The following is a 49,549-nucleotide window of genomic DNA, read 5'->3' on the forward strand; positions in this document are numbered from 1 at the left end:
CGGCACGTGGTGGCCCATGACCACGATTCGTGGCCTTCCCCGGCATCCGCCAACCGGCGGCACCCGTCCGGCATGAAGGCTGCTTTCACACCGGACGGAACCCCATTTTCCCGGTTTCCGGAAACCGGCGAAATGCATCGGACAAACTTTTCCGCAGCCAGTCGACTATTCAGTCGACGTTTCCGCCGTAATCCGAGGCCGGCTTCCGCGTCCATGTCACCTTCATGTCGACTTCCGCCGCTGCCAGCAGGTTCATGACCGGGCAGCGGTATTCGACATTCTTGCAAAGCTTGCGGAACCGGTCTTCAGGCTCATCGGAATAGACGGTGATGTCGAGCTTGCCGCTCTCGAAGTAGGGCCGAATGCCCGGGACACCCTTCGGTCCGCGGACGTCAATCTGGCTTTCACAGGCGAAATCGACGCCGGCATAGTCAAAGTTCATCGCTTTGGCGACACCGTTGATGATCACACCGTCGCAACCGACAAGGGCGACCAGCACGGTTTCGAGCGGGCTTGGCGCGGAGTTGGTTCCACCCAGGGACGCGGGCTCGTCGGTGTAGGTTGCCTCGAAATCCCGAACCTGGATCTTGGTGCGCGTGCCCGCGGCATTGGTCGCCTTGACATGGCGGACGCCGATCTTGCGTGTCTGCGGATCGATGCTCGGCTCGATGATGTCTTCGTCGATCATGTTGGACATGAAGGATCCTTCCGTCAGCTAAAGGGGATGAGGGCCCCGACGGGCGCGTCGCCCCGCAGGAGGTCGAAAAGCAACCGGATAACGGCAAAGACGGCGACACCGTAAATCAGGCTGGTCCAGATCCGCATGCGCGCCTTCACCAGCAGCATCCAGGCAATCAGGACGACGGTCGGGATGCTGAGGCCTATGGCCCAGACAGCCATGGCGTAAACGAACAGCGCAGCCAGAACCCAAAGCTCATTCGCGTCGCGGCTGAAATCGTTGCGGAAATCACGGGCGCCGCGCACGAGCAGATAGAGCGCGAGAGGCAGTCCGGGCAGGATCGCCAGCGCCGGCATCAGGCGCGAGGCCGGATTGAAGGAGAATGTTTCCCACAGCGCATAGGCGAACATCACCGCCACGATGGCGGCAAGGACCAGCGCAATGCCGTGGCTCGGCGCGTTCAGCGTTGGAAGATCGTGGGCAGGCGCGGGACCTGCTTTCCGGCCTCTGGCTTTCAGCCAGCGCACGCACGAGATCAGCATCGGGATGACGATGACCGAACCGATGACAAGCACGCCGGGACGCGTGAGCCAGGACCAGCCGTAAATCTGGTTCGTCAGCCAGAAATACTGCTCCATCGGTCCGGAAAGCACGAAGCCGACCAGGGCAGGCGCGCGCGGCCAGCCGCCATGTTTCATCAGCCAGCCCAGACCGCCCAGCAGGAACAGCATGAAGATATCGCCCATCGTCGATGTCGACTGATAAGCGCCGATCACCATGATCAGTACGAGCGGGGCGGCAATGATCGCGAATGGAATGCGTGTGAGGCGCGCGAGGGCAGGGGTGATGGCAAAGCACAGCCCGGCGCCCACGACAGATGTCAGGGCCACCGACCAGACGATCAGAAACATCAGATCCGGGTGCTGGGTGATCATCCGCGGACCGGGATAGTATCCGAACGAAAACAGCGCACCGAGGAAAATCGCGGCGGCCGGTCCTCCGGGAACGCTGAACAGGAGCGTCGGCACCAGGTCGGAGATCACCGTGGCGTTGTTGGCGCCTTCCGACGCGGCGATGCCCCGGATCTCGCCCTTGCCGAAACGCGATTTGTCTTTCGTTGAGTGAATGGCGTGTCCATACGCAACCCAGGTGGAAGCGGAGGCCCCGACGGCCGGCACGAATCCCCCGAATACACCGATTATTGCAGCGCGCAAGACCAGCCATTTGGCCTTCCAGAAATCGCGGAAACCTTCACCCCAGTGATCGACCTTCACACGTTCATGGCTGATGCCTCCGCCCGCGGCGAGCATCGAGATCACTTCGGCGACGCCGAAAAGTCCGAGGGCGACGATGGTCAGTGAAAATCCGTCGAGAAGATAGACCTGCCCAAATGTGTAACGGAAATCGGCGGCCGCCTGGGCCGGGCCGACAACACCCAGAAGAACCCCGAGGCAAGCCGCGGCCAGCCCCTTGGCGAGGTCCTTGCCGATCATCGACGCGGCATAATAAAGACCCACAAGCGCGAACATCAAGAGTTCCGGAGTGGACAGCATCAGCACGATTGGACCCGCGACGGGGATCGCGACGAACAGGATCGCCGCACCCGTCAGTCCACCGACCATGGAGGCGAGGAACCCGACACCAAGGGCCCGCGATGCCTGTCCCTGCTTGGCAAGCGCATGGCCTTCGATCGCGGTCGGCGCCGAGGCGGGCGAACCGGGTGCGCCGAGCAGGACCGAGGTGATCGTGTCGGAAGTGTAGACAACCGAGACCGCGCCCAGAAGCATGGCGAGCCCGGAATAGGGATCGAGATAATAAATGAAGGGCAACAGGATCGACACAGCCGCGACGCCGCCGAGACCGGGCAGCATTCCGAAAACCATGCCGACAATCATGCCCGTGAACAGCGCGGCCAGACGGACAGGGTCGAAGAGCGCCTCAAGCGCGGTAAGCGCATTTTCGATCATGGAAAGGTCCCGGGGAAAGGAAACTCTGCCTGGGTCGTGTCAGTCACGGCCCAGGCATAGGTACGGATCAGAATGTGACGCCGAATTTGCTCGAAAGAAGGTTGCGCAGGTAATCCTTGACCTCCGCGCTCGGAGACAGCGCTGCTTTGACCGCTGTTTCCGTATCCGGCCCGGCATTGAGCCGCGCGCCATTCGTCACCTTCTGGCTTTCCGCCTGGAATTCCGGATCCGCATTGATCGCGGCGACCGCCTCGGCAAAGGCATCGAGAACTTCCTGCGGCGTGTCCGGGTGCATGTAGCCGGTCAGGCCATAGGCATAGGTCACCGAGGCGATGCCCTGGAATGCGTCCCATTCGATGCCCGAAGGCGGCTTGCCGTTGAGTTGCTCGTAAACCTCATAGACCGACGGCAGTTCCGGGGCGATCGGATCGCGACCTTTCAGGACGCCGTCTTTCATCGCGCCACCCGTCCACAGCGGCACCGCGTGGCCCTCGGCAACGGAAGGAACGACCTGGGTCAGGTAGACCGGCGTGAACTGGTAATCGATGTTCAGTTCACCCTGTTCGAACGCGAGCCGGACAGGACCGCGGCCGTTGAAACCGAGCACCGACTTCACATCGACATCGAGCACCTCGAACGACAGCAGCCCGGGCAGATCCGACGCGGCGGCAGCGATGCCGCCGTAGATCAGAGGCTTGCTTGAGTCCCTGATCCCGGCCGCGCTGGTGACACCTGTATCGGGCGAGACATAAGCGACGGCGCTGAAGGGGTGGCTGTAGGCGACACGGTAGTCGGCGAGTTTGTACTCGACGCCTTTCTGGCCCAGAACAAAAGGGTTCGCGGTCGAGGACGTGGTGAACAGGATCGTCGTGCCATCCGCTTTGGCATTCTGCTCGAACCAGTTAGCACCCAGGATCGAACCGCCGCCGGGCCGTGACACCACGTCGAGGTCAGGGTTCCCGGGCAAATGCTTTTCAAGATAGGGTTCCAGGAATTTGGCCGACACGAATGTCGCGCCGCCTTCACCGAAAGGCACGACCACCTCAATGGTCTTGCCGGCGAACAATCCTTCCTGGGCCCCGGCGGCCAGGGTACTCCCCAGAACGAGGGCGGCTACGGCCGTTAGCCTCCGATAATGCATGATGTCATTCCTCCCTTGGCAAATGCAGTTCTGGCTCAGCCGATCGTATTTTCGAGCGTTCCAAGCCCCGTGATGGTGACGCGCATCGTGTCGCCAGCCTTCAGGTATTTCGGCGGATCGAAGCCGATGCCCACACCGACGGGCGTGCCGGTGGCGATGATGTCGCCTGGCAGAAGTGTCATGGTGCGCGTCATGGTCTCGATCAGTGTCGGTATGTCGAAGATCAGGTCGGCGACCTTCGCCCGCTGCCGTTCCTCGCCGTTGATTTGGGTGACCAGTTCGAGCGCGCGCGCGTCGCCGATCTCATCGGCCGTTGCGATCCACGGTCCCATCGGGCAGAACGTGTCGATGCCCTTGCCGATGACCCACTGGTTGTGGTTCTTCTGCAATATCCGCGAAGTGACGTCGTTCACGGCCACATAGCCGAAAACGTGATCGAGTGCTTCTTCCCTGGAAACCTGAAAGCAGCGCTTGCCGATCACGACGCCAAGCTCGCCTTCGTAGTCGGTGCTGTCCGTATGATCGAGCGACGCCTGAACGACATCGCCCGGAGCGCAAACGCTGGTTGTCGCCTTGGTGAAGATGACCGGGTGGGACGGCACTGCTTCCTTCGCACTGGAATCGAAGCCGCTGGAATGAAACTCCGCCGCATGCGCATAGTAGTTCTTGCCAACGCAAAAGATGTCGCGCAAAGGTTCGGGAACAGGGGCAAGCAGGCGAATCTCGGCCAGGGGAACGCGCCGGCCGCCACTGGACGCCCATTCCGCCACGGCGCTTTTCCCGCCCGAAATCAAATTCAGCACGGCCCGCCGGCCGGTCTCGCCCTCAGCGCATATTACCGCTTCGCCACCATCGATATATCCGGCGGCAAGGGTCTGGCCGGTATTAAAGGTAATGAGTTTCATTTTCTCGACATTATCCAGTTTTATCGATAATAATTAAAATCATAGAAAGTCCGGACTGTCAATCAAAGTGCCAAGAACCGTGATAGGCTAATGAAAACAGATCGTTATATAGAAAATGGCGACCAGGACGCCTCTGACGGTGCTACGCTTGCCGACACCGCCTACGGACGGCTTCGCCGCGATATCATCACCTCCGTGCGCGCGCCCGGCGAACGCCTGAGGATAGAAAAACTCAAGTCGATCTATCAGATCGGACCGACGCCGCTGCGGGAGGCAATGCAGAAACTCGCTCAGGACGGGCTGGTCGTCAGCGAGGGCAATCGCGGTTTCACCGTTGCGCCGCTCGACCCGGCCGAGTTCAAGGACCTGAACCTTGCGCGCACCGTGATCGAGAAAGAGGCGCTCCGGCTGTCGATCGAACAGGGAGGCGACGCCTGGGAGGCCGGGATCGTGGCCGCGGCCTACATCATGGCGAAGGAAGATACGGCGTTGATGGAGGCACAAGGACATGTGCCGGACAGCTGGGAGCGCGCGAATTCCGGGTTGCATCTGGCGCTGGTTTCGGCCTGCGGGTCCGCCTGGCTGCTCAAGCTGCGCGGCGGTCTGCACGATTTGTGCGAACGATACCGCCGCGCATCGGTCTATCGGAAGATCGGCGCCCGCGACCTCACCGCCGAACATGCCGCGATCGTCGACGCCACGCTGGCCCGTAACGCGGACCTCGCATGCCGTCTGATCGAGGAACATTTCGCGCTGACCGCTTCGGCGCTTGCCGCGAGCCGGGAAACCGGCAGCCAGTCTGACCGGGGCGACTGATGACAGGATCCGTACTTCTGTTCCTTGCCGCGGGCCTTGTGGGAGGCGCCGTCAACGCCGCCGCCGGTGGCGCCAAGCTGTTTGTCTTTCCGCTCCTCCTGGCGACCGGACTGCCGCCGATCGCGGCGAATGTGACCCAGGGCGTTGCGCTATGGCCGGCCCAGCTGCCGGCCATCTGGGTCTACCGGCGCGAACTCGCCGGTGAGATGAAACGCCTCTGGCGCCAGATGATCCCGGCGCTCGCCGGTGCTCTGCTCGGGTCGCTCGTCATGGTGAACTCCAGCAACGAAGCCTTCGTCAGGGTCGTTCCGTTCCTGCTGATTGTCGCTGTGGTCGCCATTGTGCTGGGGCCCAGGACAACGGTTTTGATGCGCCGTGCTTTCCCCGGTGAACGGCTCGAGACAGCTGTCGCGGTTTTGCTGGCCGTTTTCGGCTTCTACGGCGGCTTCTTCGGCGCAGGGCTTGGCTTCATGCTTCTGGCTGTTCTGTCGGTCTCCTCGGGAACGGGGGTCAGTCACGTCAATGGGGCCAAGAACCTTTTCGCAGCGGCAATCCAGTCCGTCGCGGTCGTGCCGATGATGTTCTCGGGACTTGTCGACTGGGTGGCGGCCCTTTGCGTTCTCATCGGCGGAGTGGTCGGCGGATATTTCGGTGCGAGCGTCACCCGTCGGCTGCCCGAACCCGTGGTCCGCTACGGCGTCGCGGGCCTCGGTCTTGTCCTGACCCTGTCTTTTCTTTTGCGCTGAGGACTGGCCGCGGCAGTCATCAGGTCCCCGAAAAGCCACGTCGATATCTATGCCGGCGGCCGGTACTGGGACATTTCACTCGATCTCAACGTCACAGGCTCGATCGCCGGGAATTTCACCACCACCCGGGGCGACAACTGGTGGGACCCGGTGATCGGCTTGCGCGGGTCGCACGATTTGACCGACAAATGGTCGCTGAGCGGCCGCGCCGATATCGGCGGCTTCGGTCTTGCTTCTGATTTCACCTGGAACGTCCAGGGCGGGGCAGGGTATCGTTTCAACGATGTCTGGACGGCCCATTTTCAATACAAGGTCTTGAGCGTCGATTACGACAACGGCCGGACCGGACCTTCCAGCTTCGCATACGACGCCATCACGCACGGCCCGGTTCTGGGTGTCTCAGCCACGTTCTGAGTTTCTAATTGCCGAGTGAACCGGACCATCGAGGAGGGGCCATACACGCCTGTTTGCCTCCAATGGTCAGTAAAGTGTCTTCCTGTAGTCTTCCTCGAGATCGTCATCCAGTTTGCGCATCTCTTCGTCATCGCTTGGAGCGCCGGTTGTCTGATCCAGAATGATTTTTACAAGCGACGGCATCTCGCCGCGGTCCTGGAAATGATCCGGGTTCCACAAATGAGAACGCCGAAATGCCTTGGCGCAATGCAGGAAGACCTCATTCACTTCGACCACGATTGCAAGTTTGGGAATTAGGTCCTGAACGCTCATGCTTTCGAGTATCTCAGGGTCATTAATCAGACTGGCCCGCCCGTTCACGCGCAATGTGTCGTCAAACCCCGGAATGATGAACAACAGGCCAACGCTGGGGTTGGCGAGAATATTGACAAGACTGTCGAGACGGTTGTTGCCGGGCCGGTCGGGTATGGCCAACGTGTGCTGATCGAGAACCCTTACAAAGCCGACAGGGTCGCCGCGCGGACTGACATCGGCTTTCCCTTCCGCATTCTGTGTGCCGATGCATATGAATGGAGACCGCCTGATGAAGGCTTGGGCATGCGCGTCGAGTGACGCCTGACATTTCCGAACGGCCAGATCATGTGTCGCGCCAAACAGACTTCGAAGAGATTGTTCATCCGATATGGTGAACTTTGGGTCGGCCTTGAATTTCTTCATGATGCTGCCTTTCGAATTTCTCTCGTCGGTCTGACCCGCTCCACCAGCATCAGTCGGTCTGAGTGCGGGTGCGCTGTCGGCATCCGGGTCGCTCTCCGATGCCGGATCGCGAAAGATGAGGAACGTACCTCATAATTACGAGATACAAGAAATTCCGGCTGCAATCAAGGCGCGGCGTGACAAACACGATGACCGGCCGATGCCCGCCGCAAGCATTGTTTCGGGCAAGCTCGACACGATTCCGCCCCAGCGCAAATCGACGAGAATTTCCGAGCTGTCATCGGTACCGTCGATGCCCGAAAATACTTCCGTATCGGGCGGCGCCTGCGCAACGACCTCGCTGGAGAGGCGCCGCCCGGTGCCCGGGTACCGCAGTACGTCACCGCACTACAGCGTTTGGTTGCTTCGGAGGAACCGGCAATTGACAATTGTCATGGCGGACCGGTCCGCGGCGTCGCAGTCTCGCAGCTACGCCGGGTCAATCGCCTGGAGGTTGATCCTGGGGAGGAAGCGTCATGCCGTGGGAGCCGATTGAAAAGAGGCGGTCCGATGTCGAGCGGGCCAACCTGCGCGATTATGACGAGGCTGTGCAGTCGTTTTCCTGGGACAAGGCGCGTCTGCTGCTGGACGGATTGCCGGATGGCGCTCTGAACATCGCCCATGAGGCCGTCGACCGGCATGTCGCCCATGGTTCCGGTGACAAACTGGCGCTCCGCTGGCTGGGCCGGGATGGCCATGTCGAGGACTTCAGCTACGACCGGCTGCGGCGCGAGACCAACCGTTTCGCCAACGTGTTGCGCTCACTGGGCATCGGCAAGGGCAACCGGGTTTATTCTCTGCTTGGCCGTCTGCCCGCGCTTTACATATCGGTGCTCGGCAGCCTGAAGAACGGCAGCGTTTTCTGCCCGATGTTTTCCGCCTTCGGCCCCGAACCGATTGTCTCGCGCATGACCATCGGCGAGGCCGACGTTCTCGTCACGACCGCCACCCTCTACAAGCGCAAGTTTGCCGCCGTCCGGGATCAGGTGCCCGGTCTCCGGCATGTGCTCATTGTCGATGCCGACGGAAACCCGCCGGAGGGCACGCTCGATTTTACCGCGTTGATGCAAGAGGCCTCCGACGAATTCGATATCGAGCGCACCGATCTGCAGGACATGGCGCTGCTGCACTTCACCAGCGGCACGACCGGCAAGCCGAAGGGCGCGGTTCATGTCCACGAGGCGGTGGTCGCCCACCAGGTCACAGGCAAATTCGCGCTCGACCTGCACCAGGACGATATCTTCTGGTGCACCGCCGATCCCGGTTGGGTGACCGGCACGTCCTACGGGATCATCTCTCCCCTGACCATCGGCGCAACCCTGATTGTCGATCAGGCCGAGTTCGATGCCGAGCGCTGGTACAGTATCCTGCGGGACCAGAAGGTCACCGTCTGGTACACGGCGCCGACGGCCATCCGGATGCTGATGAAGATCGGTGGCGAAATCCTCAAGCAATACGACCTCTCGGCCTTGCGCTTCATGGCGAGTGTCGGCGAGCCGCTGAATCCGGAGGCAGTGGTGTGGTCGCAGACTGTCTTCGGCCGGCCCTTCCACGACAACTGGTGGCAAACGGAAACCGGAGGCATCATGATCGCCAATTACGCGGCGATGGATGTTGTGCCCGGTTCCATGGGCAAGCCGCTGCCCGGCATTGACGCCGGCATCGTCGAACACACCGGGGACGGGGCACGCGAGATCACCCGTCCCGGCACCATCGGAGAACTGGCGCTGAGGCCCGGCTGGCCGTCGATGATGCGCGCCTATCTGCACGAGGAAGCCCGCTACCGCAAATGCTTCCGGGACGGCTGGTATCTGACCGGCGATCTCGCGTTGCGTGACGCGGGCGGCTACTTCTGGTTTGTCGGCCGTGCCGACGACGTCATCAAGAGTGCAGGGCATCTGATCGGACCTTTTGAAGTGGAAAGCGCGCTCATGGAACACGAGGCCGTCGCCGAGGTTGCCGTCATAGGTATCCCCGACGAGATCGCCGGCGAGGTGGTGAAGGCCTATGTCGGGCTGAAAGCCGGCTACAGGCCGGACGACGACCTCGCCAAAGAGCTGCTCGGCCATGCCCGCAAGCGGCTTGGCCCAGCCGTCGCGCCCAAACAGATCGCTTTCCGCGAGAACCTTCCCAAGACCCGCAGCGGCAAGATCATGAGGCGGCTGCTCAAGGCGCGCGAACTGGGCCTTCCGGAAGGCGACATCTCGACACTGGAAAGCGAGGAGCGATGACCGCCACCGCCGACAAGCCACACCTGTCCCGCGCGCACGCGCTCGACCTGCTGGGGACGATGATCCGCATTCGCCTGTTCGAGGACAAATGCGCCGAACTCTACACGCAGGAAAAGATCCGCGGCTTCCTGCATCTTTACGATGGCGAAGAGGCGATCGCGGCCGGGGTCATTCCGGCCTTGTCGGCGGAGGATCGGGTGGTCGCCACCTATCGCGAACACGGTCATGCGCTCGCGCGCGGCCTGTCGATGAATGCGGTTCTGGCGGAAATGTACGGCAAGCGCTCAGGCTGTTCCGGCGGGCGTGGCGGGTCGATGCACCTTTTCGATCGTGCAACGAACTTTTGCGGCGGCAATGCGATCGTCGGCGGCGGTCTGCCGCTTGCCGTCGGCATGGCGCTGGCCGGCAAGATGCGCGGTGAGCACCCTATCTCGGCCTGCTTCTTCGGCGAAGGCGCTGTGGCGGAGGGAGAATTCCACGAAAGCCTCAATCTCGCGGCGTTATGGAAACTGCCTGTTCTGTTCGTGTGCGAGAACAACGGTTATGCCATGGGCACCGCGCTGGAATATTCCGAAAGCGAGACGGATATTCACGAAAAGGCCGCCTGTTACGACATGGATTCCGAGGCCGTTGACGGCATGGACGTGGTCGCCGTCGAAGCCGCGACACGCCGCGCCCTCACCAGTATCCGCGAGACCGGCAGGCCGTATTTTCTCGAATGCCGGACGTATCGCTTCCGCGCCCATTCCATGTTCGACGCCCAACTCTACCGGGACCGGGCCGAAGTCGAGGAATGGCGCAAGAAGGGGCCGATCGTCCGTTTTCAGGGCTGGCTCACCGAGACCGGTCTGGCACATGCTGAGGATATCGCCCGCATTGAAAGCCAAGTGCGCGCGGAGATCGACGCTGCCGTGACCTTTGCCGAAAGCGCCGAGTGGGAGCCTCTGGAGGACCTCACCCGGCATGTCATGGCCGAAGACCGCCCGGTGCCGGCTGAACAGCCGGCACCGGGAGAGCGGAGCGAGACGACCTACCGCGAAGCCGTGCGCGATGCGATCATCGACGCGATGACGCGCGATGACCGGGTCTTCCTGATGGGTGAGGATGTGGGCCGCTACGGGGGCTGCTACGCGGTCTCGAAGGGTCTGATCGGCGAATTCGGTCCCGATCGGATCCGCGACACACCGCTTTCGGAATCCGGTTTTACCGGTGCCGGCATCGGCGCCGCGCTTGCCGGCATGCGGCCGATCGTCGAACTGATGACAGTGAATTTCAGCCTGCTGGCGCTGGATCAGATCCTGAACACAGCCGCAACCATCCGGCATATGTCCGGCAACCAGTTCGGCGTGCCGCTGGTCATCCGCATGGCGACCGGCGCGGGCCGTCAGCTGGCCGCTCAGCACTCGCATTCACTTGAGGGCTGGTACGCGCATATTCCGGGCCTTCGCGTGGTGGCACCCGCGACGCTGGAGGATGCGCGCGGCATGCTCTGGACCGCCCTGCAGGATCCGGATCCTGTCCTGATCTTCGAAAACGTCATGCTCTACAACCGTCCCGGCGATCTCGCCCGCAACGCCGGGCCGGTCGACATCGACAAGGCCGCTGTCCGGCGCGAGGGGACCGATATTTCCCTGATCACCTATGGCGGTTCGCTCTGGAAGACGCTGGAAGCCGCCGAGGTACTTTCCGGGGAAGGCATTGATGCCGAGGTCATTGACCTCAGGACGCTTCGGCCGCTGGACGACGCCACGATCATGGCATCGGTGGCGAAAACCCGCCATGCCGTGATCGTCGATGAGGGTTGGAAGAGCGGAAGTCTCTCCGCGGAAATCATGGCGCGGATCATCGAACAGGCCTTCTGGAGCCTCGATGCGCCCCTTGGCCGGGTCTGCAGCGAGGAAGTGCCGATCCCTTACCCCAAGCACCTGGAAGACGCGTCGATCCCGCAGGTTCCCAAAATCGTCGCGGCGGCAAAAGCCGTCCTCGGCCGCTGAGGGGCCGGGATGGGTGAGTTTCGCATGCCCTCGCTCGGCGCCGACATGGAAGCGGGAAAGCTCGTCGAATGGCTGGTCGAACCGGGCGAGAAGGTCCGCCACGGCGATATTGTCGCGGTTGTCGAAACCCAGAAGGGTGCCATCGAGATCGAAGTGTTCGAGGATGGCGTCTTCGAGAGGCCGCTGGTGGAACTGGGAGCGAAGGTTCCCGTCGGCACGCCGCTGGCGATTATCCAGGGCAGGGAGCCGGAGTCGGAGGCGGAGGCGGAAGTTGTGCCGCCCACGGCGCCGACCGGAAAGCCTGACGCCGTTCCGCGACCATCTGCGGTCGCTCCGCAAATCGTGCCTGCGGAAACCAGGCCACAGACCGCTCCAGTCCAGCCTGCCGAAACCGGAACAAAAGCCTCGCCCGCGGCGCGGAAACTGGCCGAGGCTCACAATCTGAATATCGCGGCTCTTGCCGGCAGCGGACCGGAAGGTGCAATTGTGCTCGCGGATGTCGAAGCCGCCATAGGTGTGACCCCGAAAACCTTGCCAGAAACACCGAGACCGGAAAAACCGGCGCAGAAAAAGCCGGCCAGCTTCGATTTCAACCAGATGCGCGCGGCGATTGCCGCGGCCATGGCGCGCTCGAAGCGCGAAATCCCGCATTATTATCTGCAGGATACGGTCGATGTGAGCGTGGCGAACGACTGGCTGACACGCACCAATGCCGACCGGCCGCCCACGGACAGGCTGCTGCTGGGCGCGCTTTACGTAAAGGCGAGCGCTTTGGCCGCGAAGAAATACCCGGAGTTCAATGGTTTTTTCGGTGAGAGCGGGTTCGAGGCGTCTGATCGCACGCATATCGGTGTGGCCATTTCCATTCGGGGCGGCGGGCTGGTGGCGCCCGCCATCCATGACACCGCCGACATGTCGCTCGACGCTGTCATGACGTCGATGCGCGATCTGGTTGCGCGTGTCCGCGCCGGCCGCTTCAGGAGTTCGGAGATCGCCGATCCGACACTCACCGTTTCGAGCCTGGGCGAGCGCGGGGTCGAAGCGCTCTACGGCGTTATCTACCCGCCGCAGGTTGCCATTGTCGGCTTCGGCAAAGCGACCGAACGTCCCTGGGTCGTCGCAGGAGAAATTGTCCCGCGCCTCATGGTGACGACAACGCTTGCCGCCGACCATCGGGTCAGCGACGGCCATAGGGGAGCCATGTTTCTTTCCCAGATAGGCAAATTGCTGCAGGAACCGGAGGCGTTATGAGCCAAGTGGACATTGACCAGGTGGTGCGCGAGGAATTGGGAAACATCGCGCCGGACATGGATCTCGACGATATCGATCCCCAGGGCGACCTTCGGGAGGAACTCGACATCGACTCGATGGATTTTCTCAATTTTGTCACCGCCCTGCATCAACGCCTCGGGGTCGCTGCCCCCGAACTCGACTATCCGAAACTCATGACGATGGACGGTGCTATTGCCTACCTGAAGGAAAAACGCGCCTGAGGGCATGAGCTGAACAGCTTGACTTTCGTCAATGAAATTCCCTTCAGGCAGGCCGATGATACCCGGCATCCAGGCAACCGCGGAATGTCAGCAGCCTGTCGATGCCGTATTCCCATCATTCAAGACGGAGAATTACCGTGCAGGTTGAGCCTCAAGTTACGTTTCGGGGTGTTGAACCCTCGCCACATGTGGAAGCCAAGATCCGTGAGCGGATCGAGAAACTCGAAGAATTCCATGGCCGCATTACCGCCTGTCAGGTCACGGTTGAAGTCCCGCACCGGCACGGTCAGAAGGGCGAGATTTACAAAATCAGCATCGACATCCAGGTGCCCGGACGCGACATCGTCGTCAACCGGGAACCCGGCAAGAACCATGCGCACGAGGACATCTTGGTTGCTGTTCGCGACGCTTTCGACGCCGCCCAGCGGCAGCACGAGGATCATGTCCGCAAGACCGGCGGGGTCCACGTCAAATCCCACCCGGGCAAGGCCAAGGGGAAAGTGACCGATTTGTTCCGTGATGAAGCTTATGGCTTCATCGAAGAGGCCAGTGGCCAGCGCTTTTTCTTTCGGGCAGATAGCGTGACAGGTGACGATTGGCCCAGGATTGAAATCGGCTCGACCGTCCATTTCACCGAGATGGAAGGCGAGGAAGGGCCGCATGCTGTGGCCGTTACGATAATGTAACCGGAAGACGGCAGCGGGCTTGGCCAAGCGGTGCATCGCTGTTCTGGCAGTAGGGTGCGCGCGTTTTTCTTTACAAGCGCCCGGTCGAAGGGTGCCTCGGCTTTTTGAACGTCGTGACGACGAGCAATTGCCCATATTCCTTGTGCCGGAAAGCGCTTTTGGGCACCAGTTTTGGGCGTCACTTGGTCGATATGACTGAGAACATGGATTCGGCGATCCATTTTCGATAACACTATCAATGACTTGAAAAAGAGTTGGCTGGGGAACCTGGATTCGAACCAGGACTAACGGAGTCAGAGTCCGTGGGTCTACCGTTAACCTATTCCCCAACGCTGCCCGGAAACCGAGCATCCCGTCGCAGCAACCGTGCGGGCCAAGGGCCCCGGTGGCAACGGGTGTGCCGCATATACATCCATCATATTGGCGATTGCAAGGGCCGGTTCCGACTTTTTTGTGAAATAGACACGCCCGGGACAGTTTCGCGAAAGCCCGGATCTTTCGCCGGCTGTTATGTGCTTTTCCATCGGCGGCCAACCTGTTACAGTTTTGTCAACGAAAGACATGGTCTCCGGCAGCGCCCCGTTTGACGGCCGGTACGCCGGGACCTGAAAGGCATAAAGTGACTCAGTCAGGTCAGGAACCGCCCGAGAACGGGCGTCGTACCGCTGACGTGTCCGGAAACAGCGGAACTCCACAGGAGTTCAAGGGACCTGGCAGACGGCGCCGCAAACGTCGCTCCGGCCAGGGACCGAAAGGCAAGGTGGCGGCGCAGGAAAATGCCGCCGCAACGGGAACGCCCAAGGAGGCCGGACCTGTTCAAGCCCAAGCTGTATCCGGAACCGTCGAAAAGAACGCCCAACCGCCTGCGCAGCCGGCGGGGGATGGGGGAGCCGCGTCCAATCCCGGAAAACGCCGCAAGAAACGCCGGCGCGGGCGCAAATTGGCGCATGGCGGAGATGCCGGCGCGGGCAACCGGCTTCCACTCTCAGGCGAGGACCGGGACACCTCTCAGGGCAGCGACGCGGCGACCAGCCTGAAAGGCAAAAAAGCCGCGCGGCGCAGGGGCCGGCGCAGATGGCAATCCGTGAACGGCGCACCGGAAGGCGTGTCGTCGGAAGCCGGGTCTGAGCTGGAAGCTGGCACACCGCAGGATAAAGCTGCACACGCAGGAGACGCGGGACATGCCGCCCGCGAACCGTCCGCGAAAGACGCCGATATCCGCGTAACGAAAACCCGCGATAACCAGCCCCGTGGGAGCTGGACTGGCGTTCATGGCGAGCGCGCCAGAAACGGGCACCATCGTGGATCGCTTTATGCCGCGCTGGATCTTGGAACCAACAATTGCAGGCTGTTGATCGCCCGCCCGGAGGACCGCGGGTTTCGCGTCGTGGACGCCTATTCGCGTATCGTCCGGCTGGGCGAGGGGGTCGGGTCCAACAAGCGGCTCGGCGAAGCCGCCATGGACAGGGCGATCGACGCGTTGGCGAACTGCCACCGGAAGCTTGCGGACAGGGGCGTTTCCCGCTCCCGCCTGATAGCGACGGAAGCTTGCCGGGCCGCGGAAAACGGCACCGAATTCATCGAGCGCGTCCAGGCGGAAACAGGTCTCGCCCTGGAGGTCGTCAATCGGGAGACGGAGGCCCGCCTGGCGGTTGCGGGCTGTGCGTCGCTTGTCGATCACGACGCGGACGGCGTCATTCTTTTCGATATCGGCGGCGGCTCGTCGGAAATCGTCTGGCTGGACCTGCGCAATCGCTGCGGCGCGCGCGGCTACGCCCTGACGCGTTTTATCCGCTCCTGGATCTCTCTGCCGGTCGGGGTGGTCAATCTTGCCGAACGCCACGGCGGCGTGCATGTCACGCCGGATGTCTTCGAAGCCATGGTCGAGGATGCCGCCGGGCACCTGGCCTCCTTCAGCCTCGCCAGCAGCCTTACGGAAGCCATTTCCACCGGAAGGGTGCACATGCTCGGCACATCGGGAACGGTCACCACCCTTGCCGGCGTGCATCTGGGACTGAAGCGCTATGACCGGCGCCGGGTGGACGGAACATGGCTTGAAGACGGCGATGTCGGCAGAATGATTGATCAGCTCCGCGATATGCCCTATGAGGCCCGCGTCGAGAACCCGTGCATAGGCGAGGACCGTGCCGATCTCGTGTTGGCGGGCTGCGCCATACTCGAAGCTATCCGACGCCGCTGGAGCTGCTCGCGGCTGCGCGTCGCGGACAGGGGATTGCGCGAGGGTATTTTAACGGAATTGATGTCGGCCGACGGCGTCTGGACTCACAGGAAGTCCGGCAACCGGCAGGATCGCGGCCGTCAAAGGAACAGAGCATGAGCGGTTCAAAAAAAGGTACCGGAGACCGGGGCCTGCACGTCAAGGTGAAGACATCGGCCGGGCGGCGCGAATCGTCCACGCGCTGGCTGTCACGCCAGTTGAACGATCCCTATGTGCGGCGGGCGAAAATTGACGGCTACCGGTCCAGAGCGGCCTACAAGCTCATAGAAATAGACGACCGGCACAAACTGCTGAAACCCGGCTACAGGGTTGTCGATCTCGGCTGCGCGCCAGGCGGCTGGTGCCAGGTGGCCGCGCAGCGGGTGCAATCCAGTATCGATGCGCCCAAGGTTGTCGGAATAGATTATCTCGACATGGATCACGTGCGCGGTGCCACATTCCTGAAAAAGGACTTTCTGGACGACGACGCGCCGGCGGCCCTGATGGAAGCCCTTGGCGGCAAACCGGACGTTGTCCTGTCGGACATGGCGTCTCCCACAACAGGCCACAAGCAGACGGATCATCTGCGCACGACATATCTATTTGAAATCGCGATCGATTTCGCTCGCCGTAACCTCGTGCCCGGCGGATCCTTTCTGGCGAAGGTCTTCCGCGGCGGTACCGAAAATACGCTGCTGCTGGATCTCAAGCGGGAATTCAAGACCGTATCTCACCTGAAGCCGCCGGCAAGCCGCAAGGAAAGTCCGGAGCTTTACGTGATCGCCAAGGGGTTCCGCGGCAGCGATCTTGAGCGGGATTGATCCACGACACGTCGAGCGGGCGGAACCGACCTTGAAAAAGTCTGTTGGAAATCAAGGCGCATGGAAAGCCAGAGCCAACACCCTTTTCTTTCTGTCACCTGCGTGGTATTGACCCGCGCCAACTTCTCCGGCACAGCCGAAGCGACTCGAAAGATGCAGGCTTTATAGACAGGCCCGCGTCGCGAATATTTTTTTAAAGGGGAATTGGCAATGGCATCCTTCTTTGTCCCACCGACCGGACAGCAAGCCCTGACCTTCGACGATGTCCTGCTCATCCCCGGTCATTCGGAAGTCATGCCCGGCCAGGTGGATCTGCGCACCAGGGTCACAAGGGAGCTGGAACTCAATATTCCGATCCTTTCCTCCGCCATGGATACGGTCACGGAAGGCCGTCTCGCCATCGCGATGGCCCAGGCCGGAGGCATCGGCGTCATTCACCGCAATCTTTCTCTGGACCAGCAGGCCGAGGAAGTCCGCATGGTCAAGAAGTTCGAATCCGGCATGGTTGTCAATCCGCTGGTGATCGGACCGGACGCGACCCTGCAGGACGCTCTGAACCTGATGAAACATTTCGGCATTTCCGGCGTGCCAGTCGTTGAAAACGGTGGTTCCGGCGGGCAGGCAGTCGGCAGACTGGTCGGCATTTTGACCAACCGCGACGTGCGCTTCGCTTCCAACCCGGACCAGAAAATTCACGAGCTGATGACCCGCGATAATCTGATCACGGTCAGCGACAATGTCAGTCAGGAAGACGCCAAACGGCTGCTGCACCAGAATCGCATCGAAAAGCTTGTTGTGATCGACGAGAACCGGAACTGCATCGGTCTCATCACCGTCAAGGACATGGAAAAGGCGCAGCTCAACCCGAATGCATCGAAAGACGCACAGGGCCGCCTCCGGGTCGCGGCGGCGACCAGTGTCGGCGAAGAGGGCTTTGCCCGCGCGGAGCGGCTGGTCGATGCCGGTGTCGACATGGTTGTCGTCGACACCGCCCACGGTCATTCCCAGAAGGTTCTGGACATGGTTCGCCAGGTGAAAACCCTGTCCAATTCCGTTCAGGTCCTGGCAGGCAATGTCGCGACGTCGGAAGGCACGAAGGCACTGATCGATGCGGGCGCCGATGCCGTGAAGGTCGGCATCGGACCCGGATCCATCTGTACCACCCGGATCGTCGCCGGTGTCGGCATGCCGCAGCTCACGGCCATCATGGAATCGGTCAACGAAGCCGACAAGCACGGGGTTCCCGTCGTTGCCGATGGCGGCATCAAGTTCTCCGGCGACCTGGCCAAGGCCATTGCCGCCGGCGCCGCATCGGTGATGGTCGGTTCACTGCTCGCGGGCACCGAGGAAAGCCCCGGCGAAGTCTATCTGCATCAGGGCCGGTCTTATAAGTCCTATCGCGGCATGGGCTCGGTCGGCGCCATGGCAAGAGGCTCCGCGGACAGGTATTTCCAGGCGGAAGTGAGCGACAGCCTGAAACTCGTTCCCGAGGGTATCGAGGGCCAGGTCCCCTACAAGGGAGCGCTCAGCGGTGTGCTGCATCAGCTGGCCGGCGGTCTTCGTGCCGCCATGGGCTATGTTGGCGGCAAGAATATTGCCGATTTCCAGGAAAAGGCGCGTTTCGTGCAGATTTCCGGCGCGGGTCTTCGCGAGAGCCATGCTCATGACGTGACGATCACGCGGGAAAGCCCGAACTATCCTTCCAACGTTTGATAGCATTATATTCGGTGCGGACCGATTGCGGTCCAACCCCAAGGGATCAGTATGAAAGATGGCGGACGCCTTGCGGCGGCAATTGAAGTCTTAACCGAGGTCGAAACCCGCCACAGGCCGGTTCAGATTGCCCTTCGCGACTGGGGAGCGGCCCACCGCTTCGCGGGTTCGGGCGACAGAACCGCCATCGGCAATCTCGTCTTCGATGCCCTGCGCAACAAGGCATCCCTGGCAGCATCCCTCGAGGATGGAACGCCGCGCGCGCTCATACTGGCAACCTATGCACTCACGTGGGAAAAAGGCGTGCCGGCTCTCACAGAGGTTCTGACGCAGGACCAGCATGCGCCGGCCGGCCTGACGGATGACGAGCGGGATAGACTGGCGGGGTCCGGAAACGGTGAACCGGCGGCATATGCGCAAGCCGACGTCCCCGAATGGCTTTGGCCGGGCTTCCAGTCCGTCTTCGGTGATCGGGCTGTCGAGGAGGGCAGGGCGCTTGCACAGCGCGCGCCGGTCGATCTCAGGACCAACACCCTGAAATCCGATCGCGACAAGCTTCTCAAACGCCTCGCGCACACGGGCGCCCAGCCAACGGCCCTGTCACCTGTCGGCATGCGCATCGAGGCCAAGCCCGGATCCGGCCGCGTGCCGCATGTTCAGGCCGAGGAAGGCTATCGGAAGGGCTGGTTCGAACTTCAGGACGAAGCCAGCCAGCTTGCCGCCCTCCTTGCGCAGGCAAAACCGGGCGAACAGGTCCTGGACTACTGCGCCGGCGGCGGGGGCAAGACGCTCGCGCTTGCGGCCGCCATGCAGAACAAGGGTCAGCTTTACGCCTATGATGCCGACAGGCTGCGCCTTGCTCCGATCCATGAACGTCTGCAGCGGGCCGGCGCCCGCAATATTCAGGTTCGCGATCCGGCAAGTTCCAATCTGGAAGACCTCGCGGGACAGATGGATCTAGTCTTCATGGACGCGCCCTGCACGGGAACCGGCGTCTGGCGCCGCAGGCCCGATTCGAAATGGCGTCTGGCCGAAAAGGCTCTGGCCGACCGCATCGAGGATCAGCGCCACGTCCTTGAAAATGCCAGCCGCTATGTGAAACCGGGTGGCCGCCTCGTTTACGTGACCTGCTCCGTTTTACCGGCTGAGAACGAGGACCAGGCTGAATGGTTCCTGAAAAACACGCCCGACTTCAAACCGGTATCGGCGCTGGAGGCCTGGAAAGCGGCCCTGCCAAATGCTCAGGAACCTCGCTACGTCACCGAGCGCGGAGACCTGCTGATGACCCCAGCGTCCACGGGAACGGACGGTTTTTTCGTGGCGATTTTCGAACGTAACCCCTGAGGGCAGCTTGGATACAGCAGGCCTAAGACCGGTCCTGTCGCTGAAGCCCCAGTACATTCGGCAACTGGTCGTCTGCTCCGGATAAAATTTCCGAAGCAGATTCCGCGGTTCTGTCGGACTGGGTCGGGTCTTTCACCTCTTGAGAGGTCGGGCCTTCTGTTCCGGTCCCCTCCGTGCTGGCCGGCTTGGGCTTCGTAGGCTCTCCGCCGGTTTCCGGAGCCGTTTTCACCGGTTGTGCTTTCTCTGCGGCAGAACGGGCCGCTTCGTTTTCAATCAGGCTTTCGACAAAACGTCGTATGTCCGGCTCCAGCCCCTTGCCCGCCGAAAGCGCCGTAAGAACGGATCGGGCCTGGTTGGAATATTTAAGGGCTGCAAGCGCCGCTCCCAGTGCGTTGAGCGGCCCCTGGGCGGTTTTGTCCAGGTCATGGGCCGTGAGAGCATGTTTCAGGGCGGCCGCGGGATGTCCCAGTTTGCGCGACAGGATACTGAGGCGGACCAGGCCCGGCAGGGAGCGGGGACTGAGCCTGAGGGCTTCCTCCGCCGCCTCACGGGCATCCTCGAGGTCGCCTTTTCCCGATAGCGCATCCGACAGCATTTCCATTGGGAGCGGATCGGCCGGTATCTGACGGTTTGCCCTGATGGTCAGCTCGACAACCTCATCGAACCGCTTGCGGCGCAGCAGGGTTTCAGACAGGCCCAGCAGAGCAGGTACATGATCGGGTGCGGATTTGAGAGCCTTGCGATAGGCGGCGATCGCTGCTGAGGTCTGGCCCGACTTGTCTTGCGTTTCCGCGAACAGCGTCAGAACCGGCGCGGAATCTGGCAACAGGTCCAGCAGATGCCTGGCATGGCCTTCGGCTTCGGCGGGATTGTTTTCCTTCAGAAGAACACTCGCCAGCCCGAAGAGCGCATTACGGTTGTCAGGTGCCTGCTCAAGAACCTCCGTGAAATTCTGCCGGGCATTAAGGGTGTCGCCGAGAAGAAGGTGGCAATTGCCGAGGCTCGCGCGGGCACTCAGGTGTTCGGGTTCGGCGAAGACGATCCGGCGCAATTGCGACTGGGCTTCTTCCAGATAACCCGCCTGAAGGAGCGCTGAGGCGGTCCGGTAAGCTATTTCCGTATCCTGGGGCGAAAGTTCCTGAGCCTTGAGGTAGGAAACCAGCGCTTTATCCAGATCGCCGGCATTTTCCAGCACCTTGGCCTCTTCAAACGCTTGTCGGGCAGCTGCTGTCATTCGATATTAGGTTCCTCAAGCACCTGCTGCCGCGCTGTCTCAGGGTACGAGACGCTCGGCAGAAGCCAGCCTAGGGAGCGCGGCCGCACGGGTCAAAAGCGAAATTCGATCTTGCACAGCTTGTCCGCCGATTTATTTGCCGGACAGGCAAATTGCGGTCGAAACAAGCACGTGCCCGAAGTTCGGGGAAAATGCTGTGCGAGACCTGCGGCGGGATGAATTTGCGGTTCAATTTGACCGAAAGACCGGTTAGAAGCGGGCCATGACCCAGCATGATCGTCTTCTCATCATCGATTTCGGTTCTCAGGTGACCCAACTGATCGCGCGGCGCCTGCGCGAGCTGAATGTCTATTGCGAAATTCACCCTTACCAGAACGTCAGCGACGCGTTTCTGGCCGAATTCGCGCCCAAGGCGGTGATTTTCTCGGGTGGCCCCGACACGGTCACCAGGAAGGAAGCGCCGCGGCCGCCTGCTTCCGTCTATGATCTTGGCGTTCCCGTGCTGGGTATCTGCTACGGTCAACAGGTCATGATGCAACAGCTTGGCGGGCAGGTCGAAGGCGGCAAGATTTCCGGCGGTGGCGGTACGGCTGAATTCGGCCGCGCCTTTGTGACCCCGGCCGGTCAGCCGCTGGACATACTCAAGGGCTGGTTTTCCGAAGGCCGGGAACAGGTCTGGATGAGCCACGGCGACCATGTCAGCAGGCTTGCCCCGGGCTTTGAGGTCTTCGGCACGTCGCCCAACGCGCCCTTCGCCATTACCGCGGACACCAGCCGCCATTTCTACGCGGTCCAGTTCCATCCGGAAGTGCATCACACGCCCAACGGCAGGACAATCTACGAAAACTTCGTCAGGCTGGCCGGTTTCACCGGCGACTGGACCATGGGCGCCTACCGGGATGACGCAATCGCGAAAATCCGCGAACAGGTCGGCGACAAGAAGGTCATCTGCGGGCTTTCGGGCGGTGTAGACAGCTCGGTGGCGGCCGTCCTGATACACGAGGCGATCGGCGACCAGCTCACCTGCGTGTTCGTCGACCACGGATTGTTGCGTTTGAACGAGGCGGATGAAGTCGTCTCCATGTTCCGGGATCATTACAACATCCCGCTGATCCACGCGGATGAGAAAGACCTGTTCCTGGGGGAACTGGACGGCCAGTCCGACCCGGAAACCAAACGCAAGATCATCGGTCGGCTGTTCATCGATGTCTTCCAGAAGCACGCCAACGCGATCGAGGGCGCTGAATTCCTTGCCCAGGGAACGCTTTATCCGGATGTGATCGAGAGCGTCAGCTTCTCCGGCGGACCGTCCGTGACGATCAAGTCGCACCATAATGTCGGTGGTTTGCCGGAAAAAATGGGCCTCAAACTGGTCGAGCCGCTGCGGGAACTTTTCAAGGACGAGGTGAGGGCGCTTGGACGGGAACTCGGTCTGCCGGATCATTTTATCGGACGCCACCCGTTCCCCGGACCTGGCCTTGCCATCCGCTGCCCGGGTGAAATCACCCGCGAAAAACTCGAAATCCTGCGCAAGGCGGACGCGGTCTACATCGACCAGATCCGCAAGCACGGTCTTTACGACGACATCTGGCAGGCCTTCGTCGCCATTCTGCCGGTGCGCACCGTTGGCGTGATGGGTGACGGCCGTACCTACGACTACGCCTGCGCGCTGCGGGCGGTAACTTCGGTGGATGGGATGACCGCTGATTATTATCCCTTCTCTCACGAGTTTCTTGGCGAAACCGCCACCCGCATCATCAACGAGGTGCAGGGGATCAACCGGGTGACCTACGACATCACGTCGAAACCCCCCGGCACGATCGAGTGGGAATAAACCGAATAGCCTGACGGTTACCCATGACTTCCACACGCTTGAGCTACCCGGTCGTTCCCCCGCGGCAGCGAACTTCGCCAAGCGCGTCCGTCCGCGGGGGTCGCGAACGAACCCTTTGTCTGGTTCACGACGAAACATTGATCGGCAATATGGTTGATCTGATCAGGCTCGCCCGTTACCAATCCGCAATGAAATCGAACTCCGCCGCCATGAAAGACACCTGCCACGTTCCCGGCGTGAGCGGACTGCGTAAGTTCGCCCATGTATTCGCTGCCACTGTGATCGGACTTCTCATCGCGGTTCTCTTTCCGCTTGAAGCCGAAGCCACGGAAGCAGAATGCATGAAGCAGGGCTTCAGTTGCGCCAATCTGGTCTATCAGGGTTTCACCTATCCCTACGCGCGGGAGGACGGATCCTATCTCTATGTGAATGGCGGCGTTTATCCGTATGTGGATGTGACCGGCAATCTTCTTGGCGATTCAACGCTCAGGCTCCCTGACAATTCGGTCATCGCGGCCGCCGCGCTCCTGAAGGCGCTCGGCATTCCGGTCAAGGCGGATGACGAAATCACACCGGTGATCGGTTTCGGTTCCAATCCAGCGCCGAGCCAGTTGGCGCGGAAGTTCCAGGTCAAGAAATTTTCCGGAGATGTCGTCATCCCGGTCATGAAGGGAACATTGCAGGATTTCGATGTTGTCTGGACGCCTGTGTTCGTTTCATACGGGTCCATGCCCTCGACGATCACACCGTCCAACGGAACTGTCGTCGATGTCTGGGTCACCTGGCTGGACAGCGAGGAGCTCAAGGTCATGGGGAATTCCGAGTACTCGAACACCTCGAAGCGTCCGTTCTATGTGCGGACAACGATTGCCGGCGCGAAATACGCGTTCGACGGTCCGGATCCGGACACCATGCAGGTCTATATTTCCTGCTTCGGACCTTTGAAAGTGGACGGAAAAACCTACGCGGTGAAGTCAGTTCCGGCAAAGGGCAGAAATTTTCCCGATGCAACGTCCTCCGAAGCGATCGAAAAAATCCTTCCCGCGCTTGGATGGAAGGACAGCGTCCTCGATCTGCTCTACGACAACGTCGTCTCGCCTGAAAACCGCGCCGAACGCAGTACGGCGCTGAAACCCTATGGGTCCTTGCCGGATATTCCCGGCGCTAAGGGACTGGAGGCGTGCAAGGCGAGCCGGACAGGAAACGTGGATCCATATTGAGGGTTGACCATACAGGCTCTTACCTCGTTGAAATTACGGATATATTCCAAGCCGAAGTTCGATGTACCCTAGGTCACGGACTCATGAATGAGCATGAATTGGTTTGTTCCTCATCAAGGAGCGGAAGTGCAGGAAATGTGGTTCATTTTCGAACCTTTCGCGACGCCGAGGAGCAATCCGGTCAAATCCGGAGGACATGGAAATGGCTTCACCTCGCAGTGTCAGCGCATTTGACCGGCCACAAAGCCCGCTCCGCACGCCCTTCCTCACGAGGTTTCGCCATTTCGGATGCCATGTCATCCTCATTTATGAGTCCGTGACCTGGAAATGATCAAACCAGCCCTGACGCCGGATTGTACGAACTGTGCCGCGCTGTGCTGCGTCGTCTTCGCCTTCGACAAGTCGGAATCTTTCGCGGTGGACAAGGCCGCCGGTGAGGTGTGCGCCAACCTCGACGGCTGCGGACGGTGCAAGGTTTTTTCCAAGCGGCAGGAGCTCGGGTTCAAAGGCTGTATCGCCTATGACTGCCACGGGGCAGGGCAACGTGTCACACAAGAGGTGTTCGGCGGCAAAAGCTGGAGAAACGACACCGGGCTGACGATAAGGATGGGCGCGGCCTTGTCGGTCCTGCGCCGTATACACGAGCAGCTTGTGATGCTCAGGACTGCGGGCAATCTTCCGCTGGAAGCGGAAGAACGGTTAACCGCCCAGGCACTTGAGGAGAGTCTGTCTCCCGAGAACGATTGGACGGAAGGAACTTTGCAGGCGTTCCCGATCGACGCGATTTGCCGCGATGTCGCAACCTTCCTGCGTGGGCTCCGCCACCATGTGACCGGAGTTAACGGGCACAATTGATGCAGAACGCTGCGGCAGGATCTGCTTTCAGGCGTTTTTCGGCGATCGCCTCACCGCATTCTGCGCAATAGCCGTACTCGCCTTTTTCGAGCCGCTGTAAAGCGGCTTCGATAAGCTGGATATGGGTGCGGCGCTGCCGCTCCGCGGCCTGCGCCATGGCCTGGCCCTGAAGCGCATCCATACGGGACAATCTTCCGACCGACTGCTGATCGAGCGTCACCGTCGCCCTGGCTTCCTCGGAAATCTCGCTCAGGGAAACCAGTTCGGTCTTAAGCTTCAAAAGTTCCGCACGTACGGTCTTCGCGTCCATTGGCCGTCACCTCCACCGAACAAACAATGACGATGGCAGCTTGGGAGTGCAAGCGCGACAACCCGAACCTTGTTTGCCGGACGGCGTCACTCCGTGGCAGGTTTGACCGCCGCTTTTTCCTCTTCCAGCATTTCTTCGTGGTGTTCCTGGGCCTGAACCTCAATGAACAGCCGCGTGACCTGCGGCATTTCCATCTTGATCGTCCGTTCCAGGGAATAGATGGTTTCCTCAACAGTACCGGCCGTGATCTCGTCGATGAAATCCACCGAAAGTGCCAGCAGGATATCCTGCGGCCCCCGATGAAGCGTTCTGATTTCATTGAGGTTCTTGATCGCCGGCGTCGCGCCGATGATGGCCTTGATCTTGGAAAGAACTTCCGGCGACGCGCCTTCCCCGATCAGCAGCCCCTTGGTTTCATAGGCCAGCAGGGCCGCGGTGGCCGCCAGAATAATACCGATCGTTATCGAAGCGGCGCCATCAAGCCAGGCCAGACCGAGATACTGCACGCCCAACAGCCCCATGAACGCCACAACAAGTCCGAGCATGGCGGCGCTGTCCTCGAACAGCACCGTGAAGACCGTCGGGTCCTTGCTGTCACGTACCGCGGCTATGATCGACTTGTTGCCGCGCACCTGATCGAATTCCTTGTAGGCGATCCACCAGGCCACTGCCTCGAAGACCATCGCCAGTGAGAGCACGATATATGCCACATAGGGGCTGGAAACCGGGTGGGGGTGCAGCACCTTTTGAATGCCTTCGTAGATCGACACGCCGGAACCGACGGCGAAAATCAGGATCGCCACCACAAAGGACCAGAAATACAGCTCGGCCCCGTATCCGAAAGGGTGTCTCTGGTCCGCTGGCTGCTTGGACTTCTTCAGCCCGTAGAGCAGCAGTCCCTGGTTGCCGGTATCGACAAGGGAGTGAATACCTTCCGAGAGCATCGCAGACGAACCGGTATAGGTGGCGGCGGCAAATTTGGTGACGGCAATCAGAGAATTGCCGACGAGCGCCGCGTAGATCACTTTTTTAGATCCGTGTCCGGCCATAGACGTCTCCCGAGAACTGAAGTTTCCATTCCAACTAATGCGCCGAAGCCTATGACGCATTCGTGACTTTGATCAAGCTGGTATCCTTTGCAAACTCTTCAAGCTGACATCAGTTCATCGAAAAGGGAACAATTTCGGATGTATCGAAAGCCCGTTATGACATTCGCGCTTCTGGCCGCTGTTTTCGGCTGGCTTCCGGCTCTTGCCGGCGAGGTCGAAATCGTCGGTGCGAGCGCAAGGAAGGCGGGGAGCAGCTGGACCTTTTCCGTTACGCTCAGACACGCCGACACCGGCTGGGATCACTATGCCGATCTGTGGCAGGTCTTTTCTCCCGGCGGCGAGCTCCTGGGTGAACGCGTGCTTCTGCATCCCCATGTCGATGAACAGCCTTTCACACGGTCTCTTTCAGGCGTGCAGGTTCCCGAAAGCCTGGACGAAGTGTTCATCCGGGCTCGCGATAGCGTTCATGGCGTGTCGCCACTCAGCTTTGAAGTACGGCTTCCCCGTTAGTCTGCTGGCAAGCCTGTCTGCGCAGCTTTCGTTCCACGACGCGCAGCTTGACTTGGCGCAACGGATTGCGGCCACCGAACCAGGCTCTCCGGCTGACCTTCCCGCCACCCATCGGATCGAACTGATGAAACCAGGGCGCCGCGCGCATGCTGCGCCGCCCGAGCAGCAGTTTCATTGCCTCGGTGGAGGCGACACCCGCGCTGACGACGATGCCCATGGGCGTCGAGGGAACCTTGCGGCGGTTGAAGTCGACATGGGAACTGTCAACAAGATGCGGAAGATGCAATCCGCAGGGAGCCAGCCCGACGGCGAAACGAAGGAAATTCCGTTCCGTTTCCCCGTCTTCGAAGGAGAAATACTCTTCAAATGACATGCCGTCCGGCGTGAAGATAATCCAGGCCGCCCCCATGCCGATGGGAGCGGTCGTCAGGGCGGGAATTCGTTTGGCCCGCGCACAGGCGAACAGAGCCCGGCGCACGTTCAAGGCGAAGAAGTCTATGGAATCGACGTAAATATCCGCTCCCTTCAAAAAAGCTTCGGCATCGTCCGGACGCAACGGGGTCTGCCGGAGGTTTATGTCCGCCTCAGGATTGATATCCATGATCCGCTCCGAGATGACCTCGGCTTTCAACCGTCCGATTGACGATACGCCCGAGCCGAATTGGCGGTTGAAGTTCGGCAGGTCGAATTCATCGAATTCGCAAAGTCTGAATTTGCTGACGCCCAGCCGCGCGAGGGTGATGGCATTCGCGCCGCCCACACCTCCCAGTCCGGCAATAGCCACGGTTCTGGATTTCAGGCGTTGCTGCTCGTCCCGCGTGATCCAGCCCAGGGTTCGCGAAAAGGCTTCGTCATAGGAAAATTGCTTCGTATCAACGGGATGCATCCCTTGGCTCCTTGCTGACCGATCAAGAAACATATTGTTGTTTCGGAGGAACTCAGGCGGAAAGCCGGGTTTCGGGCTTCAGCAGGGCGGGAAGGGGCCATGTGGCGCCATTGTCGGTAACATATCGCCAGACCGCCTGATTGTGATGGTAAAGATCGTCCATCAGCGGGGTCAATTCCCGAAACAGCGGGGAGCGCATTCCGCGGTGATCAACGCGGATACCGACGTCGTTGTAGAAAAAGCCGGCCTTTTCAAGCAAACGTTGCAGCGAGCGTGCGACCGTCATGACGACGACGCCGACATTGTCCCGGGATATGGCCCGCAAAACCCCTTTTATGAGGGCCAAAGCCGGAAAGATTCCACGGGCAAGATCCGCTCGGCTTACGGGACGCGAAGTTTCACGCGCGATCGTCAGGCGGGAAAGCTCCATGAGCCGGTCGGTCTGCATATGCGGCCGAAGATGATCCCGGAAACCATCCGACAGATCGAAGGTGGGCAGGCTTCCTTCCAGACTTCCGGCCGCATCATGGAAAATGATGCGAACCGTACCGACGGACACACCGGTGACGATATCCTTGAGGAGAATATGGACCGCATTATCGTCGTAATGGTCTCGTTCCAGACCTTCGGGGAACTTGTCCGCGTCCTCCCAGCCGCGCGAAAGGCAGTATTCCTTGTACCGGACGCGGAAACACTCGTTTATTTCCGCTAGGGAACGGCAAATGATCGGGTCGTAGTCCGGCAGAATTTGCTCAAGATGCGGATCGGATGAAAAAGTCGAAATTGAATGCATACTGATTTGCCCCGTAGCCCGAAGTGACTACAGGCGAATAGGACTCGCCGTTAACAAATGCATTTAGTTTTTATGAATTAAAATTAAATAACCAACTAAGTATCGTGATTACTAATCTAGAAAACAATAAAAAATACCCAAATAATCGCGTGAATACAGAAAAATATATTAGGCGAATAATATAAATCTAAATTCCGTCATTTTTCAAGGAATGCCAATACGCCATCGGCGACGAACTGGACGGAAAGGGCGGCCAGAAGAACACCGAGAAGACGTGTTATCACCAATTGAGCCGTATCGCCGAGCAGCCGTTCGATCTTGTCGGCCAGCAGGAACGCGCCGAGGCAACTGGCCAGAATAATGGCGATAACCCCGCCCAGACCTGCATAGGCAAGCGTATCGGGGGCTTCACCGGACAGAAGAATGATCGCCGAAATCGCGGCGGGTCCCGAAATCAGCGGAATTGCGAGTGGGAAGATCGCAAGCTCATTGATGGTGCCGTGATGCGCACTGGAGGATTCGACCGCCTTTTCGGCAGTCTCTGCCTTGCGTTCCTGCCGCTTGCCGAAAATCATTTCGATCGCGATCAGGAACAAAAGGATGCCGCCTGAGACCCGGAAAGCCGTCACCGAAATGCCCAGTACGTTTAGAACGGTCTGACCGGAGGCGTAAAAAACCAGAAGAATTCCCGCCGCCGTCAGGATTGCCCGGATCGCCACCCGCCGCCGGTCCGCCCGGTTCATTCCGGCCGTCACCGCCAGAAACATCGGCGCAAGGCCGACCGGGTCTATGGTAACGAAAAGCGTCGCGAAGGCATTGATGAAATAGTCGAGCATTTCGTATCCCCTGGGCCGGTTTTCAGGTGCGATTCTTGCTTTTTTATAGGGCTTTTGAGAGCACAGCGACCCACGGGGCAAAAAACATTTTTACACCCTGTGCACACTTCTTCCAGGCCATTGATTCTAAAGACTTATAAGTTAGACGTAAAAGTGCTTCAAATTTGGATCGGAGCGTTGAATCGGATATAAAAGAGCAAGCAATAACAATGAAATGAGTGTCTTCCTTGGCTGACCAGGACAACAGCACCCCCTCCGACGGACTCCCGTCCGATATCAAACCGATTTCCATTGTCGATGAAATGAAGCGCAGCTACCTCGATTACGCCATGAGCGTGATCGTTTCCCGCGCGCTTCCGGATGTGCGCGACGGCCTGAAACCGGTTCACCGGCGTATCCTCTATTCGATGCATGAAAACGGCTACGAGTGGAACAAACCCTACCGCAAGTCGGCCCGCGTGGTCGGTGACGTCATGGGTAAATATCACCCTCACGGCGACAGCGCGATTTATGACGCCCTCGTACGCATGGCGCAGACCTTCTCCCTGCGCCTGCCGCTGATCGACGGTCAGGGGAACTTCGGTTCCGTCGATGGCGACCCCGCCGCGGCCATGCGCTACACGGAATGCCGTCTGCAAAAGGTGGCGCACAGGCTTCTGGACGATATCGACAAGGACACGGTCGATTTTCAAGAGAACTACGACAACTCCGAAAGCGAACCGGTCGTTCTGCCGGCCAAGTTTCCCAATCTTCTGGTGAACGGCGCCGGTGGTATCGCGGTCGGCATGGCGACCAACATCCCCCCCCACAATCTGGGGGAAGTGATCGACGCGGCCATAGCGATCATGGAAAACCCGGCCATGACCCTTGAGGAACTGCTGGAGATCGTTCCCGGTCCGGACTTTCCGACGGGTGCAATGATCCTGGGCCGGTCCGGAATACGCAACGCTTATGAAACCGGCCGCGGGTCGATCATGATGCGCGCCAAGGTCAATGTGGAGGAAGTCCGCAAGGACCGGACCGCACTGATCGTCACGGAAATCCCGTATCAGGTCAACAAGTCGACCATGATCGAGAAGATCGCCGAACTTGTGCGGGACAAACGCGTCGAGGGCATCTCCGACATCCGCGACGAGAGCGACCGCTCAGGCATGCGGGTGGTGATTGAGCTCAAACGCGATGCGGTGCCGGACGTCATCCTCAACCAGCTATATCGTTTCAGCCAGCTTCAGACATCTTTTGGAGCCAATATCGTTGCCCTGAACAGCGGCAAGCCGGAACAGATGAATCTGTCCTACATGCTGCAGGCCTTCGTATCGTTCCGCGAGGAAGTCATTCAGCGCCGGACGCGCTTCCTTCTGAAAAAATCGCGCGACCGGGCTCACATTTTGGTCGGTCTCGGCATTGCGGTTGCCAATATCGACGAGGTGATCAAGCTGATCCGCAGCGCGCCCGACCCGGCGACCGCCCGTTCGCAACTGATGGAACGTAACTGGCCCGCCCAGGATGTAGAAGCCCTGATCCGGCTGATCGACGATCCCCGGCACATGGTCCAGGAAGACGGAACCTACAAACTTTCCGAAGAACAGGCCCGCGCCATTCTCGAACTGCGTCTGCAGCGCCTCACGGCGATGGGCCGCGACGAAATCGAGGAAGAACTGAACAAGATCGGCGCGGAAATTTCCGACTTTCTCGATATTCTCAGTTCCCGTGCCCGTATCCAGGAAATCGTCCGTAACGAGATGCTGGAGATCAAGGAGGAGTTCGCAACACCGCGCCGGACCGAGATCATCGAGGGCGGTCCGGATTTCGATGAAGAAGATCTGATCCAGCGCGAAGACATGGTGGTGACCTTCTCCCACGGCGGTTACATCAAGCGGGTTCCGCTCACGACCTATCGTGCCCAGAGGCGCGGCGGCAAGGGTCGGTCGGGAATGGCGACCAAGGAAGAGGATTTCGTCACCCGTCTCTTCGTGGCCAACACCCATACGCCCGTTCTGTTCTTCTCCTCTCGCGGCATCTGCTACAAGATGAAAGTCTGGCGCCTGCCGCTCGGCAGTCCGACCTCGCGCGGCAAGGCCCTGGTCAACATGCTGCCGCTGGAGCAGGGCGAACAGATCACCTCCATTCTTCCGCTTCCCGAAGACGAGGACACCTGGGCAAATCTCGATGTGATGTTTGCGACCGTGCGCGGCACGGTGCGCCGGAACAAACTGTCCGACTTCGTGACCATCAACCGGAACGGCAAGATCGCCATGAAACTGGAGGATGGTGACGGGATTGTCGGTGTCGATACCTGCTCTGAGCATTCCGACGTGATGCTGACCACCAATTTCGGTCAGTGTATCCGCTTCCCGGTGACCGATGTACGTGTCTTTGCCGGTCGGAACTCGGTCGGCGTGCGCGGTATTCGCCTGCCGGATGGCGACAAGGTCATCTCCATGCAGATCCTACACCATATCGATGTCGTTGCTGAGGAACGTGCCGCCTATCTGAAACTCTCCAGGGCGATGCGCGGCGAAGCCGACGACGGTGTCACCGGGGCCGAGGAAGAAGGCGTCGTCGCCGGGGACCTGCCGCAGGAACGCTACGCGCAGATGAGCGCGGCGGAACAGATCATCCTCACCATATCCGAAAACGGGTACGGCAAGCGCACGTCGTCCTTCGAATACCGGGTGACGGGGCGAGGCGGGAAGGGCATCACGGCCATGGCCGTGAACGACCGCAATGGCGGACTTGTCGCATCCTTCCCGGTGGAGGACAGCCATCAGATCATGCTGGTGACCGATGGCGGCCAGTTGATCAGATGTCCTGTCCACGGCATCCGGATTGCCGGCCGCGCAACGCAAGGCGTCATCGTCTTTAAAACGGCGGAAGGCGAAAAGGTCGTTGCCGTTGAAGGCATCTCCGAAGTCGATGAAGAAGACGAACTCGACGAAGATGGCGAAGCATCCGTGGAAGGTGGCGACAGTCCCGAAGGGAACGGCACTACCGATGCGGGTGAAGACCCTAAAGCGGAAAACGGTGAAACGCCGGAGAGCTGATCTCCGGTAATTCCCCCATATTGAAACGACAACAGCGGCCAGGAGAACCTGAGCCGCTGTTTGCCGTTCGGGAATAGGAAAGTGCTGTCAGTTGGCCGCCGGGTAGCGGGCGAGGATCGTTTCATTCACGGTCGGAGCCCGTTTTTCAACGGTCACGAAGGACACGTTGCGAACCTTGCCGGCCCCGCTCAGGGCGGCTGCGCAATCCTCGCTCCAGGCGCCCCATGTCTGTGATTTGCAGCCCGTGTCGATAGCGGCTCTGGCAAAACGGTCCGTCTTGGTTGCCGACAGTCCCTGTGTTGCGTGGCTGGTCAGGCCCTCTGCCTGTGAGGCATTGCCCGGATGCATGGTAATCATCCCGGCAGCTATCATCGTCAGCAGCGCCAGGACGAAAACCATGGCCACCTTGAGATGAACGGACGGGTCGGTTGCGTTGACCGCAATCGAAAACGGTTGAAACCCGCTCCTGTTACCGGTCGGGTCGATTGTATCGTAGCCTTTCATTGTACTGGCTCCTGCTCACGCCATCTGATTTCGATGAGGCCACTTTGGTCCATTGATGAAAAGGCCGATGTGACGGCCGTCACACAATGTCTGTTGATGGCAAATGACCGTTTCGAACCGGCTTTTCCTTGTGAGCTTGAGGAAGGCGGAGTATGGAAGAGGCCATGACTCGTATCGCGCTTTATCCCGGGTCCTTTGACCCGGTCACCAACGGCCACATGGACATTCTGCGCCAGGCGCTTGCCCTGGCCGACAAGGTGGTGGTTGCAATAGGCATTCATCCGGGCAAGTCCCCCCTGTTTTCATTCGAGGAACGGATGGAACTGATCCATGCCTCCGCCGCCGCGGAATACAGCCCGCAAGAAGCTTCGAGGATCGAAGTCATCTCTTTTTCAAATCTGGTCATAGAGACCGCGCGCACCCAGGGTGCGGCCTATCTCGTGCGCGGCCTCAGGGACGGTACGGATCTGGACTATGAAATGCAGATGGCCGGTATGAATGGAACCCTTGAGCCGGACATCAAAACGGTATTCCTGCCCGCTTCCCCGAGCGTTCGCCACATCACGGCCACCTTGGTGCGTCAAATCGCGAAGATGGGCGGAGAAATCTCCGCATTCGTACCTGACCCGGTCAGAGAACCTTTGCGCCGCCGGACAACCTCCGGCACCTGACAAGAACCCGAATTTCAGACCTGAATCGTAGGAGTAACCAGTGTCACGCCTTTTTAGACTATTCGCCGTTCTGGCAGCCCTGATTGTCCTGCCCGCCGCCGCGGGCGCGCAGGGAGCCGATCTGGAGAATACCCTTTATCTCGATCTAAAGGACGGCCGTGTTGTCATACAGCTGCGCCCGGATCTGGCACCCGAGCATGTGGAACGGATCAAGAAACTCACCCGTGAAGGATTTTATGACGGCATCGTCTTCCACCGGGTGATCGACGGTTTCATGGCTCAGACCGGCGACCCCACCGGCACGGGAATGGGCGGTTCCAGCGAACCCGATCTCAAGGCCGAATTCAGCCAGGCTCCCTTTAAGCGCGGCACGCTCGGCATGGCCCGCGCTGCAAGCCCGGACAGCGCCAACTCGCAGTTTTTCATCATGTTCTCCGATGGCGACTGGCTGAACGGCCAATACACCGTTTTCGGGGAGATTACCGACGGCATGGAATATGTCGACATGATTGCGAAGGGCGAACCGCCAGCAAATCCCGACAAGATCGTCAAGATGCAGGTTGCCGCGGACGCGCAGTAAAAATGGCTGACTTAGCCCGTTGTTCAAGAATTTAAGGAGAAAGAATATGGCCGACATCAAGGATTCGGAAAACACTTTGCTGATGGACACCAGCCAGGGTCAGGTTGTCATTGAAATGAAGCCGGACCTCGCGCCGGCCCATGTCGCGCGCATCAAGGAACTCGTGCGGGATGGCTTTTATGACGGCATCGTCTTCCACAGGGTGATCGACGGGTTCATGGCACAGACCGGTTGCCCGCAAGGCATCGGTACCGGCGGCTCCGGGCAGAAGTTGAAAGCCGAATTCAGCAAGGAAAAACATACGCGCGGTACCTGTTCCATGGCCAGGTCATCGGATCCGAATTCCGGCGACAGCCAGTTCTTCATCTGCTTCACCGAGGCTCCCTGGCTTGACGGTCAGTATACCGTCTGGGGCCAGGTGATCGATGGAATGGACAATGTCGACAAGATCAAGCGCGGCGAGCCGGTCGCTGATCCTGACAATATTGTCTCGGTGAAGGTCGCCGCGGACGCTGCCTGACGGGCAAAAAACGGTAATCCCGGCGATAACCGGACCCATGCAGCGCGGATCCCGGATCCGCGCTGTTTTTTTGCATTCCTTTCCGCGCCGGTTGACCTTGACCTGATCGCCCTTTATGAGCCGCTGACACATGAAAGCGGGTATTCCGGAAGTCATCCTGTCCGGTTGAAATCCGTCCATCCCGCAAAGATACGGCTTAAGCAGAAGCGCCATGCGCGTCGACCAGTTTGATTTTGACCTGCCCAACGAGCGGATCGCACTGCGGCCCGCCCGGCCGCGTGACGCAGCGCGCATGCTTGTCGTGCGTCCGGGTAGCCCGGAGGTTCTGAGCGACAGGGGTGTCCGCGATCTCCCGTCGCTTCTGAACCCGGGAGATGCGCTGGTATTCAATGACACAAGGGTCATACCGGCCCAGCTCGAAGGCAAGCGTCTGCGGGGCGATGTTGCCGCCGGCATCAGCGTAACCCTGCATCTGCGGACCGATCCGTCCAGGTGGTGGGCTTTTGTCAGGCCAGCCAAAAAACTCCAGGCCGACGATACCCTCATTTTCGAAACCGGAGACGTCATCCTGACCGCCAGGGTCGTCGAAAAGGCCGAGGGCGGGGAAGTCCTCTTGGAATTCGACCGCGCGGGACCGGAACTCGACGCGGTCATCGCTGTGGTCGGCCATATTCCCCTGCCGCCTTACATCGCGCATAAACGCGCGGAGGACGAGCAGGACCGGCGGGACTATCAGACGATCTACGCCGAAAGGGACGGGGCGGTGGCAGCTCCAACAGCGGGTCTGCATTTCACACCACAACTCCTGAAGGCGCTTGATGACCGAGGCATTGAGCAGCACCGCGTCACGCTGCATGTGGGGGCGGGAACGTTTCTGCCGGTAAAGGCCGACGACACTCAGGATCACAAGATGCACGCGGAATGGGGGGAGGTGTCGGAAGCAACGGCGCTTGCGCTTGCAGCGGTCAAGGCGCGTGGCAACAGGGTCGTCAGCGTCGGCACGACGTCGCTGCGCATTCTTGAAAGCGCGGCTCAGGTCACCGGTTCGATTGCACCCTTCGCCGGAGAGACGTCGATCTTCATCACTCCGGGATACCGTTTCAGGGTGATCGATGCCCTGATGACCAATTTTCACCTGCCGCGCTCGACCCTCTTCATGCTGGTATCGGCATTTTCCGGTCTGGAAACCATGCATACCGCGTATGCCCATGCCATCGCCGAGGAATACCGGTTCTACAGCTATGGGGACGCCTCCCTGCTGTTTCCGCAAGACGGCGCGCTTTAGGAATTTCCGCCATGTCCGAAAACGAAAAGACTTTCAAATTCAAATTGATAACTACGGACGGCAACGCCCGGCGCGGGGAAATCAGCACGCCTCACGGCATCGTGCGGACGCCTGCTTTCATGCCGGTGGGAACCCAGGCGACAGTCAAGGCTATGTACCCCGATCAGGTGCGCGAAACCGGCGCGGATGTTGTTCTCGGCAATACCTATCACCTGATGCTCCGCCCCACCGCCGAACGGGTGGCAAGGTTGGGCGGTTTGCATACATTCATGAACTGGCCGCACACCATCCTGACCGACAGCGGTGGTTTCCAGGTGATGTCGCTGGCCCAGTTGCGCAAACTGGACGAGGATGGTGTCCGGTTCCAGAGCCATATCGATGGCAGCAAACACCACCTGACACCGGAACGTTCGGTTGAAATTCAGGGATTGCTCGGATCCGACATCCAGATGCAGCTCGACGAATGCATCCGCCTGCCCAGCCCGAAGGAAGAGGTTCAGCGCGCCATGGAGCTGTCGCTCCGGTGGGCGGAGCGGTCCCGTGCGCAATTCGAACGGATGGGCGGCCCCGGCAAGGGGCGGGGGCTTTACGGTATTGTTCAGGGAGGCGATCAGCCCGATCTGCGTATCCGTTCGGCGCAGGAACTCGGTGAAATGCCGTTTGAAGGCTATTCGGTCGGCGGTCTTGCGGTCGGAGAACCCCAGGACGTCATGCTGGCCATGCTGGACATCACGACGCCGGTGATGCCGGCTGACAAACCGCGCTATCTGATGGGTGTCGGAACGCCCGACGATCTTCTGGAAAGCGTCAAGCGCGGCATCGATCAGTTCGACTGTGTGATGCCGACCCGTGCAGGCCGGCATGGACTGGCCTATACCCGTTTCGGCAAGGTGAACCTGAAAAACGCCCGGCACCAGGATGACCCGCGTCCGCTGGACGGAGAAAACAGCTGCCCCGCGGCCAGTATCTACAGCCGCGCCTATCTGCACCATCTCGTGCGGGCGGGCGAAGGCCTTGCCGGCATGCTGCTGACCTGGAACAATATCGCCTATTATCAGCAGCTCATGCAGGGCATGCGCGATGCGATCGAGGCCGGAGGCTTCGAGGATTTCTACGCCCGGACAAAGGAAGACTGGGCCCGAGGCGATATTCCGGTCCTCTGACCCGCAATCGTCTCAGGCAGAGAATCCGTCGGATGTGGTCAGGTAACAGCCGGAAATCCGCCAGGAGCCATCATCCTGCTCCTCGAAACTGTAAAGCGCCAGCCAGTTTTTCCCCTTCGGCCCCGTCACATAGACCTCTTGCGTCGGTCCGATCTTCGTCATTCTGGATCGGCCGAACGTGACGCTCTGGGGTTTGTAGACCGGCTGATAGCCCTGCCGGACCATTTCCATGAAAAATTCCGGGGTTTGGAACCGCCGCTTTAGAGAACTGGCGGCAAAAGAGAACGCCGCTCCGGCATTGTCCGTCGCGAAGGCCTTCATCTGGTTCTTGATGATTTCCTGAAACGCGCCGCTATCGAGCCCGTCTTCACTGCGCGCCGCACCGCTGAGCAACAGCGTGCCGACAGCCGCCGCGGCAGCCAACTTCCGGAAATGAGCCTGTGCCATGATCGGTATCTCCATTCTCGAAACCCGATCAGTATACGGCCAGATCCACTTTCCGCTTTTCCAAATTCACAATAATCCCCGAAATAGACCGGTCGAGTGACTGGAAAATTATTCAGCAATTGCTGCGAGAAATTACTTCACTAGCGAAATTACAAAAGTTAGTCGTGAAAATACGCAGTATTCTCAAAGTCTCCAGAGCCGAACCCCGTCAGGAATGGAATTTCTTTCCAGCAGGGCGGGAATGTCAGCAACGAGCCCGGTTCCGTTTTTCAGCATTCCTGTCAGATACTGCCACACAGGTTCTCCCTGCGAAAACTGACGATGCGGCACGGCCAGGACAATCGCATCGGCGCCTGTGAGCGCGTCTGGACCGGCAAGGGTGATTCCATACTCGTTGAAAACGTCTTCGGGATCGGCAAGCGGATCGTGCACCAGAACCTCGGCCCCGAATTTCTTCAGCTCATCGATCAGGTCGACCACCTTGGAATTGCGGGTATCGGGCACATTGGCCTTGTAGGTGATGCCGAGAACGACGATTTTCGGCGGCACGGGCAGGCCCAGCTTGACGCCTTCCTGAATGATCTTGCCGGCGACAAAGGCCGGCATCGCCTCGTTGGTGCCGCGGCCTGCGAGAATAACCTGCGGGGTCATTCCGATTTCATTGGCCTTGTGGGTGAGGTAATAAGGATCGACACCGATACAATGGCCGCCGACCAACCCCGGTTGGAAGGGAAGGAAATTCCACTTGGTGGCAGCCCCATCGAGGACGTCACGGGTATCGATTCCCATCTGATGAAACAACATGGCCAGTTCATTCATCAGGGCGATGTTCAGGTCCCGCTGGGTGTTTTCAATCACTTTGGCAGCTTCAGCGACCCTGATTGAGGAGGTCAGGTGGATGCCCGCCGTTACGACCGCGCCATAAAGAGCGGCAAGTGTCCGGGCGGCCTCGTCGGACGAGGCGGAGACGATCTTGGTAATGTCCGCGAAACCGCGCTGCTTGTCGCCCGGGTTGATGCGTTCGGGGGAATAGCCGACCTCAAAACCCCTGCCGAGTTCCAGACCGGATTCCCGTTCCAGGATCGGAACGGCTACATCTTCCGTCGCGCCGGGAAAAACCGTCGATTCAAAAACCACGATCGCACCCGTTTTCAGGTTGCGGCCGGCGGTTGCGGCCGCATTCCGGAAAGGAGTGAGGTCGGGTCGTTTTGCCTGGTCGACGGGTGTGGGAACCGCGACGATCAGAATGTCTCGATCTTTCAGGTCTTCCTCGTTTGAGGAAAAAGCGAGCGATTTATGGGAAAGATCGGCCGCCGTTACCGAATCCGTGCTGTCGCGGCCATTTTCCAGCTCCTTCAGCCTCTGCCTCTTGATATCGAAGCCAAGCACATCAAATCCCTTGGCCGCAAAGGCGGTCGCCACGGGGAGGCCGACATAGCCGAGACCGACCACGGCAATCTTATTGGACAGGAGAGGCGTTTCGGACATGAGGGTTCCTGAAAGGGGAAGACCGGACCCCTGCTGAGGATCCGGCCCACTCCTAATCGGTTCTACGGTCTGATATCAAGTCCGTCACAGCCGCAAAGGCGATTATTCAGCGGCAAGCGGCCGCTTGAGCATCTCTTCCATGAACGGAATGAGCTGCTCGGCAAGCTTCGGATCGTCCATGCCAAAGGCGATGTTTGCACTCAGGAAGCCCGCCTTGTTGCCGCAGTCGTAGCTGCGTCCCTCGAATTTAAGCGATGCGAAGTGTTGGTCCTTCATCATGGCGAGCATGCTGTCGGTGAGCTGGATTTCACCACCCGCTCCCTTGTCCTGATTGGACAGGAGATCGAAAATCTCCGGCTGGAGAATATAACGGCCGGTGATCATCAAATTGGACGGAGCCGTTCCGGGTGCGGGTTTTTCGACCATGTTTGAAATTTTGCTGGCATTTGCGCCGATCCGTTCGGACAACTCAACGATGCCGTAATGGTGTGTCTGATCTTCCGGAACTTCTTCAACGGCAATGATGTTGCCGCCGGTCTTATCATAAAGATCCACCATCTGCTTAAGACAGCTGACCTGTGACTTGATGATCACGTCGGGAAGAAGAATGGCGAAAGGTTCATCGCCGATGATGTCGCGCGCGCACCAGATTGCGTGTCCCAGCCCGAGAGGGGCCTGCTGACGCGTGAAACTGGTTGACCCGGGTTGCGGCCGTTGTTTTTCGAGGAGTTCCAGCGCAGCCGTTTTATTCCGTGTCCTCAACGTATCCTCGAGTTCATAGGCTATGTCGAAGTGATCTTCGATCACATGCTTGTTCCGCCCGGTCACAAAAACAATGTGCTCGATGCCGCCGGCGCGCGCTTCATCGACAACGTATTGAATGATCGGACGGTCGACAATCGTCAGCATTTCCTTCGGAACTGCTTTTGTCGCCGGCAGGAACCGGGTGCCAAGTCCAGCGACAGGCAATATTGCCTTGCGGATGGGTTTATTCATGTGACGCCTTCCAAATTCGAACCTAACGGCTTCTATACCCAGTTGGCCTTAAATAGCCGATCCGTATCGTGGATTTCCATTCATTCAATCGGATTTCGGCGGCCGACAGGCAATTCGAGCACTCTCAAAATAAATATTACCAGCAATTGAAGGCCGTTTAATAAGCCATATCAATAATATGCCCAGCGACAGACTTCAGTTTTGCCGACAATCGATTTGTGCAACGCAATAAAATCATCAAACAGATGGCAAAACAATGGTCAGGGACAAAAAAGTGGCAAATCGCTTTTAAACCGATTTAAGGGAGGTGCCGCGTGCGAATGCGTGATGTTGCGGGCGGGCGAAAAGAGCGCTATGGAACACGCAAATCCATTCAGGCATCCGGTCGCATGCTGAAAGGCTGTGGTCCGAACGAAATCCGCCCAGAAAACAATTGGTGAAAAATGACCCAGGCAAACCGCGTTGTTTCCGTTGGAAATGTGACATTTGACAATGAAGCGGCGTTCAGCCTCATAGCGGGTCCGTGCCAGTTGGAAAGCCGCGAACACGCTCTGGAATGTGCCGCGGCCATCAAGGAAATCACCGGCCGGCTCGGCATCGGCACCGTGTTCAAGACGTCCTACGACAAGGCAAACCGAACGTCTCTGTCGGGCAAGCGCGGCTTGGGCATGAAAGAGGCAATGCCGATATTCGCCGAAATCCGCGAAACCTACGGCATGCCCGTGCTGACCGATGTCCATGGTGCGGACCAGTGCGCGCCGGTGGGCGAAGTGGTCGACATCCTGCAGATACCGGCATTTCTCTGCCGCCAGACGGATCTCCTGATAGCCGCCGCGAATACCGGAAAAGTCGTCAACGTGAAAAAGGGTCAGTTCCTGGCACCCTGGGATATGAAGAACGTTCTGGCCAAGGTGACCGGTTCGGGAAACCCGAACGTTCTTTTGACCGAGCGCGGCGCCAGTTTCGGTTACAACACACTCGTCAGCGATATGCGGTCCCTGCCGATCATGGCGGCGACCGGCGCGCCTGTTGTGTTCGACGCGACCCACTCCGTTCAGCAGCCCGGCGGGCAGGGCGGTTCCACCGGTGGCGACCGCACCATGGTTCCCGTGCTTGCCCGCGCCGCGGTCGCTGTCGGCGTGGCAGGCCTGTTTATCGAAACCCATCCGGACCCGGACAACGCGCCATCGGACGGGCCGAACATGGTTCCCCTGAGGGACCTTGAAGCGCTTTTGAAGCGGCTGAAGGCCCTCGACGAAGTCACGAAGGCTCCGGACGTTGCGGCCGGATAGTTTTTAAAGCCGCGCGCCCGTGCGGCTTTCTCATGTGGTGCAGCCATTCCGGCGGGTACCGGAAGCTCCGGATTAAAATCCGGAAAATTGTCAGTTCAGGTACATGCGATAGGGGAGTTCTTTCCATGACCGCCATTATTGATGTTGTCGGCCGTCAGATCTTTGACAGCCGTGGTAACCCGACCGTTGAAGTTGATGTTTTCCTGGAGGACGGCTCCTTCGGCCGGGCGGCGGTTCCTTCCGGAGCTTCCACCGGCGCGCATGAGGCCGTCGAGCTGCGGGACGGCGGCGAGCGTTTCATGGGCAAGGGCGTGCAGAAAGCCGTCGATGCCGTCAATGGCGAGATCTTCGAGACGATCGGCGGCCTTGAAGCGGAAGACCAGTTGCAGATCGACCAGGTAATGATCGATCTCGACGGGACTCACAACAAGGCCCGGCTCGGCGCCAACGCCATTCTCGGCGTTTCCCTGGCCGTTGCCCGCGCCGCCGCTCAAGCTTCCGGCCTGCCGCTTTACCGCTATGTCGGCGGAACGTCCGCCCGCACTCTGCCGGTTCCGATGATGAACATCATCAATGGTGGCGCGCATGCCGACAACCCGATCGATTTCCAGGAATTCATGATCATGCCGGTTGGCGCCGACTCGTTCGGCGAGGCGATGCGCATGGGAACGGAAATCTTCCACACGCTGAAAAAAGCCCTCGGCGCGGCCGGCCATAACACAAATGTCGGCGACGAAGGCGGTTTCGCACCCAACCTGGAATCGACCGACACCGCCATCGGCTTCGTCATGAAGGCGATCGAAACCGCCGGTTACAAGCCGGGCGAAGATGTCTTCCTTGCGCTCGATGCGGCATCGACGGAATTCTTCAAGGACGGCAAATATGTTCTGGAAGGCGAAGGCAAGTCGCTTTCGCCGGAAGAAATGGCAAAATACCTGGAGGATCTGGTCGCCCGCTATCCGATCATCTCCGTCGAAGACGGCCTGGCTGAAGACGATTGGGAAGGCTGGAAAGCCACCACAGATCTTATCGGCGACAAGTGCCAGCTTGTCGGCGACGACCTGTTCGTGACCAATTCCGAACGCCTGCGCAAGGGTATCGATATGGGTGTTGCCAATTCGATCCTGATCAAGGTCAATCAGATCGGCACCTTGTCGGAAACCCTCGACGCGGTGGAAACCGCTCACAAGGCGGCCTATAGCGCGGTGATGTCCCACCGCTCCGGCGAAACCGAAGATTCCACCATCGCCGATCTTGCCGTCGCCACCAATTGCGGCCAGATCAAAACCGGATCACTAGCGCGCTCCGACCGGTTGGCGAAATACAATCAGTTGCTCCGTATCGAGGAAGAGCTTGGCCTGCAGGCCATTTACGCCGGCAGGTCCATCCTGAAGGGCTGAGTGCTCCGACGGTTTTCAAACGCAAAAAGCCCCGGACAATCCGGGGCTTTTTTAGTGCCGAACCGTATCGGGGAATCAGCCCGAGGATTGCGCTTCCTGATCCGTACGGGTTTCTTCCGCGTGCAACAGGGCGGCCGCGATTGTTTCAGCCTTTTCCGCGCCTGCAAGAACGAAACGTCCGTCGATGATGAAACACGGAACACCCGTAATGCCGGCGGCCTGAGCGTTTGCGATCTCGGCCTCGATCTTGTCGAGGTCGGTGTTCGTTTCCAGCAGCTGTTCAACAAGATCGGACTGCATACCGGCTTCATCTGAAATCCGGACCAGTGTTTCCGATTTCGTCAGATCCTCTCCCTTGAGAAAATAGGCCTGAAACAGCCGCTCCACGACTTCGTCTTGAAGGTCATCGGCGCGGGACCACAGGATCAGACGGTGGCAGTCCAGCGTGTTCGGCGACAGTTTGATGTCTTCGAAGGCAAAATCGATCCTTTCTTCCACACCCGCAGCCTTGATCTGACTGTAGAAACTATCCGCTTGTTCAATGCCTCCGAATTTATCACTGAGATATTTTTTCCTGTCCTTACCCGTTTTCGGCAGGGACGCATCCAGTTGAAAAGGATGCCAGCGGACCGTCACCTCCAATTGAGGAACCGATCTCAGGGCCGTTTCCAGCCGTCTCTTGCCGATATAGCACCACGGGCACATGACGTCGGAAACAACGTCAACGGTCAAAGGAGGAAAATCGGTCATTCATAATCCCGTGTCTGAGCTGGCTCATATGCGCATTCATCGAATTTCATGCACAATTACATGAAAGATCGATCCAACCCAAATATCGGGGCAAAATCAGGGCACCACACCTAAAGCACCGTATGAGCGAGGATCGCGTTGATCCTTTTCTGCAGCCGGGCTATCCCCGCCTCGTTTTTGAGAACCGCCACAGGCCCGTAGTCGCGCACCAGACACACAAGATCCTCATCGCGGCTCGTCGCGTCGGCAATGGATAACAAGGTGGCGTTGAATTCCTCAAGCTCCTGTGTGGAGTTGATGGTGAGGCCGAAATTTTCCGGCTCGAGACGCATTTCCCAAAGGTCCAGACCCCGAACGGCAAGCGCGTTGCTGCACGATTCAAGATATGCGGTGTATTCCTTCACCCCGAGACCGCCCTCGTTGATCCGCTGGCGCAGCCACACATGGCTTTCCGCCAGAATTCTGTCCGCCAGGCGGCGGCGCTTCCCGAACCGGATGGCGGAGGTCAGGCGCCGCGACAGGGTTTCCTTGCGGTTTTCGCCAACCAGAACGTCCGATGCACCGTTCCGGAACAGCTGCACCAGATCCTCCTCCCGCTCACAGACGGCCAGTACCGGCAGACCGGCAAACCGCGCGTCCCGGCGGATCTGCTGCATGTAGTCGATCGCATCGTCAAAGGCGGCATCGACCACGACCGCATCGAAGGCGCGTTTCGACATGAATTCCACAGCCATGTTGCCGTCGAAGGCACCGACCACCTCGACCTTCTGATCGCTTGCGTCCTGCCATTCCAGAAAGCGGCCACTCAATCCGACAACCAGAAGGCTGCTGGAGCCGGAATGATGCGGTGCTGTGCCGAAACCCGGAATCCGGCCGAAAACCCGGCGGCGGAGCTGGGCCTCTTCAGAGCGCAAAAGGGAGCGCTGATGAATGCAGATCAGCATCAAGAGGATGTCGTCGGGAACGATCCTGTCGATTATGGCGGTGGCCTGAAGCCCTTCCGGCAGCACGCTGTCGCTTCCGGTGAGCACGTAAAAGGGAACCTCGCAGACAAGATTTCCGATCTGAGCCTGGAGCCAGTCGAAAAATCCGTCTTCCTGACCGTCTTGCAGGCAGGTCACATCGACGACGATCGCAGCCGGCAGAGCGGTCGGGAGCGGGCTGCGCCGCTCGAACATCTTCACAAGAGCGACGTCCAGGTCCTCCGGTTCGTCGCCATTGCTGTTTCGTTTCGGTCGCCGCCCCGCATACCAATATGGTCCGCGCCAGGAAAGCGAGGTTTCAACATCCATTCCAGTTCCCCACCTATGCCACGGCGGCAGCAGGCAGCCGCTGTGTGCGCATGGTCAATCGCTCACGGGAAATTGTCCCATCCGCATTCCGTGGCAACGATTGTAAAATCAGCACACGATGGGGGATCTTGGCAAGGTCTACGCCTTCCGCATCCAGATAGGCAAAGAAAGCACCCGCATCCGGCACATGGCCCGGCTCCGGCACCAGGGCCGCATACATTCTGGCGCCGAGGATCGAATCTTCAACGATGAAAGCAGCGGCTTCCCTCACTCCCTCATAATCGGCGTAAATGGGATCGATCGCCTCAAGGTCACCGGTTCCCAAAGCATATTGTCCGGGAATGCCGAACCCGGAAATTCCACCTTCAACAAGGTCAACATTGATATTCGTGTTCAGGAAACCGCTGGTTTCCCGGCGAACCCTGCGTTGTTCTCCGTTGATGGTATGCCAGCCGACTTCGGGGACCATGGGCCCCTTGACCAGAAGAGCCGGCCCATGCCCATCAACCTCGTCGGTGACCGCAATTTCCAGAAGGGTTGGCCCGCTTTCACACCCGTTCGGCCCGCAATGCTTTCCCAGCGCCGTCGCTTTCATCTTGGCGGAAGGGCCGCGCGCCTTGGCCACCAGGGCAAATTCATCTGCGATGTGAAGATCCACCAGCCTCCGGCGGGCGACGAAGGCGGTCGGATGCGGCGCGGCGATGTTCCAGGCAGCAAGGATCGTGGTCTTGTGGTCGCTCAGCTTCCGATCAAGCGTCTGGGCAAGCGGTCCCGGTGTCATGACCACGTCCGCCTTCACGTCGTTGGCATGCGCGGCCAGATTTGCCAGAGACGTCGGGTGATGCAGATGCAACGTGCCACCGATCCGCAGCCAGGGTACCAGTCCGCCGCCGAGACCTGTCAGGCCGCTGAGGGAATAGGGAACCAGTATGGAGCTGGCGTCGCCGATATGCGCCTCATCGACGATCATCTGAGATGCGGAGATCCAGTGATTGTGGCACCGGCTGACGGGAACATTCTCCTCGCCGCTCCGGCTCCAGCAGATTGTCGCGGTGTGATCGGCGGGATCGGGACGTTCGCTCGGCGTGAATTCCAGTCCTTCCCCCATCTCTGCCAGCATCGGCCCGAGTTCGATCAGTCCATCCGGGATGTCCTTGCCCAGGCCAAAAACAAAGCGAAGCGAAAACAGATCCGCCGCCACATCCCGTGCCGCAACTCCGACGTCTCTGGTCTCGACCCGGTCGGCGGCGATAAAACCCTTCGCGCCGATCGAATTAAGCGCTTCAAGCACATTCTTCTGGCGCCAATGGAGTGGCAGGGGGGAGATGATCAGATCCGCGCGCAGGGCCGCCAGAATCGCGATCACGGCATCCACTGTATTGGGAGCCTGAACCCCGATGACATGATCCGCGGCTAGACCCACTGTCCTGTAGAAGGCCGCAAGGCGGTCAATTTCCCGATCCGCTTCGGCATAAGTCAGCCGGCGAGGGGCTCCGCCGGTCCAGACCTCCCGGTCCGGTGCGTCCGCTATCGCAAGGCGGGACGGGTGCTCCGCCGCTGTTTGCCGGAAGAGTTCGTCCAGCGGCAAATCGGACCAGGCTCCGCTGTCGTGATGCTCTTTGGAAAGACTTTCTAGGGTGACTTTCATTTTTTCTTTCGTCCATTGGTCCGATTAACGTGCCGTGGAAGACCACCACGTGTCATATTCGTGCCCGTACAGAGAATGCTTTTCCGGTGGTGAAACCTGGTTCCAGTAGGCAACCCAGTCGTCCGATACGTGATACAGGGGAACGGCATAGGCGCCTGAAATGAGCACACGGTCGAAGGCGCGGACCGCGTCCACGAACTCCTCGTGGCTGCGGGCTCCGACAATCGCATCGATGAGCGCGTCGATCGCCGGTTCCTTCGCACCCACGAAATTGAACGATCCCTCGGCGTCCGCCGCCTTTGAAGACCAGCGGCCATACTGTTCCGCCCCGGGCGAAAGGGAAGCGGTCCATGTATTGAACACCATGTCGAAATCGCGTTTCGTTCTGCGGTCCTCGAACTGCGAGGGGTCGATACTGCGCACATTCGCATCGATGCCCAGAAGTTCCAGGGTCCGGATATACGTAAGGGCGAGTTTCTCCTCGTCCTCGTTTTTGGCGAGGATTTCAAAGGTCAGCTGCCGGCCGGTCTCTTCCTGAACCAGTTTCCGGTCTTTCAGGCCGTATCCGGCCTTGCCGAATTCGGCGAGCGCGGCCCGTAGAACCTTCCTGTCCCGTCCGGACCCGTCCGCATCGGCGGGACGCCAGCTTCCGGCCATGACCTCCGGGTCGACCGCATCGGGAAACGGCGCCAGCAGCTCTTTTTCGCGTGCGCTGGCAGGCCTGCCGATCGACGACAGATCTGAATCGTCCCAATAACCGGCCGTTCGCGTATAAAGTCCATGATAGAGATTGCGGTTGACCCATTCGAAATCAAACAGCATCCGAAGAGCCTTGCGCACGTTCCGGTCGCTTAACTGGTCGCGCCTCGTGTTGAAGGCGATGCCCTGCATGGCCGCGGGAACGCCAAGCGGCACGTCAAGTTTTACGACGTTGCCGTTCTCCGCGGCCGGAAAATTAAACCCTGTCGCCCAGCGGGCCGGGTCACGGAACTGCAGCGCCTGGACGAGCCCCTTTTTAAAGGCTTCCTGCAGCGTGGTCTGGTCGCGAAAATATTCGACGCGGATTTCGTCGAAATTGTCGAATCCGGCTTTTACGGGAAGATCCTTCGCCCAGTAGGCGGGATTTTTCTCGTAAACGACCAGCCGGCCGGGTTCAATTGTCTTGAACGTATAGGGTCCGGAGCCGACCGGCGGTTTCAGGGACGACTTGTCGAAAGTCTCGGCGTCGGTGTTCTTCTTGGAATAGATCGGCGCCAGTGCAATCAGCAACGGCAATTCTCTGTTGTCGCCGTTTTCGAACACCAGCTTCAGCCGGTTGGGCGCGGTCACCTGCTTTTCGACGATGGATGCATACCAGTTGCGGTAGGGCGGGCGGCCTTTGTCGCGAATGAGCTCGAGAGAAAAAATCACGTCTTCCACAGTCACGGGAGACCCGTCCGAGAACTTCGCATCCGGATTGAGCTCGAACTCGATCCATTCGCGGCTGTCAGGCATGCGTACCCGCTGCGCCAGCAGTCCGTATAGCGAAAAGGCCTCCCCGTAGGACCGTACCAACAGGCTTTCAAGGATGTTGTTGCCCATTTCCCTTTCGCGCATGCCGCGCGCCGAGGTCCAGCCACCCTGAACGATGAAGGAATTCAGGCTGTCGAAGGTTCCCTGGACACCGAGCGTGACCGATCCGCCTTTGGGGGCTTCGGGATTGGCATAGGGAAACGGTTCGTCAGGACCGAGGGCAGGGGAACCGTGCATGGAAATGGCATGGGTCCATGGAACGTCTTCGTCTGCCGCAAAGGCAGGAAGCAAACCGGATGTCGCGCAAAGAAGTGCCGCCGCCAAGGCAAGCGACCGGCTATGGCTATATTGATAAAGACACTCGGGAACTATGAAGAAACGCATGACCACCGTCCGAGATTCTGTTGATTCTCACTTCTCAGACTACCACAGGGTTCAAACGGACGCGCCTGGCGCAAGGGACAAACAGCAAGATATTCAGATTTGAATCGGGGATTTGACCTGCGTTGCAAATCGGTCACCCTCTTGCCCAAATTAGGTGCCTTACCATGTTTTCACGGTTTGAATGATCTCACGGGCCTTGCGGTTGCTACCGGAATGCCTCAGAACAACGCGAAAGTATCGCACACGCACGATTGAGGACGTTTCGATGAAGAGTGTTTTGAAAAGAGGATTGTTCGGATGCGCCGCGGGTGCGTTCGTGGCCCTATCTTCTTTTGCAGGTGCTCCCGCAATCGCCCAGGAAGAAAAGAGCCCTTGGACGAAGGCGTGTAACACCAATCCGAATACGCAGAAGGAAATCTGCTTCATTTCGATTGAACTGCGCACCAATACAGGTCAGTTCCTGAGCAACATCGCCATCCAGGAGACGGAAGGCGAAGCGCGCAAGAAACTGCTTGTGGCTGTTCCGACTGGTGTTCTGCTTCAGCCCGGACTGCGCATCCAGATCGATGACGGCAAGCCCGTTCAGGCCAAATACAGCATTTGCGCTCCAAACGCATGCTATGCGGAGCTGGCAATCGACGACAGCTTCATCAGCGTGATGAAGCAGGGCGGCGAAATGCGGGTGGCCCCCTACAACCAGCAGGCCAAGGAAATCGTCTTCAAGATGACCCTGATCGGCTTCACCAGCGTCTATGACGGCGAACCGATGAACCTTGCTGACCTGCAAAAGCGCCAGGAAGAATTGCAGAGCGAGCTGCAGAAGCGTGCTGATGAAGCCCGCCAGAAGCTGATCGACGCGCAAAAGCCGAGCCAGTAAATTCTGATGTTCAGAGCGGCACGCGCGCCGTTGCAAGACCGCGCCGGCTGCTCTGAACCCTCAGGGTCTCGCAGTTTTTCATCAATTGATTGAACAAACGACAAAGGCCGGAACAAACGTTCCGGCCTTTCAGACCGCTGACAAACCCGTCGATTTCGGCGGGTTTGTTTTTTTGATGGTTTTATATCGGGATTTCGGGCGTTTTTTTGTTTCCGGTGTATTGGCCTTGTCGGCCTCAAGCTTGC

The 49,549-nt window shown here is 59.5% G+C and carries 44 protein-coding genes and 1 tRNA gene; 25 read left to right on the forward strand and 20 right to left on the reverse strand.

Annotation, left to right across the window (positions count from 1 at the left end):
• Window positions 1-169: 169 nt before the first annotated feature.
• The 4 genes from CLV41_RS19565 to CLV41_RS19580 all read right to left on the reverse strand — a co-directional run bounded on the left by CLV41_RS19565 (window position 170) and on the right by CLV41_RS19580 (window position 4,692).
• Window positions 170-697: an OsmC family protein gene (locus CLV41_RS19565; RefSeq protein ID WP_103224109.1), complete on the reverse strand. Its 528-nt coding sequence runs from the start codon at window positions 695-697 to the stop codon at window positions 170-172.
• A 14-nt stretch (window positions 698-711) separates the two neighbouring features.
• Window positions 712-2,646: a tripartite tricarboxylate transporter permease gene (locus tag CLV41_RS19570; RefSeq protein ID WP_103224110.1), complete on the reverse strand. Its 1,935-nt coding sequence runs from the start codon at window positions 2,644-2,646 to the stop codon at window positions 712-714.
• Window positions 2,647-2,713: 67 nt separating this feature from the next.
• Window positions 2,714-3,787: a Bug family tripartite tricarboxylate transporter substrate binding protein gene (locus CLV41_RS19575; protein ID WP_103224111.1), complete on the reverse strand. Its 1,074-nt coding sequence runs from the start codon at window positions 3,785-3,787 to the stop codon at window positions 2,714-2,716.
• A 35-nt stretch (window positions 3,788-3,822) separates the two neighbouring features.
• Window positions 3,823-4,692: a fumarylacetoacetate hydrolase family protein gene (locus CLV41_RS19580; protein ID WP_103224112.1), complete on the reverse strand. Its 870-nt coding sequence runs from the start codon at window positions 4,690-4,692 to the stop codon at window positions 3,823-3,825.
• Window positions 4,693-4,782: 90 nt separating this feature from the next.
• Between CLV41_RS19580 and CLV41_RS19585 the strand changes: the two genes are divergently transcribed.
• The 3 genes from CLV41_RS19585 (at window position 4,783) to CLV41_RS19595 (ending at window position 6,668) form a co-directional block, all read left to right on the forward strand.
• Window positions 4,783-5,508, forward strand: a complete 726-nt coding sequence (locus tag CLV41_RS19585; protein ID WP_103224113.1) for a GntR family transcriptional regulator — start codon at window positions 4,783-4,785, stop codon at window positions 5,506-5,508.
• A complete protein-coding gene (locus CLV41_RS19590) occupies window positions 5,508-6,254 on the forward strand; it encodes a sulfite exporter TauE/SafE family protein (protein WP_103224114.1) in 747 nt (248 codons plus the stop codon). The genes CLV41_RS19585 and CLV41_RS19590 overlap by 1 nt, the downstream gene beginning before the upstream one ends.
• Window positions 6,255-6,404: 150 nt before the next feature.
• A complete protein-coding gene (locus tag CLV41_RS19595) occupies window positions 6,405-6,668 on the forward strand; it encodes a hypothetical protein (protein ID WP_103224115.1) in 264 nt (87 codons plus the stop codon).
• Window positions 6,669-6,734: 66 nt separating this feature from the next.
• Here the strand turns inward: CLV41_RS19595 and CLV41_RS19600 are convergent, their stop codons facing one another.
• Entirely contained in the window at window positions 6,735-7,385 is a 651-nt protein-coding gene (locus CLV41_RS19600; RefSeq protein WP_103224116.1) for a pyridoxamine 5'-phosphate oxidase family protein, read from the reverse strand.
• A gap of 515 nt (window positions 7,386-7,900) precedes the next feature.
• Here CLV41_RS19600 and acsA point away from each other — a divergent pair.
• The 5 genes from acsA to CLV41_RS19625 all read left to right on the forward strand — a co-directional run bounded on the left by acsA (window position 7,901) and on the right by CLV41_RS19625 (window position 13,828).
• Window positions 7,901-9,655: an acetate--CoA ligase gene (gene acsA / locus CLV41_RS19605; protein ID WP_103224117.1), complete on the forward strand. Its 1,755-nt coding sequence runs from the start codon at window positions 7,901-7,903 to the stop codon at window positions 9,653-9,655.
• Window positions 9,652-11,649: a pyruvate dehydrogenase (acetyl-transferring) E1 component subunit alpha gene (gene pdhA / locus CLV41_RS28175; RefSeq protein ID WP_103224118.1), complete on the forward strand. Its 1,998-nt coding sequence runs from the start codon at window positions 9,652-9,654 to the stop codon at window positions 11,647-11,649. Before acsA ends, pdhA begins: the two co-directional genes overlap by 4 nt.
• A 9-nt stretch (window positions 11,650-11,658) precedes the next feature.
• Window positions 11,659-12,900, forward strand: coding sequence for a dihydrolipoamide acetyltransferase family protein (locus CLV41_RS19615; protein ID WP_103224119.1), 1,242 nt, complete (start codon window positions 11,659-11,661; stop codon window positions 12,898-12,900).
• A complete protein-coding gene (locus CLV41_RS19620) occupies window positions 12,897-13,142 on the forward strand; it encodes an acyl carrier protein (protein WP_103224120.1) in 246 nt (81 codons plus the stop codon). The genes CLV41_RS19615 and CLV41_RS19620 overlap by 4 nt, the downstream gene beginning before the upstream one ends.
• Before the next feature lie 137 nt (window positions 13,143-13,279).
• Entirely contained in the window at window positions 13,280-13,828 is a 549-nt protein-coding gene (locus tag CLV41_RS19625) for an HPF/RaiA family ribosome-associated protein (RefSeq protein WP_103224121.1), read from the forward strand.
• A 255-nt stretch (window positions 13,829-14,083) separates the two neighbouring features.
• Here CLV41_RS19625 and CLV41_RS19630 read toward each other — a convergent pair.
• A tRNA-Gln gene (locus CLV41_RS19630) sits at window positions 14,084-14,157 on the reverse strand.
• Window positions 14,158-14,447: 290 nt separating this feature from the next.
• Between CLV41_RS19630 and CLV41_RS19640 the strand changes: the two genes are divergently transcribed.
• The 4 genes from CLV41_RS19640 (at window position 14,448) to CLV41_RS19655 (ending at window position 19,924) form a co-directional block, all read left to right on the forward strand.
• Complete coding sequence (locus CLV41_RS19640) at window positions 14,448-16,166, forward strand: Ppx/GppA phosphatase family protein (protein ID WP_235867189.1); 1,719 nt, start codon at window positions 14,448-14,450, stop codon at window positions 16,164-16,166.
• Complete coding sequence (locus CLV41_RS19645) at window positions 16,163-16,867, forward strand: RlmE family RNA methyltransferase (protein WP_103224123.1); 705 nt, start codon at window positions 16,163-16,165, stop codon at window positions 16,865-16,867. Before CLV41_RS19640 ends, CLV41_RS19645 begins: the two co-directional genes overlap by 4 nt.
• A gap of 210 nt (window positions 16,868-17,077) precedes the next feature.
• Window positions 17,078-18,580 (forward strand): IMP dehydrogenase, encoded by a 1,503-nt coding sequence (guaB, locus tag CLV41_RS19650; RefSeq protein ID WP_103224124.1) that lies wholly within the window; start codon window positions 17,078-17,080, stop codon window positions 18,578-18,580.
• A gap of 51 nt (window positions 18,581-18,631) precedes the next feature.
• Window positions 18,632-19,924 carry an RsmB/NOP family class I SAM-dependent RNA methyltransferase gene (locus tag CLV41_RS19655; protein ID WP_103224125.1) on the forward strand — a complete coding sequence of 431 codons (1,293 nt, stop codon included), beginning with the start codon at window positions 18,632-18,634 and terminating at the stop codon, window positions 19,922-19,924.
• Between the two features lie 22 nt (window positions 19,925-19,946).
• Here the strand turns inward: CLV41_RS19655 and CLV41_RS19660 are convergent, their stop codons facing one another.
• Window positions 19,947-21,158, reverse strand: coding sequence for a tetratricopeptide repeat protein (locus tag CLV41_RS19660; protein WP_103224126.1), 1,212 nt, complete (start codon window positions 21,156-21,158; stop codon window positions 19,947-19,949).
• A gap of 262 nt (window positions 21,159-21,420) precedes the next feature.
• On the opposite strand from CLV41_RS19660, the gene guaA reads away from it, so the two are divergent.
• The 3 genes from guaA (at window position 21,421) to CLV41_RS19675 (ending at window position 25,067) form a co-directional block, all read left to right on the forward strand.
• Window positions 21,421-22,992 (forward strand): glutamine-hydrolyzing GMP synthase, encoded by a 1,572-nt coding sequence (gene guaA / locus CLV41_RS19665; RefSeq protein ID WP_103224127.1) that lies wholly within the window; start codon window positions 21,421-21,423, stop codon window positions 22,990-22,992.
• 149 nt (window positions 22,993-23,141) lie between these two features.
• Window positions 23,142-24,212, forward strand: coding sequence for a hypothetical protein (locus CLV41_RS19670; protein ID WP_146048609.1), 1,071 nt, complete (start codon window positions 23,142-23,144; stop codon window positions 24,210-24,212).
• 327 nt (window positions 24,213-24,539) lie between these two features.
• Window positions 24,540-25,067 carry a hypothetical protein gene (locus CLV41_RS19675; protein ID WP_103224129.1) on the forward strand — a complete coding sequence of 176 codons (528 nt, stop codon included), beginning with the start codon at window positions 24,540-24,542 and terminating at the stop codon, window positions 25,065-25,067.
• Here the strand turns inward: CLV41_RS19675 and CLV41_RS19680 are convergent.
• Window positions 25,051-25,377, reverse strand: a complete 327-nt coding sequence (locus CLV41_RS19680) for a TraR/DksA family transcriptional regulator (RefSeq protein WP_103224130.1) — start codon at window positions 25,375-25,377, stop codon at window positions 25,051-25,053. The two genes, CLV41_RS19675 and CLV41_RS19680, sit on opposite strands and share 17 nt — an antisense overlap.
• Window positions 25,378-25,463: 86 nt before the next feature.
• The gene (locus CLV41_RS19685; protein WP_103224131.1) at window positions 25,464-26,426 is read right to left on the reverse strand and encodes a cation diffusion facilitator family transporter; all 963 of its coding nucleotides are present in this window, start codon (window positions 26,424-26,426) and stop codon (window positions 25,464-25,466) included.
• Between the two features lie 156 nt (window positions 26,427-26,582).
• Between CLV41_RS19685 and CLV41_RS19690 the strand changes: the two genes are divergently transcribed.
• Complete coding sequence (locus CLV41_RS19690; RefSeq protein ID WP_235867190.1) at window positions 26,583-26,936, forward strand: hypothetical protein; 354 nt, start codon at window positions 26,583-26,585, stop codon at window positions 26,934-26,936.
• Here CLV41_RS19690 and CLV41_RS19695 read toward each other — a convergent pair.
• From CLV41_RS19695 to CLV41_RS19705, 3 genes are all read right to left on the reverse strand, one after another.
• A complete protein-coding gene (locus tag CLV41_RS19695; protein ID WP_103224133.1) occupies window positions 26,908-27,822 on the reverse strand; it encodes a ThiF family adenylyltransferase in 915 nt (304 codons plus the stop codon). The genes CLV41_RS19690 and CLV41_RS19695 overlap by 29 nt on opposite strands.
• Before the next feature lie 52 nt (window positions 27,823-27,874).
• Window positions 27,875-28,615 (reverse strand): GNAT family N-acyltransferase, encoded by a 741-nt coding sequence (locus CLV41_RS19700; RefSeq protein ID WP_103224134.1) that lies wholly within the window; start codon window positions 28,613-28,615, stop codon window positions 27,875-27,877.
• A gap of 197 nt (window positions 28,616-28,812) precedes the next feature.
• The gene (locus CLV41_RS19705) at window positions 28,813-29,451 is read right to left on the reverse strand and encodes a MarC family protein (protein ID WP_103224135.1); all 639 of its coding nucleotides are present in this window, start codon (window positions 29,449-29,451) and stop codon (window positions 28,813-28,815) included.
• Window positions 29,452-29,678: 227 nt separating this feature from the next.
• On the opposite strand from CLV41_RS19705, the gene gyrA reads away from it, so the two are divergent.
• Window positions 29,679-32,495, forward strand: a complete 2,817-nt coding sequence (gene gyrA / locus CLV41_RS19710) for a DNA gyrase subunit A (RefSeq protein WP_408014114.1) — start codon at window positions 29,679-29,681, stop codon at window positions 32,493-32,495.
• A gap of 87 nt (window positions 32,496-32,582) precedes the next feature.
• Here the strand turns inward: gyrA and CLV41_RS19715 are convergent, their stop codons facing one another.
• On the reverse strand, window positions 32,583-32,999 hold the full coding sequence (locus tag CLV41_RS19715) for a phosphopantetheine adenylyltransferase (protein ID WP_103224136.1): 417 nt from the start codon (window positions 32,997-32,999) through the stop codon (window positions 32,583-32,585).
• Window positions 33,000-33,163: 164 nt separating this feature from the next.
• Between CLV41_RS19715 and coaD the strand changes: the two genes are divergently transcribed.
• The 5 genes from coaD to tgt all read left to right on the forward strand — a co-directional run bounded on the left by coaD (window position 33,164) and on the right by tgt (window position 37,218).
• A complete protein-coding gene (gene coaD, locus CLV41_RS19720; protein ID WP_103224169.1) occupies window positions 33,164-33,670 on the forward strand; it encodes a pantetheine-phosphate adenylyltransferase in 507 nt (168 codons plus the stop codon).
• A gap of 40 nt (window positions 33,671-33,710) precedes the next feature.
• A complete protein-coding gene (locus CLV41_RS19725) occupies window positions 33,711-34,250 on the forward strand; it encodes a peptidylprolyl isomerase (protein ID WP_103224137.1) in 540 nt (179 codons plus the stop codon).
• Window positions 34,251-34,296: 46 nt separating this feature from the next.
• Entirely contained in the window at window positions 34,297-34,770 is a 474-nt protein-coding gene (locus CLV41_RS19730) for a peptidylprolyl isomerase (RefSeq protein ID WP_103224138.1), read from the forward strand.
• Between the two features lie 211 nt (window positions 34,771-34,981).
• Window positions 34,982-36,055, forward strand: a complete 1,074-nt coding sequence (gene queA / locus CLV41_RS19735) for a tRNA preQ1(34) S-adenosylmethionine ribosyltransferase-isomerase QueA (RefSeq protein ID WP_103224139.1) — start codon at window positions 34,982-34,984, stop codon at window positions 36,053-36,055.
• Between the two features lie 11 nt (window positions 36,056-36,066).
• Window positions 36,067-37,218: a tRNA guanosine(34) transglycosylase Tgt gene (gene tgt / locus CLV41_RS19740; RefSeq protein ID WP_103224140.1), complete on the forward strand. Its 1,152-nt coding sequence runs from the start codon at window positions 36,067-36,069 to the stop codon at window positions 37,216-37,218.
• Between the two features lie 12 nt (window positions 37,219-37,230).
• Here the strand turns inward: tgt and CLV41_RS19745 are convergent, their stop codons facing one another.
• The 3 genes from CLV41_RS19745 to galU all read right to left on the reverse strand — a co-directional run bounded on the left by CLV41_RS19745 (window position 37,231) and on the right by galU (window position 40,149).
• Window positions 37,231-37,665: a DUF4864 domain-containing protein gene (locus tag CLV41_RS19745; RefSeq protein ID WP_103224170.1), complete on the reverse strand. Its 435-nt coding sequence runs from the start codon at window positions 37,663-37,665 to the stop codon at window positions 37,231-37,233.
• Between the two features lie 183 nt (window positions 37,666-37,848).
• On the reverse strand, window positions 37,849-39,153 hold the full coding sequence (locus CLV41_RS19750) for a nucleotide sugar dehydrogenase (protein ID WP_103224141.1): 1,305 nt from the start codon (window positions 39,151-39,153) through the stop codon (window positions 37,849-37,851).
• A 102-nt stretch (window positions 39,154-39,255) separates the two neighbouring features.
• The gene (galU, locus tag CLV41_RS19755) at window positions 39,256-40,149 is read right to left on the reverse strand and encodes a UTP--glucose-1-phosphate uridylyltransferase GalU (protein WP_103224142.1); all 894 of its coding nucleotides are present in this window, start codon (window positions 40,147-40,149) and stop codon (window positions 39,256-39,258) included.
• A gap of 443 nt (window positions 40,150-40,592) precedes the next feature.
• Here galU and kdsA point away from each other — a divergent pair, with 443 nt between their 5' ends.
• Both kdsA and eno read left to right on the forward strand, forming a co-directional pair.
• The gene (gene kdsA / locus CLV41_RS19760) at window positions 40,593-41,441 is read left to right on the forward strand and encodes a 3-deoxy-8-phosphooctulonate synthase (protein ID WP_103224143.1); all 849 of its coding nucleotides are present in this window, start codon (window positions 40,593-40,595) and stop codon (window positions 41,439-41,441) included.
• Window positions 41,442-41,566: 125 nt separating this feature from the next.
• Window positions 41,567-42,841, forward strand: a complete 1,275-nt coding sequence (gene eno, locus CLV41_RS19765) for a phosphopyruvate hydratase (protein ID WP_103224144.1) — start codon at window positions 41,567-41,569, stop codon at window positions 42,839-42,841.
• A 75-nt stretch (window positions 42,842-42,916) separates the two neighbouring features.
• Here the strand turns inward: eno and CLV41_RS19770 are convergent, their stop codons facing one another.
• From CLV41_RS19770 to CLV41_RS19785, 4 genes are all read right to left on the reverse strand, one after another.
• The gene (locus tag CLV41_RS19770; RefSeq protein ID WP_103224145.1) at window positions 42,917-43,591 is read right to left on the reverse strand and encodes a DsbA family oxidoreductase; all 675 of its coding nucleotides are present in this window, start codon (window positions 43,589-43,591) and stop codon (window positions 42,917-42,919) included.
• A 110-nt stretch (window positions 43,592-43,701) separates the two neighbouring features.
• Window positions 43,702-44,883, reverse strand: a complete 1,182-nt coding sequence (locus tag CLV41_RS19775; protein ID WP_208987606.1) for a PleD family two-component system response regulator — start codon at window positions 44,881-44,883, stop codon at window positions 43,702-43,704.
• A gap of 13 nt (window positions 44,884-44,896) precedes the next feature.
• A complete protein-coding gene (locus CLV41_RS19780) occupies window positions 44,897-46,531 on the reverse strand; it encodes an AMP-binding protein (RefSeq protein ID WP_103224146.1) in 1,635 nt (544 codons plus the stop codon).
• Between the two features lie 24 nt (window positions 46,532-46,555).
• Window positions 46,556-48,280 (reverse strand): extracellular solute-binding protein, encoded by a 1,725-nt coding sequence (locus CLV41_RS19785; RefSeq protein WP_208987607.1) that lies wholly within the window; start codon window positions 48,278-48,280, stop codon window positions 46,556-46,558.
• Window positions 48,281-48,692: 412 nt separating this feature from the next.
• On the opposite strand from CLV41_RS19785, the gene CLV41_RS19790 reads away from it, so the two are divergent.
• A complete protein-coding gene (locus CLV41_RS19790) occupies window positions 48,693-49,304 on the forward strand; it encodes an invasion associated locus B family protein (protein ID WP_103224148.1) in 612 nt (203 codons plus the stop codon).
• Window positions 49,305-49,549: the final 245 nt, after the last annotated feature.

It is taken from the genome of Roseibium marinum (assembly GCF_002906165.1).
Lineage (GTDB): Bacteria > Pseudomonadota > Alphaproteobacteria > Rhizobiales > Stappiaceae > Roseibium > Roseibium marinum.

Excerpts from the sequence above, each read along its gene's own strand:
- CLV41_RS19565 (WP_103224109.1), bottom strand. The coding sequence starts at position 697 with ATGTCCAACATGATCGACGAAGACATCATCGAGCCGAGCATCGATCCG.
- CLV41_RS19570 (WP_103224110.1), bottom strand. The coding sequence starts at position 2,646 with ATGATCGAAAATGCGCTTACCGCGCTTGAGGCGCTCTTCGACCCTGTC.
- CLV41_RS19575 (WP_103224111.1), bottom strand. The coding sequence starts at position 3,787 with ATGCATTATCGGAGGCTAACGGCCGTAGCCGCCCTCGTTCTGGGGAGT.
- CLV41_RS19580 (WP_103224112.1), bottom strand. The coding sequence starts at position 4,692 with ATGAAACTCATTACCTTTAATACCGGCCAGACCCTTGCCGCCGGATAT.
- CLV41_RS19585 (WP_103224113.1), top strand. The coding sequence starts at position 4,783 with ATGAAAACAGATCGTTATATAGAAAATGGCGACCAGGACGCCTCTGAC.
- CLV41_RS19590 (WP_103224114.1), top strand. The coding sequence starts at position 5,508 with ATGACAGGATCCGTACTTCTGTTCCTTGCCGCGGGCCTTGTGGGAGGC.
- CLV41_RS19600 (WP_103224116.1), bottom strand. The coding sequence starts at position 7,385 with ATGAAGAAATTCAAGGCCGACCCAAAGTTCACCATATCGGATGAACAA.
- acsA (WP_103224117.1), top strand. The coding sequence starts at position 7,901 with ATGCCGTGGGAGCCGATTGAAAAGAGGCGGTCCGATGTCGAGCGGGCC.
- pdhA (WP_103224118.1), top strand. The coding sequence starts at position 9,652 with ATGACCGCCACCGCCGACAAGCCACACCTGTCCCGCGCGCACGCGCTC.
- CLV41_RS19615 (WP_103224119.1), top strand. The coding sequence starts at position 11,659 with ATGGGTGAGTTTCGCATGCCCTCGCTCGGCGCCGACATGGAAGCGGGA.
- CLV41_RS19620 (WP_103224120.1), top strand. The coding sequence starts at position 12,897 with ATGAGCCAAGTGGACATTGACCAGGTGGTGCGCGAGGAATTGGGAAAC.
- CLV41_RS19645 (WP_103224123.1), top strand. The coding sequence starts at position 16,163 with ATGAGCGGTTCAAAAAAAGGTACCGGAGACCGGGGCCTGCACGTCAAG.
- guaB (WP_103224124.1), top strand. The coding sequence starts at position 17,078 with ATGGCATCCTTCTTTGTCCCACCGACCGGACAGCAAGCCCTGACCTTC.
- CLV41_RS19655 (WP_103224125.1), top strand. The coding sequence starts at position 18,632 with ATGAAAGATGGCGGACGCCTTGCGGCGGCAATTGAAGTCTTAACCGAG.
- CLV41_RS19660 (WP_103224126.1), bottom strand. The coding sequence starts at position 21,158 with ATGACAGCAGCTGCCCGACAAGCGTTTGAAGAGGCCAAGGTGCTGGAA.
- guaA (WP_103224127.1), top strand. The coding sequence starts at position 21,421 with ATGACCCAGCATGATCGTCTTCTCATCATCGATTTCGGTTCTCAGGTG.
- CLV41_RS19670 (WP_146048609.1), top strand. The coding sequence starts at position 23,142 with ATGGTTGATCTGATCAGGCTCGCCCGTTACCAATCCGCAATGAAATCG.
- CLV41_RS19675 (WP_103224129.1), top strand. The coding sequence starts at position 24,540 with ATGATCAAACCAGCCCTGACGCCGGATTGTACGAACTGTGCCGCGCTG.
- CLV41_RS19680 (WP_103224130.1), bottom strand. The coding sequence starts at position 25,377 with ATGGACGCGAAGACCGTACGTGCGGAACTTTTGAAGCTTAAGACCGAA.
- CLV41_RS19685 (WP_103224131.1), bottom strand. The coding sequence starts at position 26,426 with ATGGCCGGACACGGATCTAAAAAAGTGATCTACGCGGCGCTCGTCGGC.
- CLV41_RS19690 (WP_235867190.1), top strand. The coding sequence starts at position 26,583 with ATGACATTCGCGCTTCTGGCCGCTGTTTTCGGCTGGCTTCCGGCTCTT.
- CLV41_RS19695 (WP_103224133.1), bottom strand. The coding sequence starts at position 27,822 with ATGCATCCCGTTGATACGAAGCAATTTTCCTATGACGAAGCCTTTTCG.
- CLV41_RS19700 (WP_103224134.1), bottom strand. The coding sequence starts at position 28,615 with ATGCATTCAATTTCGACTTTTTCATCCGATCCGCATCTTGAGCAAATT.
- CLV41_RS19705 (WP_103224135.1), bottom strand. The coding sequence starts at position 29,451 with ATGCTCGACTATTTCATCAATGCCTTCGCGACGCTTTTCGTTACCATA.
- CLV41_RS19715 (WP_103224136.1), bottom strand. The coding sequence starts at position 32,999 with ATGAAAGGCTACGATACAATCGACCCGACCGGTAACAGGAGCGGGTTT.
- coaD (WP_103224169.1), top strand. The coding sequence starts at position 33,164 with ATGACTCGTATCGCGCTTTATCCCGGGTCCTTTGACCCGGTCACCAAC.
- CLV41_RS19730 (WP_103224138.1), top strand. The coding sequence starts at position 34,297 with ATGGCCGACATCAAGGATTCGGAAAACACTTTGCTGATGGACACCAGC.
- queA (WP_103224139.1), top strand. The coding sequence starts at position 34,982 with ATGCGCGTCGACCAGTTTGATTTTGACCTGCCCAACGAGCGGATCGCA.
- tgt (WP_103224140.1), top strand. The coding sequence starts at position 36,067 with ATGTCCGAAAACGAAAAGACTTTCAAATTCAAATTGATAACTACGGAC.
- CLV41_RS19745 (WP_103224170.1), bottom strand. The coding sequence starts at position 37,665 with ATGGCACAGGCTCATTTCCGGAAGTTGGCTGCCGCGGCGGCTGTCGGC.
- CLV41_RS19750 (WP_103224141.1), bottom strand. The coding sequence starts at position 39,153 with ATGTCCGAAACGCCTCTCCTGTCCAATAAGATTGCCGTGGTCGGTCTC.
- galU (WP_103224142.1), bottom strand. The coding sequence starts at position 40,149 with ATGAATAAACCCATCCGCAAGGCAATATTGCCTGTCGCTGGACTTGGC.
- kdsA (WP_103224143.1), top strand. The coding sequence starts at position 40,593 with ATGACCCAGGCAAACCGCGTTGTTTCCGTTGGAAATGTGACATTTGAC.
- eno (WP_103224144.1), top strand. The coding sequence starts at position 41,567 with ATGACCGCCATTATTGATGTTGTCGGCCGTCAGATCTTTGACAGCCGT.
- CLV41_RS19770 (WP_103224145.1), bottom strand. The coding sequence starts at position 43,591 with ATGACCGATTTTCCTCCTTTGACCGTTGACGTTGTTTCCGACGTCATG.
- CLV41_RS19775 (WP_208987606.1), bottom strand. The coding sequence starts at position 44,883 with ATGGATGTTGAAACCTCGCTTTCCTGGCGCGGACCATATTGGTATGCG.
- CLV41_RS19780 (WP_103224146.1), bottom strand. The coding sequence starts at position 46,531 with ATGAAAGTCACCCTAGAAAGTCTTTCCAAAGAGCATCACGACAGCGGA.
- CLV41_RS19785 (WP_208987607.1), bottom strand. The coding sequence starts at position 48,280 with ATGCACGGTTCCCCTGCCCTCGGTCCTGACGAACCGTTTCCCTATGCC.
- CLV41_RS19790 (WP_103224148.1), top strand. The coding sequence starts at position 48,693 with ATGAAGAGTGTTTTGAAAAGAGGATTGTTCGGATGCGCCGCGGGTGCG.